This window comes from Microbacterium sp. (assembly GCF_047605725.1).
In the GTDB taxonomy this organism is placed as follows: Bacteria; Actinomycetota; Actinomycetes; order Actinomycetales; family Microbacteriaceae; genus Microbacterium.
Genome location: NZ_JASGFE010000005.1, coordinates 1 through 57671 on the forward strand (window position 1 = coordinate 1; position 57671 = coordinate 57671).

Sequence of the window (57671 nt, forward strand, 5' to 3'; positions counted from 1 at the left end):
GTGGAGCGGACGAAGTACTTGATGTTGTCGAAGTCGATCTCGCTGAGGTCGGCGCCCCACGTGGGCATGGGCTTGCGCTCGAACAGCTGCAGGCCCTTGAGGCGGGTCTTCAGCATCCACTCCGGCTCGCTCTTCAGCGCCGAGATGTCCCGGACGACCGCCTCGCTGAGACCCCGCCGAGCGCTGGCGCCGGCCGCGTCCGCGTCGTGCCAGCCGAACTCGTAGACGCCGAGCCCTTCCAGCTCGGGACGGTCGATGAGCACATCAGACATGTCGTTCTTCCTCCTCTGGCCCAGACGGGGTCATCCGCGCGTTCCGGCTCCCTCGCGGAGTTCCGAGAGCGGGCCGCCGCTTCTCGGGCCCGGCTCGCGCTGCATCGGCGCCTAGACTGTCAGGACGTGCCGCAACGGGCGCGGCATCCCGACCCCTCGAGTCTACAGGCAACCCACGACAGTGCGCCGTTCGGGCCCATCCAGGAGACCCTCCGTATGTCATCCAGTCCAGCCACGACCGTGCCCGTGCCCGAGCGCACGCGCGACGGCCTACGCGTGTTCGCATGGCTGTCCTTCCTCGCCGAGGTGACGATCATCGCCACCGGCGGCGCGGTGCGCCTGACCGGCTCGGGCCTGGGCTGCCCGACGTGGCCGACCTGCACGCCCGAATCGCTCGTGCCCACCGAGGACCTCGGCTGGCACAGCGCCGTCGAGTTCGGCAATCGCATGATGTCCGGGGTCGTCGGCATCCTCGCCCTCATGGTGCTGCTGCTGGTCGTGCGTCGCCGACGCGATCGCCGCGACCTGTTCGCGCTCGCGGCGATCGTCCTCGGTGGCGTGGTCGCCCAGGCGATCGTGGGGGGCATCACCGTGTGGACGGGCCTCAACCCCTTCATCGTCGGCTTCCACTACGTGTCCTCGCTCGTGCTCGTGTGCGTGTGCACGGCCTTCCTCGTGCGCCTGGACGCGCCGGTCGGGCCGCGGACGCTCGCCGTGCCGCGAGGGTACGCGATCGCGACGCACGTGACCTCGCTCGTGCTGACCGTCACGATCGCCTTCGGTGTGCTCACCACGGGCGCCGGCCCCCACTCCGGCGACGCGGATGCCGGGCGCAACGGCTTCGACGCGTCGCTGTGGCAGCACGTCCACGCGTGGCCGGGCTATGCGCTCCTGGCCCTCACCCTCGTGCTCGTCGTGATCGCGCGGGCGCGCCGACTGCCGGTGCAGCGCTGGATCACGGTTCTCCTGCTGCTGCAGTTCGCCCAGATCGCGGTCGGCCTGTACCAGGCGCGCAACGGACTGCCCGAGCTCGCCGTGGGCGTGCACATGGTGCTGGCCGCGCTGACGGCCGCGGCCATGACCGTGACCGTGCTGCACCTGAAGGCGCCGCGCGCGGTCTGAGCCGCGGCATCCTCTCTCGCTCTCTCTCGCTGCCCTGTCCCGCCCCTGTCGCGGCACAACGTCGGAGATCTGCACAATGTCGGATGCCACGCGCCAGATCCCTCCGACGAAGCGCAGATCTCCGACGAACCGCCGCAGGCCGGGTGCCGCTCAGCGCGCGCGATGGAGCCCCTGCGCCACCGCGCGGGCGATGGCATCCTGCACGGCGGGCCAGTCGTTCATGATCTGCGTGTACGAGAACCGGAGCACGTGATACCCCATCAGCATCAGCCGGGCATCGTGGGCGATGTCGCTGGTGCGCTGCGACCCGACATGGTGGCCGCCGTCGATCTGCACGACCAGTCGCTCGCCCAACAGGAAGTCGACGCGGTGGCCGTCGATCCACGCCTGCGGGACGATGCGCACGTCCAGCCAACGCAGTCTCGCCGCGAACAGGGTCTCCAGTCCGGAGTCCGAGAACGGCGTCGCCTCCGCCAGCAGGGCGCGAGCGGATGCCGGAAGCGGAAGTCGCGCCAGGGACTGAGCATCGACGAGGCCCTTCCGGAGCGCCGATTCCCACACCACGAGGGCCGCGTCGTGCGGCTGGCACGTGGCAACCAGCGCCAGCACGTTCTCGATCGGGTCGACCAGCGCCCCGACTTCCCGCGGGACGATCGGCTTCGACCAGTGCACGACGAACCGCGCGGGCTTGCCGCCCCGCGCGCCGGGGTCCGCGGCGACGTGGCAGCGATCCTCGCTCATGACGAACAGGCCCTGGCGCCGGGCCTGCGACACACACGTCAGTGCGACGCCGTGCGTGGCCGCTGACACCAGTTCGGCGTCCGCACCGGGAAGCGCCACCCAGTCGCGTCGGACCCGCACGAGCGCTCCGCGCTCCACCGCGTGCGCGAGATAGTGGCGGCTGTGGCCATCGCGACGCAGTCGGGTCGTCGAGGCGACGCCGTCGCGCGCGGCGACGGCCCGGACGGCCGCCGCGACGGCGGTGTCCCGCCGGAAGTCTGGACGTGGCATCCCGCAACTGTGACAGCATCGTGCGGCCGCCGGGCCGCGATTGCGCAGAACCGTGGACAACTGGCCGACCTCGGCCGATGTGGAGGAATCCTCGCGCCAGCCCCGCACCTCGGAGATCCCTTCCCTGTCGCGGCATATCGTCGGAGATCTGCACAAAGTCGGATGCCACGCGCCACATCCCTCCGACGAAGCGCAGATCTCCGACAAACCGCCGCGGCCCGACGGGCCCGGCGAGGCTAGAAGCCCGCGCCGTGCACCTGGAACGGCGCGACGATGCCGGTGCGGGCGGATGCCGCCGCCAGCGCGACGCTCGGCGGCTCCCCCGCGGCGAGCCTGTCGTGGACGGCGCCGAGGAGCTCGCAGGCCTCGTCGTCGGCCACGACCACCGGCGCGGCGATGACGCAGCGCGTGCCCGCGTGCAGCCAGATCCGCGTCATCCCCACCGCCTCCTCGCCCCACCGCACCGAGGAACGGCCCACTTCGCAGGCGGAGAGGATCACGGTGTCGGGCACGCGCGGCATGAGGTCGATGTCATAGCCGAACAGCGCGCCGTCGGCGAGCTCGAGACCGGAGAACAGCGGGTGGTCGGCGGCGTGCCGCCCGTGCGCCGCGACGTGCAGCACGCCCACGCGCGAGGCGAGCTCGGTGGCCCGGCGCACGGTCGCGCGCTCCGCGCCGAGCACCTCGCCGGCGCCCCACGCCGCGAGCCCGCGGGCCGCCTCCTCGTCGGCACGGGGGACCCGGGGGCCGACGACGAATCCGATGCCCGGCGCCGGCCGCGACGAGCGACCCGAGATCCACTGCGTCGCCGAGGTCGCCACGGCGTAGACGCGGCCGCGCATGGCCGGCAGCATCCCCCACGGGATGCCGCCGAGGATGCCGGGGACCGTGATCACCAGCCGCCGGTCGCCGATCGTCGGGAGGATCGGCTCGACCAGCGCCGCCGACAGCGTCGCGAGCCGCTCCTGCAGCGTGCGGCCGACGAGAGCCGCCATGGGACCTGTGCGCACGGATGCCGCGATGTCCAGGTCTGCGCGCAGCCCTGCCATCGTCGCGGCGACGCGCTCCCAGGCCTCGATCCGCTGGAAGCGCACGGCATCGCCGGTGACCGCGAGCACCGCCAGGCCGGTCTCGTCGAACACGTACGTCGCGAACGCGGTGTCGCCCGGGAGTGCGGCGCGCAGACCCTCGAGCGTGACGCGCTCGCGCCGGCCCGCGGCACCGGTCGCGGACCACTGGCGGCGGCGCACGCGCTCGCTCACCTCGACGGCGCGCGGGAGCGACAGCCAGTCGCCCGTGCCGTCCTCGGCCCGCAGGCGCCGCAGCTCGGCGAGGTCCGCGGCCAGCTCGGCGTCGGGAGGCGGACGCAGCGGCACCACCTGCTGACTGAGGTGACGCGCCCGCTCGGACCAGTCGAAGACGTCGACGGGCCTTCCCGAGCGCACCGCGGCGCGCAGCCCGGCGAAGACGAGCCGTCGGCCGTGCATCACGAAAGACGTCGCCAGGTCGAGGCTGCCGAACGACGCCTGCCACTGCGCCAGGGCGTCGAGCCCGGTGGCCGCGTGGCGCCGGGCAGCCGCCAGGTCGCCCGCCGCGGCGGCGCGCGCCGAACGCACCTCGTGGGCGAGCAGGACCAGCGGGATCGGCGCGTCGCGCGGCAGTCGAATCGGCACCGTCGGCGCCTGCCCCCGCCCGTTCGGACAAGCCCGCCACAGTTCCCACATCAGTCGGAGCGCGGTCGCGTCGCTGCGGAGCCGACGCGCGTCCAGGGCCGAGGCGACGCGCTCCACCTCGGCCGCCGACGGCATCCGCGCCGCGGCCGCCTCGTCGGCGACGCCCGCGCGCAACAGCGCGCGAAGCCGCACGGCATCCGCCCGCAGCGCCCACCCGTCGCTGCCCACGGCCTGGAACCTGCGGCGAGCCGCCGCTGCGACGCCGGCAGCGCGCACCGCCTCGTGCGACAGCAGCGAGCGCGCGAGGTGGTATTCCGTCTCGCCGCGGGCCTGCCGCATCCGGTGCACGCCGAACACGTGCGCCACGCGCTCCAGGCTGCGCTCGGCCTCGGTGACCAGACCCGCATCGCGCAGCACCTGCGCCCGGTCGAGGTCGCAGATCGCGGCGTTGACCGCCGAGGCGGCTGCCAGCACCGTGTGCGCCTCTGCCATCGTGTCCAGCGCCTGCACGAGGTCCCCCTCCAGCAGCGCCGCGTAGCCGGTGTTGTGCACGGCCATGGCCTTCTCGACCTCGTTGCCCGTCGTCGCGTAGTCGCGCGCGGCCAGCTCGAGGTCTGCACGGCCGGCGGCGACCCGACCCGCGTGCAGGTGCACGACGCTGCGGTTGAGCAGCATGGGCGCACGATGCTCGGCCTCGTCGCCGATCCCAGCGATCCCCCGGTCGAGCCACTCCATCGCGCGATCGAGCTCACCGCGCTCCAGTGCGAGCAGGCCGAGTTGACCGTGCAGCATGGCGGTCGTGCGCGTCGAGAGCCGAGGAAGGCCGAGCGCGTCCCAGCACAACCGCTCGGCAAGCGCCGCGTCTCCCTGCCGGATCGTGACGGCCGCGAGCGAGCCGGCGATCCGGGCACGCAGGTCCGGATCGTCGGCTCGCTCGGCTGCCAGACCCAGCACACGCCTGGCAGCCGCGTTGCGGCCCGCGTTCAGATGGGCACGCCCGCGCCGGTAGAGCTCGGCAGCCGACAGCGTCACACCCTCAGCATGCCGCCTCATCCGCCTCAGGTGGTGCGCGAATGGTCCTCATCGTCGATCTCGGCCACGGCCGCCGCCACGATGGCCTCGATGCCCGCCGCCGCAACGCCCTTCGAAGCCGCGATCTGCGCCGCGATCCTCCCCGCCACGAGCGGCGCCGCGAACGACGTGCCGCTCCAGACGCCGAATCCGCCCCGGAAGTCGTCGATGTCGAGGGTCTCCCTCAGCCGCCCGTAGTCGACGTCGCTGAGGTCGCCCTGCACCGCGGCCTCGAACTCCGGCATCGTCGAGACCACCGACACTCCGCGCGCGTACGTACGCACCCAGGGGCCGACGTTGGAGAACAGCGCGACCGAGGCGCCGGAGGGGTTGAGCGCGCCCACCACGACGTGCGGGGCGAGTCCCTTCTCGTCCTCCGGCTTGATCACGCAGTCCTCGCCCTTCCACGCGTACAGCGCCGCCGGCGACGACGGGCGATCGGTCGCGTCGTTGCCCGCCGAGCACACCACGACGCAGCCGGCCCGGCGGGCGCGCGCGAGCAGGTCGTAGAGCTCGCCGTCGATCGACGAGACCGAGCCCGCCGACTCGTGGTAGTAGCCCAGCGACAGGTTGATCACGTCGATACGCGTCCCGCCTTCGAGCAGGGCGACGAGCTGTCCGAGCGCCGCGAGCAGATCCTTCTCCAGGATGACGCCCTGGCCGTCCGAGACGCGCACCGGGAGGATCCGCACGTCGGGGCACGCCTGCCGCACGATGCCCGCGATGAACGTCCCGTGTCCGGCGGCCGCGTCGAGCACACCGTCCAGCGGGTCGCCGAGCGACGGGTTGGTCTCGGGGTCGGTCACCGGATCGTCGATCCCGATCGTCCCGCCGAGCTCCGGCGCGGTGACGAGCACGTCGCCGTCGAGCCAGGAGTGGATGCCGCATCCGGTGTCGAGCACCGCGACGACCGGCCGCGCCCCGGGGGCCATGTCGGTGCGCGGCGGACGCGGACCGGTGTAGACGACCGGCTGACGGCCCCCGAAACCGGGGAGCGCGTAGGCGCTCATGCCGCCGGCGTTGCCGGTGAAGGGATTTCCCGTGAACGGGTTGCCGGTGAAGGGATTTCCCGTGAACGGATTCCCCGTGAACGGATTCCCCGTGAAGGGCCCGATCGAGAGCACGTGGTTGAGCGTGACGCCGGCGATGCCCCGGCGACGCGCAGCACGCAGCAGCTGCCACGCATCCGGACGCCGCTCGGGGCCGGACGCGTCGGCGGAGGGCTGGATCCTGACCCGCACCGTGCGTGCGGCGCTGGGAAGCGCGGGCAGCCGGTCGGCGCGCGCACGGCCGGACCGCGGCGGGTCGGCCAGCGGCTCTTCTGCGACGCTCCATCCGGCCTCGCCTGCGATCTCCCCGAGGGCACGCACGACGTCGGACCCGTCGGTGCCCTCCGGCGGGTACACGAGCAGCACATCGGGCTCGTACACGGTCGCATGGAGCTCGCCCTCGTCGTCAGAGGCCAGGGAGGGGTCGAGCACCACACCGCGCCTGCGCGCGGCGGCCTCCCGATCCCGCCACGTCCGCCCGGGCAGGCCCGAGCCCTCGTCGTCCGTCAGTCGTGCCATGTCCGTTCCTCTCTCCGTCGTGTCGTGCTAGGTCTCGAACTGCGGCGTGCACACCTCGCGCACCTCGCCGTCGGCGCCGCGCACGCGCAGCAGCAGGCGCGAGACGCCGCCGTCGACGCGTTCGAACGCGAACCGGCCGCGCGTGCTCTGCACCGTGCGCCACTGCCGGTCGCCCTGGTCGAGCCGGATCTCCAGGATCTCGGCATCCACCCAGCCGTCCACGCGTCGGGCGCCGCCCTCTGCCTCGCTGACGTACACGAGCACGGTGGTCGTGCCGTCGCTGAACTCCAGAGTCGTCGTGTCGCCGCGCACGGACGAGGGCCACCGGTCCGCGACGAGCGCGAGCACCGCCCGCTCGGCCGCGCCCATGCTGTCCACATCCGTCAGGAGCACGCCGCGCAGCTCCTGATACATGCGAACTCAGAAAGGCAGCAGCGGGTCGACCGCGATCGCGACGAACAGCAGTGTCAGGTAGGTGATCGAAGCGTGGAACACGCGCATCGGGCGGGTCTGCTCGCCGCGGACGGCGCGGTTGTAGAGGCGGTGCGACTCGTACACGAACCACCCGCCGAACACGAGCGACGAGACGGTGTAGACCAGGCCCATGCCGGCCACCGGAATCAGCAGCAGCGAGCAGGCCACCGTCGCCCAGGCGTAGAGGATCACCTGCAGCCCGACCTGCTGCCCGCTGCGGGTCGCGCCGAGCATCGGCACGTCGGCCTCGGCGTAGTCGCCCTTGTACTTCATCGACAGCGGCCAGTAGTGCGGCGGCGTCCACAGGAACACCAGCAGGAACAGGATGAACGGCGGCCACGCGAGCGAGCCGGTCACCGCCGACCAGCCGATCAGCACCGGGAAGCAGCCCGCGATGCCGCCCCACACGATGTTCTGCTCGGTGCGGCGCTTGAGGATGATCGTGTAGATCACGACGTAGAAGAAGATCGCGCTCACCGACAGCGCCGCGGCGAGCCCGTTCGTGGTCAGCCAGAGCCAGAGGGTGGATGCCGCCGCCAGCGTCCACGCGAACACGAGCGCCCCGCGCGGCGAGACCTCGCCGGTCACGAGCGGCCGGTTCTCGGTGCGCTGCATGTGGGCGTCGATGTCGCGATCGAGGTACATGTTGAACGCGGCCGCCGAGCCGGCGCTCATCGAGCCGCCGACGACGGTCGCCAGCACGAGCCACAGACTCGGCAGCCCGCCCTGGGCGAGGATCATCACCGGCACGGTCGTGACCAGGAGCAGCTCCAGCACACGAGGCTTGGTGAGCACGACGTAGGCGCGCACCGTGCGGCCGAACGAGGTCCGTCCCGTGGCCGGGCCGGTCGAGGACGTCTCGGGCCCGCGCGTCGTCGTGAAGTCCATCGCCCCCGTCGCTGTCTCTCAGGTCGCTCCCAGTCTAGGGCATGCGGGTGCCCAGGATCGGCGACATCTTCGCGCCCGTGACCGGCCCCTTCGGTATGCTGAGACGGCTGAATCGCATGCGTCCCGTGCGCCGGACCGCCTGTCACCCCTTCAACGGCGAACCGGTTCGCCGTCCGGCGTGCTCCCTGAAGAAAGGCGACCCGGTGTCAGAGCTGTTGTGGGAAGAGATCGACCGTCGTGCCGTGGACACCGTCAGGGTGCTCGCAGCCGATGCGGTGCAGAAGGTCGGCAACGGCCATCCGGGCACCGCGATGAGCCTGGCGCCGGTGGCGTACCTGCTGTACCAGCGGGTGATGCGCCACGACCCGTCCGACACCGACTGGCTGGGCCGGGACCGCTTCATCCTCTCGGTCGGCCATTCCTCGCTGACGCAGTACATCCAGCTGTACCTCGGCGGGTTCGGGCTCGAGCTCGCCGACATCGAGGCGCTGCGCACGTGGGGCTCGCTGACCCCCGGCCACCCGGAGTACGGGCACACCAAGGGCGTCGAGATCACCACCGGACCGCTCGGGCAGGGCCTGGCCTCCGCCGTCGGCTTCGCGTACGCGGCCCGCTACGAGCGCGGCCTGTTCGATCCGGATGCCGCCGCCGGCACCAGCCCGTTCGACCACTACGTCTACGTCATCGCCGGCGACGGCGACCTGCAGGAGGGCGTCACCAGCGAGGCCTCGTCGCTTGCCGGACACCAGAAGCTCGGCAACCTGATCGCGATCTACGACTCGAACCGCATCTCGATCGAGGGCGACACGAACGTGTCGTTCACCGAGGACGTCCGGGCCCGCTACGAGTCGTACGGCTGGCAGGTGCTGCGGGTGGACTGGACCCGCACCGGCGACTACGTCGAGGACGTGCAGGAGCTGTACGACGCCATCGAACAGGCCAAGGCCGAGACCACGAAGCCGTCGATGATCGTGCTGAACACGATCATCGGCTGGCCCGCGCCCAACAAGAAGGGCACCGAGTCGGTGCACGGCGCAGCTCTCGGCGCTGCCGAGGTGGCCGCCACCAAGGAGGTGCTCGGCTTCGATCCGACGCAGTCCTTCGTCGTGGAGGATTCCGTCATCGCGCACACCCGCGCGCTGGCGAGCCGCGCCGCCGAGGCCCGTGCGGCCTGGCAGGCGTCGTTCGACGCGTGGGCCGCCGCGAACCCCGAGCGCAAGGCGCTGCTCGACCGGCTGGAGGCGCAGGCGCTCCCCGAGGGCATCGAGGACGCGCTGCCGGTGTTCGAGGCCGGCACCGAGGTCGCCACCCGTGCCGCGTCGGGCAAGGTCATCAACGCGCTCGCCGCGCAGCTGCCCGAGCTGTGGGGCGGCTCGGCCGACCTCGCCGGCTCGAACAACACCACGATCTCGGGGGCGGCCTCGTTCATCCCCGAGGAGTGGTCCACGCACGACTGGTCGGGCTCGCCGTACGGGCGCGTGCTGCACTTCGGCATCCGCGAGCACGCGATGGGCTCGATCGTCAACGGCATCGTGCTGCACGGTCCCACGCGCGCGTTCGGCGGCACGTTCCTGATCTTCAGCGACTACATGCGCCCCGCGGTGCGCCTGGCGGCCCTCATGGGCATCCCGTCGATCTTCGTGTGGACCCACGACTCGGTGGCCCTCGGCGAGGACGGCCCGACCCACCAGCCGATCGAGCAGATCGCGTCTCTGCGCCTCATCCCGAACTTCACCGTGGTGCGCCCGGCCGACGGCAACGAGACCGCGGCGGCGTGGCTGGAGATCCTCCGCCGTCACGACGGCCCGGTCGGCATCGCGCTGACCCGCCAGAACGTGCCGAACGTCCCCCGCGGCGTCGACGGTTTCGCCACGACAGACGGCGTCGCCAAGGGCGCCTACGTCCTGGTCGACGCCCCCGGCGGCACGCCCGACGTGATCCTCATCGCGACCGGCTCCGAGGTGCAGCTGGCCGTCTCGGCCCGCGAGACCCTCGCCGCCGAGGGCATCGGCGCCCGCGTCGTGTCGGCGCCCTCGCTGGAGTGGTTCGCCGAGCAGGACGACGCGTACCGCGAGAGCGTGCTCCCGGCATCCGTCACCGCGCGCGTGTCGGTCGAGGCCGGCGCCACCGGCCTGTGGCGCGGCATCGTCGGAGACAAGGGCCGCAGCGTCGGCATCGACCACTTCGGCGCCTCCGCCGACTACAAGACCCTGTTCGAGAAGTTCGGCATCACCGCCGACGCGGTCGTCGACGCGGCCCGCGAGACCGTCAAGGAGAACAACGCATGAGCACGCCCACCCAGAACCTGTCCGACGCCGGCGTGAGCATCTGGCTCGACGACCTCTCGCGGGCGCGCATCTCCACCGGCAACCTCGCCGAGCTGATCCGCACGCGCAACGTCACCGGGGTGACCACCAACCCGACGATCTTCGCCGGCGCGATCGGCAACCCCGACGACGACTCGTACGACGCCCGCATCGCCGAGCTGGCCGCCGCCGGCGCCGACGCCGACCGCGCGATCTTCGAGATCACCACCGGCGACGTGCGCGACGCGTGCGACATCTTCCGCCCGGTCTTCGACGCCACCGGCGGCGTCGACGGACGCGTCTCGATCGAGGTCTCCCCCGACCTCGCGCACGACACCGCCGCCACGATCGCCGAGGCCAAGAGGCTGTGGGCGAAGGTCGACCGGCCCAACACGCTCATCAAGATCCCCGCGACCAAGGCGGGCCTTCCCGCCATCACCGAGGTCATCGCGACCGGCATCTCGGTCAACGTCACGCTCATCTTCTCGCTGGAGCGCTACGCCGAGGTCATCGACGCCTATCTGACCGGGCTGGAGCGCGCGCACGCCGGCGACTTCGACCTGGGGAGCATCCACTCGGTCGCGTCGTTCTTCGTCTCCCGCGTGGACACCGAGGTCGACAAGCGCCTGACCGCGATCGGCGGCCACGACGCCCTCAAGAGCAAGGCGGGCGTGGCCAACGCACGCCTTGCCTACGAGCTGTTCGAGCAGACGTTCGCCCAGAAGCGCGCCAAGGACCTCGTCGCCCTCGGCGCGAACGTGCAGCGGCCGCTGTGGGCGTCCACGGGCGTCAAGGACCCCGCCCTGCCCGACACCCTCTACGTCACCGAGCTCGTTGCGCCCGGCACCGTCAACACCATGCCGGAGAAGACCCTCGAGGCCACCTTCGACCACGGCGTGGTCACCGGCGACACCGTCACCGGCGCCTACGCCGACGCCCACGGAGTGTTCGACGCCCTCGCCGCGGCGGGGATCGACTTCGCCGACGTCACACAGCTGCTTGAGGACGAGGGCGTGGAGAAGTTCATCGTCTCCTGGCACGAGTTGCAGGGGATCGTCGCCGACGCGCTGAAGGACGCCGCCGAGGTCACCCCTTGAGCTTCGAGATCCATGTCTCGGGTGCTGCGAAGAGGGTCGTCGACGCCGCGCTCCCCGGGTTGATCGACGACCTCGTCGCCAGCGGGATCACCGCCGGCGACACCGACCTCTGGGGTGCGGATGCCGAGGACGAGGCCTCCCGCCGACTCGGCTGGGTGCAGGCGGTGTCGGTCTCGCGGCCGCTGGTGGCCGAGGTGGCGGCGCTTCGCGCCCAGCTGGCCGGCCGCGGGATCACGCGCGTGGTGCTCGCCGGGATGGGCGGCTCCTCGCTCGCCCCCGAGGTGATCGCCCGCACCTCGGGCGTTGCGCTCACGATCGTGGACTCGACCGCGCCGGCCGAGGTGCTCGCGGCGATCGACGGCGACGCGCAGACCGGGGGTCTGGCCGAGACGGTGCTCGTCGTCTCGTCGAAGTCGGGCACGACCGTCGAGACCGACGCGGTGCTGCGGGCGTTCGAGGCCGCGTGGAGCGACCTCGGCATCGCCCCGGCCGGGCACGTGGTCGTGGTCACCGATCCCGGCTCGCCGCTGGATGCGGCCGCCGGCGCCGCCGGCTACCGCGTCTTCCACGCCGACCCCACCGTCGGGCGCCGCTACTCGGCGCTCACCGCCTTCGGCCTGGTGCCGGCCGGGTTGGCCGGCGCCGACATCGCGGAGCTGCTCGACGAGGCCGAGGCCACCCTGCTGGAGGTGGCCATCGACAGCCCGCTCAACCCGGCCCTGGTGCTCGCCGCCGCCATCGCCGGCGGCGAGCGCGACAAGCTCGGCCTGGTCGCCGACGGCACGCACATCGTGGGCCTGCCGGACTGGATCGAGCAGCTGGTCGCCGAGTCGACCGGCAAGGACGGCACCGGCATCCTTCCCGTCGTGCTGCTGCCGCTGTCCCCCGAGGTCGATCAGACGCCCGCCGACCTGCAGCTGGTGCGCCTGGTCGACGACGCCGTGCACTTCCAGGTGATCGAGCAGTACCCGGGCGAGGTGCTGGTCAGCGGATCGCTGGGCGCCCAGTTCGTGGTGTGGGAGTACGCGACGGCCATCGCCGGCCGTCTTCTGGGCATCAACCCGTTCGACCAGCCCGACGTAGAGGCGGCCAAGGCGGCCGCCCGAGCGCTGCTGGACACCCGCCCCGACGAGGCCGCGCCGGCGTTCACCGAGGGCGCCATCGAGGTGCGCGTGTCCGACCCGGCCCTGGCCGCCGGCACGCTCGAGGCCACCCTGCGCCGACTCTGGGCGCGCGTGCCCGAGCGCGGGTACGTGAGCATCCAGGCCTACGTCGACCGCGGCGAGCTGTCGCCGCTGCAGGGGCTGCGCGAGCTGGTCGCCGCAGCCGCGGGCCGGCCGACCACGTTCGGCTGGGGACCGCGGTTCCTCCACTCGACCGGTCAGTACCACAAGGGGGGACCGGCCAACGGCGTCTTCCTGCAGGTGCGCCGGCGCACCGACGTCGACCTGGAGATCCCCGGTCGCCCCTACACGTTCGGCGAGCTGATCGACGCGCAGGCCGACGGCGATGCCGCGGTGCTCGCCGCGCTCGGCCGACCCGTGGTGACCCTGACCCTGCTCGAAGGCGACGCCCTCGCCCTGTTCGAGGCCGTCCAAGAGGAGCGCTGACCCGCCGATGACCATTGAGATCTCCCGCGGCCGCAACCCGTTGCGCGACCCCGACGACCGGCGTCTGCAGCGGATCGCCGGTCCCAGCGCCCTCGTGATCTTCGGTGTGACCGGCGACCTCTCCCGCAAGAAGCTGCTGCCCGCCGTGTACGACCTCGCCAACCGGGGCCTGCTGCCGCCCGGGTTCGCCCTCGTCGGCTTCGCCCGCCGCGACTGGGACGACGCGGACTTCGCCCGGATCGTGCACGACGCCGTCAAGGAGCACGCGCGCACCCCGTTCCGGGAGGAGACGTGGAACCAGCTGCTGCAGGGCATCCGGTTCGTCTCCGGGGAGTTCCACGATCCGGTCGCGTTCCAGCGGCTGCGCGAGACCGTGCGCGACCTGGACGTGCGCCGCGGGACGATGGGCAACCACGCCTTCTACCTCTCGATCCCCCCGCGCTCCTTCCCCGTCGTGGCGCGGCAGTTGAAGGACTCCGGGCTCGTCGACGCCGAGAGCGAGAGCTGGCGGCGCGTGGTGATCGAGAAGCCCTTCGGCAGCGATCTGCAGACCGCGCGCGAGCTCAACGCCGCCCTGGAGGTCGCCTTCCCCGCCGACTCGATCTTCCGCATCGACCACTACCTCGGCAAGGAGACGGTGCAGAACATCCTCGCGCTGCGCTTCGCGAACACCCTGTTCGAGCCGCTGTGGAACGCCAACTACGTCGACCACGTGCAGATCACCATGGCCGAGGACATCGGCGTCGGCGGTCGCGCGGGCTACTACGACGGCATCGGGGCTGCGCGCGACGTCATCCAGAACCACCTGTTGCAGCTGCTCGCCCTCACCGCGATGGAGGAGCCCATCTCCACGAGCGCCAAAGACCTGCGCGCCGAGAAGGAGAAGGTGCTGGCGGCCGTGCGCCTGCCCGCCGACCTGTCCACCGCGACCGCGCGCGGACAGTACGCCGGCGGCTGGCAGGGCGGCGAGCAGGTCACCGGGTTCCTCGACGAGGACGGCATGGACCCCGCCTCGACCACCGAGACCTACGCGGCGATCAAGCTCGAGATCGCCACGCGCCGCTGGGCCGGCGTGCCGTTCTACCTGCGCACCGGAAAGCGCCTGGGACGGCGGGTGACCGAGATCGCGGTCGTGTTCTCGCACGCGCCGCAGCACCTGTTCCTGCGCAGCCAGGAGTCCGAGCACGGCCAGAACACGCTCGTGATCCGCATCCAGCCCGATGAGGGCGTCACGATCCGGTTCGGCTCCAAGGTGCCGGGCGCTGCCACCGAGGTGCGCGACGTGACGATGGACTTCGGCTACGGCCACGCATTCACCGAGTCGAGTCCGGAGGCGTACGAGCGCCTCATCCTGGACGTGCTCCTGGGCGACCCGCCGCTGTTCCCGCGGCACGAGGAGGTCGAGCTGTCCTGGCGCATCCTCGATCCGGTCGAGCAGTACTGGGCTCAGCTCGGCGGCCCGCTGGAGCAGTATTCCCCCGGTTCGTGGGGCCCGTCCTCCTCCGACGCGCTCCTGGCCCGTGACGGACGTGTCTGGAGGCGCCCGTGATCGTCGACCTGCCGGACACCACGGTGTCCACCATCGCCCGCTCGCTCGTGAAGGTGCGTGAGGATGGCGGCGCCGTGGCGCTGGGCCGCGTGCTGACCCTCGTCATCCCCACCTCGCACGGACTCGAGGAGGACGCCATCGAGGCGGCCAACGACGCGTCGCGCGAGCATCCGATGCGCGTCATCGTCCTCATCTCGCACCCGGAGGGCGAGTCCAGGCTCGACGCCCAGATCCGGGTCGGCGGAGACGCCGGCGCGAGCGAGGTCGTCGTGCTGCGCGCCGCGGGCGCCGCGGCCAGCAACGAGGAGAGCCTGGTCACGGGGCTCCTCCTGCCCGACGCGCCGGTCGTGGCGTGGTGGCCGGACCATCCGCCGGCCGTGCCGCGCGAGTCGCCGATCGGCCGCATCGCGCAGCGACGTATCACGGATGCCTCGACCACGCCTTACGACGCAGAGCGCCTCTCCGAGCTCGGTGCCGTGTACTCCCCCGGCGACACCGACCTGGCCTGGACTCGGCTCACGCGCTGGCGCGAGCAGCTGGCCGCCGAGCTGGACCAGCCGCCCTACCTGCCGGTCACCGCGGTGGAGGTCGTCGGCAGCGGCAGCTCGCCCTCGACCGGGCTGCTGGCGGCGTGGCTGCGCCTCAAGCTCGACGTGCCGGTCACCTGGCGGTTCGCGCCGCGCGAGAAGTGGGAGCACGGCATCCAGCGCGTCGTGCTGACCCGCGCCAACGGAGACATCGTCGTGGAACGGATCGGCGAGGTCGACGCCGTGCTGCGCCAGCCGGGGCAGCCGGAGCACGATCTCGTGCTCCCGCGCCGCACCCTGCGGGAGTGCCTCGCGGAGGAGCTGCGCCGGCTCGACCCCGACGTCCTGTACGGTCGAGTGATCACAGAGGGCTGGGAGTTGCTGGGCCCCCCGCTGGTCGAGGAGTGAGATGAGCGAGACGCAGAAGCGGGTCGTCATCGGCCCCGACCCGGTCGTGCTCGCGGCCTCGGTCGCCGCCCGGTTCCTCAGACTCGTCGCCGCGCGGCTCGCCGACGCGGACCTCGTGCACGTCGCCCTCGCCGGCGGCACGGCCGCCACCTCGGTCCTGCGCGCCGTCGGGGTGCAGCCCGGCCGTGCCGACGTCGACTGGTCGCGCGTGCACGTGTGGTGGACGGACGAGAGTCTCGCCTCGCGCGACAGCGGGGTGCGCGACGAGAAGCGCGGCCGTGCCGCGCTGATGGACCAGCTGGCGCTCCCCGACGGCAACGTCCACGCGATGGCCGCCTCCGGCGACCTCGACCGTGCCGCCGTGGACTACGCCGCGGAGCTTTCCCGATTCGGCGACGGCGACCAGCCGTGGCCGTCGTTCGACGTGTGCCTGCTGGGCGTCGGCGCCGACGGGCACATCGCGTCGCTGTTCCCCGATCGCGGCGAGATCCAGGTGGTCGACCGCTCCGTGGTCGCGGTGCGCGACGCACCCATGCCCCCGCCGGAGCGGCTCAGCCTGACCCGGCCGGTCATCAACTCCTCGCGCGAGGTGTGGATGGTGCTCACCGGGTCCGACAAGGCGCCCGCGCTGGGCCTGGCGCTGGCCGGCGCCAGCTACCAGAGCGTGCCCGCCGCGGGGGCCAAGGGGCGCGAGCGCACGCTGCTGTTCGTCGATCGCGCCGCCGCGGCGGACGTGCCGGCAGAGCTCATCGAGCAGGACGACTGATCAGGCCAGTCCGCGCCGCTCCCGCAGCTGCTGCAGGGCATCGTCGAGGAGCGTCGCCGCCTCCTCCTCGGTGCGGCGCTCCTTCACGTACGCGAGATGCGTCTTGTACGGCTCGGTCTTCGCGACCGCCGGCGGGTTGTCCTTGTCGCGGCCGGCGGGGAGACCGGAATGCGGGGAGTCGATGACGTCGGGGATCTCCTCCGCGGCGACGCCCGCGGAGAAGTAGCGCACGGTCTCGTTGCCCAGGGCGTCCCAGTAGGAGACCGCGACGCGCTCGGCGTGGTGTCCGTGGTCCTGCTCCCCCATCGGGCCCGCGCCGACGCGCGTGCCGCGGATCGCGTTGCCGCCGGTGGCCATCAGATCCCCTGAAACTTCGTGATGAGCCCGAGCGCCACGATGGACACGAACCAGGCCAGGGCCAGGACCACGGTGAAGCGGTTGAGGTTGCGCTCGGCCAGGCCCGACGAGCCGAGCGCCGAGTTCATGCCGCCGCCGAACATGTCGGACAGGCCCCCGCCGCGTCCCTTGTGGAGAAGGATCAGGAGGGTCAGCAGGAGGCTGGTGATGCCCAGCAGCACCTGCAGCACGAACTCGAGGATCTGCACAGTCGTTGAAGCCTTTCGCGACGGTCCCGCGGACCGCACAAGGGTCGAGTATACCGTTACACTCCGACGTGCTTCTGGAAGCGCACGATCGCGGCGAACTCGTCGGAGACCAGGCTCGCCCCGCCCACGAGCGCGCCGTCGACGTCGGGCTCGCGCATGTAGGTGGCGATGTTGCCCGATTTCACCGAGCCGCCGTACAGCACGCGGGTGCGGCCGGCGGCGTCGGCATCCAGCTTCTCGGCGATCACGGCCCGCAGCGCCGCGCACACGTCCTGCGCCTGCTCGGGCGTGGCGACCTTGCCGGTGCCGATCGCCCAGACCGGCTCGTAGGCCACGACGATCTCCGCGTCGGCCGGCACGCCCTCAAGAGCCACCTGGAGCTGGCCGACCGGCACCGCGGCGGCGCCGAACTCCTCCAGCTGCTCCAGCGTCTCGCCGACACAGATCACGGGCACGAGCCCGTGCCGCAGCGCCGCCTGCACCTTCGCGGCGATGACCTCGTCGGTCTCGTCGTGATACTCGCGGCGCTCGGAGTGCCCGATGATGACGTAGGTGCACGCCAGCTTCTTCAGGAACGCGCCGGAGATCTCGCCCGTGTAGGCGCCGGAGTCGTGCGTGGACAGGTCCTGCGCGCCGAGGGCGAACGCGATGCGGTCGGCGTCGAGCAGCGTCTGGACGCTGCGCAGGTCGGTGAACGGCGGGAAGACGGCGACCTCCACCGAGCCCTTCTCGTGCTTCGCGTCGCGCAGCGCCCAGTCGAGCTTCTGCACCAGCGCGACCGCCTGCAGGTGGTCGAGGTTCATCTTCCAGTTGCCCGCGATGAGCGGGGTTCGCGTCGCTACAGCGACCATCCGAGGACCTCCAGTCCGGGGAGCTTCTTGCCTTCGAGGAATTCCAGACTCGCGCCGCCGCCGGTCGAGATGTGACCGAACTCGTCGTCCGCGAAACCGAGCTGACGCACGGCCGCCGCGGAGTCGCCGCCGCCGACGACCGAGAGCCCGTCGACCTCCGTGAGCGCCTGGGCGACAGCCTTGGTGCCCGCCGCGAACGGTGCCAGCTCGAACACGCCCATCGGGCCGTTCCAGAACACCGTGCGGGACGAGCGGATCACGTCGGCGAACGTCTCGGCCGTGCGCGGGCCGATGTCCAGGCCCAGCCCGGACGCGCCGAAGGGGGTCTGCTCGATGGCGGACACGTCGGCGACCTCGTGCGCGGCGTCGGCGGAGAAGGATGCCGCCACCACCGTGTCGACGGGCAGGACCAGCTCCACGCCGCGTTCCTGCGCGGCGGCGAGGTAGCCCCGCACCGTCTCCAGCTGGTCGGACTCCAGAAGGCTGGAGCCGACGGCATGGCCCTGTGCGGCGAGGAAGGTGAACATCATCCCGCCGCCCACCAGCAGCTTGTCCACGCGCGGAAGCAGGTGCTCGATGACGCCCAGCTTGTCGCTGACCTTCGAGCCGCCGAGGACCACCGCGTACGGGCGCTCCGGGTTCTCGGTGAGGCGGTCGAGGACGTCGACCTCCTTCTCGATCAGCAGGCCCGCGGCGGAGGGCACCAGCTCGGCGAGGTCGTACACCGACGCCTGCTTGCGGTGGACGACGCCGAAGCCGTCCGAGACCAGCACGTCGCCGAGGGTCGCGAGCTCCTGGGCGAACGCGCGGCGCTCCCCCTCGTCCTTCGCGGTCTCACCCGGGTTGAAGCGCAGGTTCTCGACGACGGCGATGTCGCCGTCGCCGAGGGCCGCGACCGTCTCCTGCGCGGAGGCGCCGACGGTGTCGCTCGCGAAGGCGACCGGCCTGCCGAGCAGTTCGGACAGGCGCGCGGCGACCGGGGCGAGGCTGTAGACCGGGTTGGGCGCGCCGTTGGGGCGGCCCAGGTGCGAGCACGCGACCACGCGCGCGCCCTGGCCGAGCAGGCGGGTCAGGGTGGGCAGCGCCGCGCGCACGCGGCCATCGTCCGTGATGACGCCGTCCTTCAGGGGGACGTTGAAGTCACAACGGACGATGACGCGCGTGCCGGCGAGCGGACCCAGCGAATCGAGGGTGCGCAGAGCCATCGGGTCAGAGCCGCTCGGCGACGTATTCGGTCAGGTCGACGAGGCGGTTCGAGTAGCCCCACTCGTTGTCGTACCACGACGACACCTTCACGAGCGTGCCGCTGACGTTGGTCAGCTCGGAATCGAAGATCGACGAGTACGGGTTCTGCACGATGTCGCTGGAGACGATCGGATCCTCGGTGTACTGCAGGATGCCCTTGAGCCGGCCCTCCGCGGCCGCGGCCTTGTACGCGGCGTTGATGACGTCTGCGGTGAGGCCGTCGGTGGGCGTGACGATCGTGAGGTCGACGATGGAGCCGGTGGGAACCGGCACCCGGTACGAGGAGCCACTCAGCTTGCCGTTGAGCTCGGGCAGCACCAGTCCGATCGCCTTGGCGGCGCCGGTCGAGGCGGGCACGATGTTCAGGGCGGCGCCGCGCGCGCGACGCAGGTCCTTGTGCGGGCCGTCCTGCAGGTTCTGGTCGGCGGTGTAGGCGTGAGTGGTCATCATGAAGCCGCGCTCGATGCCGAACGCGTCGTTGAAGACCTTCGCCAGCGGCGCGAGGCAGTTCGTCGTGCAGGAGGCGTTGGAGATGATGCTGTCGGTCTCCGGGTTGTAGACCTCCTCGTTGACGCCCATCACGATCGTGGCGTCGTCGCCCGAGGCGGGAGCGGAGATCAGGACCTTCTTCGCACCGCCCGCGATGTGCTTGCGCGCGTCGTCGGCCTTGGTGAACCGGCCGGTCGACTCGATGACGATATCCACGCCCAGCTCGCCCCAGGGGAGGTTGGCGGGGTCGCGCTCCTCGAACACCCGGATGCGGCTGCCGCCCACCGTGATGGAGTCGGCGTCGTACGAGACGTCCTCGGCGAGGACCCGGCCGACCGAGTCGTACTTGAGCAGGTGCGCGAGCACGTTGTTGTCGGTGAGGTCGTTCACCGCGACGATGTCGAGGTCCGCGCCCTGCTCCAGGGCCGCGCGGAGGTAGTTGCGCCCGATACGGCCGAAGCCGTTGATGCCGATCTTGACAGACACTGTGTCTCCTGTTTTCTGCCGCGCACATGCCACCGGATTCGGCGCACTCACGCGATCCACGGAACAGAGCGGGAGTCCCGACCAGACCCTTCGGTGGGAACGGCCGGGGCATCCTCACCCGATTGGTTCGACCCTACAGCAGACCGACCGTCTTCTCACGGGCCGTCTGGAACCGCTCGGCGACATTCGCCCAGTTCGCGATGTCCCAGAACGCCTTGACGTAGTCGGCGCGCACGTTCTGGTAGTCGAGGTAGTAGGCGTGCTCCCACACGTCCAGCAGCAGCAGCGGCACGGTGCCCGCCGCGAACTGCGCCTGCTGGTCGAAGAACTGCTGGATGATGAGGTTCTGGCCGAGCGAATCCCAGAACAGGCCCGCCCAGCCGGAGCCCTGCACGCCGAGAGCGGCGGCGGTGAAGTGCGCGCGGAACTTGTCGAACGACCCGAAGTGGTCGTCGATCGCCGACTCGAGGTCTCCGGCGGGCTTGTCACCGCCGTCCGGAGAGAGGTTGGTCCAGAAGATCGAGTGGTTCGTGTGCCCGCCGAGGTTGAAGGCGAGGTCCTTCTCGAGCTTGTTGACGTTCGCGAAGTCGCCCTTGTCGCGGGCCTCGGCGAGCTGCTCGAGCGCTGTGTTGGCCCCCGTGACGTACGCCTGGTGGTGCTTGTCGTGGTGCAGCTGCATGATCGTCGCGCTGATGCTCGGCTCGAGCGCTGCGTAGTCGTACGGGAGCTCCGGGAGCGTGTAGGTCGCCATTGTCTGTTTCCTCCTGCCGGGTGCCGCGGGATGCCGCGGCGGGGACGGTCTCATCCTACGACCGGCACCGGGACGAGGGGCCGGCGGGCGTCACACGAGGTCAGTCCTCCATGCCGGCGGGGACCGCGGCATCCGTGCCGGGGATGCCGTCGTGCACGGCCTTCTTGTCGGCCATGGCCAGCAGGCGCCGGATGCGTCCGGCCACGGCATCCTTCGTCAGCGGCGGGTCCGCGTGATGGCCGAGCTCGTCCAGGCTCGCGTCGCGGTGGGCCAGGCGCAGCTCGCCGGCCTCGCGCAGGTGCTCCGGCACATCGTCGGCGAGGATCTCCAGCGCGCGCTCGACGCGCGCGCACGCGGCCACGGCCGCCTGCGCGGACCGGCGAAGGTTGGCGTCGTCGAAGTTCACCAGGCGGTTGACCCCGGCGCGCACCTCACGCCGTTGGCGCAGCTCCTCCCACGAGGCCGCGGTGCGCGTGGCACCCATCCCGGCGAGGGTCGCCCGGATCGCCTCGCCGTCGCGCACGACGACCCGCGGCACACCGCGCACCTCGCGCGCCTTGGCGGCGATGCCGAGGCGGTGGGCGGCGCCCACGAGCGCCATGGATGCCTCCGGTGTGGGGCAGGTGATCTCCAGCGCCGCGGAGCGCCCGGGGTCGGTCAACGTCCCGGCGGCGAGGAAGGCACCGCGCCACACCGCAGCGAGGTCGCGCGGCGATCCGGTGGTCAGTCGGTTCGGGAGCCCGCGCACGGGGCGCCGGCGCTGGTCGAGCAGGCCCGTCTGACGTGCGAGGGTCTCGCCGCCGTCGATCACCCGGACCGCGTAGTGCCCGCCGGCGCGGCCGCCGGAGGCCTGGACATGGGCGAGCTCGGCACGCACGCCGTACAGCTCCAGGAGATCGCGGGCGACCCGCCGGGCCAGCACCTCGGACTCCAGCTCCGCCTCCACCGCGACCCGTCCGGCGATCGAGTGCAGCCCGCCGGAGAAGCGCAGCACGGCGGTCAGCTCGGCGACGCGGGCCGTGGGGCGAGGGTCGCGAACGGCGGCCAGCTCGGCCTTCACGTCGGCGGTCAACGGCACGGCGGTCCTCGGGGTGTCGGGGCGGGGTCTTCCAGACTACTCGCGACCGAGGTCGCGGTGCGTCACGCGCACGGCGACGCCGGGCAGCTCGGCCAGGCGCGCGGCCAGCTCGTTCGCGGTCACGACGGAGCGGTGCTTGCCGCCGGTGCAGCCGACCGCGATCACGGAGTAGCGCTTGTTCTCGCGCTGGTAGCCCTCCAGCACGGGGCGCAGCGCGCTCGTGTACGCATCGACGAACTCGACCGCCCCGGGCTGGTCGAGCACGTAGTCGCGCACGGCCTCGTCCTCACCGGTGAGCGCCTTCAGCTCGCTCACCCAGAAGGGGTTGGGAAGGAACCGCATGTCGGCCACGAGGTCGGCGTCGGGCGGCAGCCCGTACTTGAAGCCGAAGCTCATGACCGTGACCGTGTGGCGTGCGGCGCTCCGGCCGAACAGGTCGACGATGTGCGTGGCGAGCTGGTGGATGTTCAGGTGCGACGTGTCCACGATGACGTCGGCGCTCTCGCGGATGGCCGACAGCCGCGCCCGCTCCAGACGGATGCCGTCGAGGATCGTGCCGCTGCCCTGCAGCGGATGGGGCCTGCGCACCGACTCGAACCGCCGGACCAGCACGTCGTCGGAGGCGTCGAGGAAGAGGACCCGCAGCTGCCGCCCGTCGCGGAGCTTGCGCGTGACCTCGGGGAGCTGCTCGAACAGGTCGCGGCCGCGCACGTCCACGACGGCGGCGATCTTCGGCAGAGCCTCGCCGGCGAGTCCGGTCAGCTCCATGAGCGGGGTCAGCATCTGCGGAGGGAGGTTGTCGACGACGTACCAGTCGAGGTCCTCCAGCGCGTTCGCAGCCGTCGACCGGCCGGCACCGGACATGCCGGTGACGATGAGCGCCTCGCCCGTCGGCTGCGCATCGGCCACGGTGTCCCCCTCGCTGTGTCGGGTCCCAGCCTATCGACTCGCCAGATGCCGATGAACGGCCTCGGCGAGGGCGGGCCCGATGCCGGGGAGCTCCATGAGCTCGTCGACGCCGGCCTGTCTGAGGGCCGCCACCGAACCGAAATGCCGCAGCAGCGCCTTGATGCGCCGCTCCCCGAGACCGGGCACCTCGGCCAGCACGGTGCCGATGTCACGGCGCCGGCGCTTGCGCTGGTGGGTGATGGCGAACCGGTGCGCCTCGTCGCGCAGCCGTTGCAGCAGATAGAGCGCCTCGGAGGTGCGCGGGAGGATCACGGGGTAGTCCTCGCCGGGGAGCCACACCTCCTCCAGCCGCTTCGCGACGCCGCACAGCGCGATCTCGGCGTGCCCGGCGTCGCGCAGAGCGCGCGCGGCGGCGGCCACCTGCGGCGCGCCGCCGTCGACGACCAGCAGCTGCGGCCGGTAGGCGAAGCGCGGGCGGCGCGCTCCCGCGCCCTCGTCGTCGGCGGCATCCGCAACGTCGAGATGGGCGAGCCGGCGCCGCAGCACGCGGTAGAGCGAGTCGGTGTCGTCGGTGGTCTCCGGCACGCCGAACGAGCGGTACTGGTCCTTGCGCGCGAGCCCGTCCTCGAAGACGACCATCGAGGCCACGACGTTCGTGCCGGCCAGGTGCGACACGTCGAAGCACTCGATGCGCAGCGGGGCCTCGTCCAGGCCCAGCGCCTCCTGCAGGTCGGTCAGCGCCTTCGTGCGCGCGACGTAGTCGCTGGAGCGCCGGGTCTTGTGCAGCACGAGCGCCTGCTCGGCGTTTCGTGTCGCGGTCCTCATGAGCTCCGCCTTGCGTCCGCGCTGGGCGACCTGGATCGACACCCGCTTGCCGCGTCGCTCCTGCAGCCACTGCTCCAGCCCGGGGGCGTCGTCGGGCAGTTGCGGCACCAGCACCTGCCGCGGGACCTCGTCGCCGGTCGCGGCGCCGTAGGCGCGCTGCAGCACCTGCCGGACGAGCTCGGCCGACGCGATGTCGAGCTCCTTCTCGATCGTCGCGGCGCGCACGCCCCGCACACGCCCGCCGCGGACGACGAAGTGCTGCACGGTGGCGGCCAGCTCGTCCTGGGCGATGCCGAACAGGTCGGCATCCGTGTCGGATGCCAGCACCAGAGCGCTCCGCCCCAGCACCGCCTCGATCGCCTGCAGCCGGTCGCGGCACACCGCCGCCGTCTCGTAGTCCATCGCCGCCGAGGCCTCGCGCATGCGCGCGGTCAGCTCCCTCGTGAAACGCTGGTCGCCGCCGGAGAGGAACGCCACGAAGTCGTCGACGATCGCGCGGTGCTCCTCGATCGTGACCTTCATGGAGCAGGGCCCCCCGCAGCGGCCGATCTGGCCGGGGAAGCAGGGCCTGCCGGTGGCCATCGCCTTGCGGTACGACGAGTCGTTGCACGTGCGGATCGGGAAGACCTTGATCATGAGGTCGATCACGTCGTGCACCGCCCACACCTTCGGGTACGGACCGAAGTACCTCGCCCCCGCGATGCGGCGGTTGCGCGTGACGACCACGCGCGGCGCCTCGTCGGCGAGGGTCACGGCGAGGAACGGATAGGACTTGTCGTCCTTGTAGCGCACGTTGAACGGCGGCGAGAACTCCTGGATCCACATGTACTCCAGCTGCAGCGCCTCGACGTCGGTGGCGACGACCGTCCACTCCACGCTGGTCGCGGTCGTCACCATGCGGCGCGTGCGCTCGTGCAGCGTGGGCAGCGGCGCGAAGTAGTTCGACAGCCGCGCGCGGAGGTTCTTCGCCTTGCCGACGTAGAGGACCCGCCCGTTCGCGTCGCGGAAGCGGTAGACCCCGGGATCGGTGGGGATGTCTCCCGGCCGGGGCCGATACGAGAGCGCGGATGCCACGGCTAGCCCGCCTTGCGCACCGCTGCCGTCGCGTCGGAGAGGAGCTCGGCCAGGAACGCGCCGGTGTGGCTGGCCGCGACACGGGCCACCTGCTCCGGAGTGCCCGTTGCGATCACCTCGCCGCCGCCGGAGCCGCCCTCAGGACCCAGGTCGATGACCCAGTCGGCCGACTTGACGACGTCGAGGTTGTGCTCGATGACGATGACGGTGTTGCCCTTGTCGACCAGCCCCCCGAGCACCTCCAGGAGCCTGCTGACGTCCTCGAAGTGAAGCCCCGTGGTCGGCTCGTCGAGCACGTAGACCGACCGGCCGTTGGAGCGGCGCTGCAGCTCGGTGGCGAGCTTGACGCGCTGCGCCTCGCCGCCCGACAGCGTCGTGGCCGACTGGCCGAGCCGCACGTAGCCGAGCCCGACGTCGACGAGCGTCTTCAGGTAGCGGTGGATGGCCGTGATCGGCTCGAAGAACTCGGCCGCCTCACAGATCGGCATCTCCAGCACCTCGGCGATGTTCTTGCCCTTGTAGTGCACGCTCAGGGTGTCGCGGTTGTAGCGCTTCCCGTGGCAGACCTCGCAGTCGACGTACACGTCGGGGAGGAAGTTCATCTCGATCTTGATCGTGCCGTCGCCCGAGCACGCCTCGCACCGGCCGCCCTTGACGTTGAAGCTGAACCGGCCGGGCTGGTACCCGCGCGCCTTGGCCTCGGGCGTCTCGCTGAAGAGCGTCCGGATGCGGTCGAACACGCCCGTGTAGGTCGCCGGGTTCGACCGCGGCGTGCGCCCGATCGGGGCCTGGTCGACATGCACGACCTTGTCGAGGTTGTCGAGCCCGGTCACGCGCGTGTGCTTGCCCGCGACACGGCGGGCGCCGTTGAGGCGGCCGGCGAGCACTTCGTAGAGGATGCCGTTGACCAGCGACGACTTTCCCGAGCCGCTCACGCCGGTGACGGCCGTGAGCACTCCGAGCGGGAACTCGACGGTCACGTTCTTGAGGTTGTTCTCGCGCGCTCCCACCACGCACAGCATGCGCGTGCGATCGATCGGCCGGCGCGTGTCCGGCACGGGGATCGTCCGGCGGCCGGACAGGTAGTCGCCGGTGAGGGATGCCGGCTCCTTCAGCAGCGCCGCGAGCGGACCCGAGTGCACGACCGCTCCCCCGTCGACCCCCGCGCGCGGTCCGATGTCGACGATCCAGTCCGCGGCGTGGATGGTCTCCTCGTCGTGCTCGACGACGATGAGCGTGTTCCCGAGGCTCTTCAGCGTCAGGAGCGTCTCGATGAGGCGGCGGTTGTCGCGCTGGTGCAGGCCGATCGACGGCTCGTCGAGAACGTACAGCACCCCGGTGAGCCCGGAGCCGATCTGGGTCGCGAGCCGGATGCGCTGGGCCTCGCCGCCGGAGAGCGAGCCCGCGGAACGGCTGAGGCTCAGATAGTTCAGTCCCACCTGGATGAGGAAGTCCAGCCGCGCACGGATCTCGCGCAGGACCGCCGCGGCGATCTTCGCCTCGCGCTCGGTGAGCACGAGCCGGGCGAAGTACTCCTGCGCCTCGCCGAGGCTCAGGCGCGAGGCATCCGCGATCGAATGCCCGTGCACGAGCACCGCGAGCACCTCCGGCTTCAGCCGCGCACCGTCGCACACCGGGCACGGCACCTCGCGCAGGTAGTCCGCCCAGCGCTGGCGCTGGCTGTCGGACTCGGCCTGGAGGTACTGGCGCTCGATGTACGGGACCACGCCCTCGAAGCCGGACGAGTACCGCATCTCGCGACCGTACTTGTTGCGCCAGCGGACGGTGACCTTGTAGTTCTCGCCGCGCAGCACCGCGTGGCGCACGTCGGAGGGCAGGTCGCGCCACGGCGTGTCGAGCGAGAACCCGAGGTCGTCCGCCAGTGCCTGCAGGAGCCGCTCGTAGTACTGGAACAGCCCCTTGCCCTGCGTGGTCCACGGGATGAGCACGCCCTCGCGGATCGACAGCTCCTCGTCGCCGAGCATGAGCTCGGTGTCGACCGACATCCGCGTGCCCAGGCCCGAGCACGCCGGGCACGCCCCGAACGGCGCGTTGAACGAGAACGTGCGCGGCTCGATCTCGGTCAGCTGCAGCGGGTGGCCGTTCGGACAGGCGAGCTTCTCGCTGAAGCTCTGCCACGCGGCATCCCCCTCCTCGTCGACGAAGTTGACCTGTACGATGCCGCCCGCGAGGCGCAGCGCCGTCTCGACCGAGTCGGTGACGCGGCCGAGGATCCCGGGGGCGGCGACGAGCCGGTCGACGACGACGGCGATGTCGTGCTTGTAGCTCTTCTTCAGCGCGGGCGGCTCGGCAAGCTGGACGAGCTCGCCGTCGACCACCGCGCGCGCGTAGCCCTTGGCCGACAGCTCCTTGAAGAGGTCGACGAACTCGCCCTTCTTCTGCGTCACGACCGGTGCCACGATCTGGTAACGCGTGCGCTCGGGGAGGTCGACGAGCTGATCGGCGATCTGCTGCACGGTCTGGCGCTGTATGCGTGCCCCGCAGTCGGGGCAGTGCGGGATGCCGATGCGCGCCCACAGCAGGCGCATGTAGTCGTGGATCTCGGTGATCGTGCCGACCGTCGAACGCGGGTTGCGGTTCGTGGACTTCTGGTCGATCGACACCGCGGGACTGAGCCCCTCGATGAAATCGACGTCGGGACGGTCGACCTGACCGAGGAACTGGCGGGCGTAGGCGCTCAGCGACTCGACGTACCGGCGCTGACCCTCGGCGAAGATCGTGTCGAACGCGAGACTGGACTTTCCCGATCCGGAAAGGCCCGTGAACACCACGAGAGCATCGCGCGGGATGTCCAGATCGACGTTCTTGAGATTGTGGACACGGGCGCCGCGGACACTGAGCACACCGCCCTGATGAGCGGACGCAGTGACGGGGACGATGGGCACCCGTCAAGTGTAGGCGGGGCCTCCGACACCGGCTCCGGCGGTCACTCCCGGGCGCCGCGCACGCTGCGCAGGAGCAGCAGCGCCACCCCCAGCAGGGCCAGTGCCCCCACCGGCGCCGCCCACGGCAGCGCGACGTCGCCGGCGGCAGGCAGCACCACACCCGCCGCCAGCACGACGGACTGCGAGACGGCCTGGATCGCGACGAACCGGCGCACGGTCGGCACCAGCACCCGCAGCTGGACCCGGGAGCGCACCGGGATCGCAAGCGCGAGGGAGCCGAGCACGTGCACCGCGTGCACGGCGCCGACCACAACAGCCGTGCGCCACAGCTCGGGCGGCACGAGCAGCAGTCCGAGCGCGAGCATCGCGGCGGCAAGCCACGCCGCCATCGTCCGCGGCACGAGCGCCGCGACAGCAGCGGCACCCACGCACAGCCACTGCCAGAGCGGGCCCGTCCCCGACACGAGCCCGACCGCGACGACCACGAGCAGTAGTGCGAGCCGCACCAGGGCGCCCGGCATCCAGGCGCCGACCGACAGCGTGTGCAGACGCGCGCCCTCCGAGCCGGCCCTCATCGCGCACCCCGCGCCGCGCGGACGGCGACGCCGTGCAGGGCCGCGGCGGCGGCATCCGCGTCCGGCGCCCACGCCACCACCTCCACGCCCACCCGCGCCAGCTCGCGGAGGACGTCCCGGCGCTCGGCGACCAGCAGCCGCAGCGCCGTGCGCTGGTCGGGGCTGAGGCCCGCCGCGTCGAGGATCGGCAACGTGTCGATCGCGACGACGCGATACCCCGACGCACGCCACAGCAGTGCCGGCTCCGCCGCACCGGACAGGAAGGGCGACAGGAGATACACGATCGAGCCGACCGGCACGGGGACGACGCGGCGCTGGGCAGGCTCCTCGCGCTCGGCATCGAGCGCGGCCAGCACCGAGACGATGCGACTGAGCTGGCGCGGGCCCGCCGCACCGCGCAGTGAGCGACCGGCCGGGTGCAGCTCGTGCAGGGCGACCCGGTCACCGGCCCTGATCGCGGCAGCGGCGATGGATGCCGCCGCCTCGCGAGCCAGGTCGAGCGAGGTCGTACCGCTGAGCTCGGGATCTCCGGTGCCCCACGTGGCGACCGACCGGCCCAGCTCGTCGGCCGTATCGAGCACCAGCACGACCGATGCGTCGCTGAGCGTGTTCGTACGACGGACGAACAGATCGCCCGGGCGGCGGGCCAGCCGTGCCGTGGCCCGCCAGTCCACGCGGCGCAGCTCGTCTCCGGGTGCGAACGCGTCGATGTCGCGGAACTCGCCGCCCGGCCCCGGGCGCGCACCCTCGTACGATCCGTGCAGCCCCCGCAGCCGCGCCGGCAGCGGCAGCGCCGGGATGCGGCGCACGCGAGGCGCGGCGAGCCACACGACACGCCCGCCGTCGGCGTGCGTGCTCGCCCACGCGCCGTCCATGCGCAGCAGGCGCGCGGTCACGCCCACGAGCTCCCCCGGTCCGGAGTGCAGCAGACGGCTGCGGATCTGCACGACCCCGCCGCGGGGCGCGACCTCGACGGTGCGCCGGTGCTTTCCGCCCAGGGTGACGCACAGCTGCACGACGTCGGCCGCGGTCTGGTCGTCGACGACGATGCGGGCCTGGATGTCGGCATCCGCCTGGCCGCCCTCGGCGGACAGCTCGATGCGGGGCGCGCCGCGCGCGGAGGGCGCTCGTGCGGCGATCGTCGTCCACAGTGCCAGCGGCAGTGCCGCCACGACCACGTCGGCTCGGGCGGACATGAGCCCCGCGGCCGCGATCGCCAGCGCCGTCGCGCCGCCCATCGCGAGCGCCGGCATCGCGTGCCAGCGCACTGCCCGGCGCTGGCCGGTGAACACCCGCGCGCTCATCCCGGGCCCGCCGACATGGTCGGCGGCACCGGCACCTGGCTCACCACCGACGCCACGATCGACTCGGTCGACACCTCCTGCGCCCAGGCCTGCGGCGTCAGGGTGAGCCGGTGCGCGAGCGCCGGCACCGCGACGCGCTTGATGTCGTCGGGACGCACGAACGCCCGCCCGTCCAGCGCCGCCAGCGACCTGCCGAGCAGCAGCAGCGCCTGCGATCCGCGCGGCGACGCGCCGACAGCCACCCGCTGCGCCGAGCGGGTCATGCGCGCGAGGGCCACGCAGTATCGGGCCACGTCCGGGTCGACGTGGATCCGCTCGACCGCCGCCTGGATGCGCAGCAGCCCGGCCGCGTCGACCACCGGCGCCACCGCGACGTCGGGGCGCCCGCGGCGCACGCGCTGCAGGAGGATCTCGGCCTCGCCCTCCACGGTCGGGTAGCCCACCGCCAGGCGCACCATGAAGCGGTCCAGCTGTGCCTCCGGCAGGGCGTACGTGCCCTCGTACTCGATCGGGTTCGAGGTGGCGATGACGTGGAACGGCGCGGGCAGGGCGAACCGGTTCCCCTCCACCGTGACCTGATGCTCGGCCATCGCCTCCAGCATCGCCGACTGCGTCTTGGGCGTCGTGCGGTTGATCTCATCGGCCAGCAGCAGACCGGTGAAGATCGGTCCGGGCCGGAACTGGAACTCACCCGACGCCGGAGCGTAGACGTAGGAGCCGGTGACATCGCCCGGGAGCAGGTCGGGTGTGCATTGCAGGCGCCGGAACTCCAGGCCGAGGGCCGCCGCGAGGCTGCGCGCCGCGAGCGTCTTGCCGAGGCCGGGCACGTCCTCGATGAGAACGTGCCCGCCGGCGAGGATCGCCGCCAGGGCGATCTCCAGGGTGTCGTCCATTCCCACCACGGCGGTGCGCACGCGCTGCAGCACCTGGTGTCCGGTATCGGCGATCTCCTCGAATGCAGCGTCGCTCATCGGTCCTCCTCCTCGGCGGCGTTGTCGAGCCGATCGATCACATCCAGCGCGCGGTCGAGGTGCTCGCGGGTCGCTGCGCGCGCGAAGGCGAGCTCGAGAGCGTGCCCGCCCACGAGGGCCTGCGCTGTCGCCATACCCTCGGGGCCGAGGAGGGCCTGCGCATCGGCCCGCGTCTGCGCATCGCCCAGGTCGACGCCGTGCCGCGCCATCCGCCGTCGCAGCAGCTCGCGGACGCGCAGCGTCACCGCCGGTCCCGCCGTGTCGGTGCTCGTGGTGAACGACCACGCGAGCCGGTCGACCTCCGATCCACGCATGCGTCGTGGCGGCATCGGGGGCGGCCGGTCCGACGGGGAACGCCGGACCCCGATGCCGATGCCGATGACCACGACGGCCAGGAGGATCCCCCACGCGATCGCGAACGGCGGCGACACGCCCACCACGCTGAGCAGGGCCGTGAGCAGCAGCCCGAGCACGGCCGCCATCGGCAGCAGAGCCGACCCGCGCCGTGCCGTCACTGCCACTCCCATTCGATCCGCACGAGTGCGTCGTGCGCGGCCGCCCGGTCGTGCTCGTCCGCCTCGTATCGGCCGAACCGCACGCGCTCGTAGAGCCCCAGCAGTGCGGCCACATCCGGCGCGACAGCCGTACGCCGCGCGACGATCCGCCGCGTGAACTCCGCGGGGGTCTCAGACCTGCCGCGCTCCACCCCCGTGCGCGCAGCGCTGTCCTCGAGCCAGACCCACGCCGCGATGATCGCGTCGCGGGGAAAGCGGTGCTCCTCGATGACCCGCAGCGCCTCGACCACGCCCTCGTGCACCATCTCCTCGACCGGCTCGACCGTCGGGGCCACCGCTTCGGCGGAAAGCTCGCCCCCCGCGCGCACGCGGACTCGACGGCGACGCAGCAGACGCACGAGCGCGCGCACGATCGCGTACAGCGCCCATGCGGTCAGCACCGCCGCGACGATCATCACGAGCAGCCACGCGACCGCTCCCTCCGATGCCGTAGCCTCCGGCCGCTCCGCCCGGGGCGTCACCTCCGGCGGCGGAGGCGTGGGCGAAGCAAGCGGCGTCTGCTCCCAGAGCGGACCCCGGCGGTCGAAGACCGGAACGCCCTGCGTGCCGGCAGCGATCATCGCGACCACGAACAGCCCGGCGACGGCGACGAGGACCCACACGCGATCCGCGACCGAGGGGCGGGTAGCGCGCATGGTGAGACCGCGCTATGCCTGCGGGTCGGCGGGGCGATCGGCGGCAGGGCGGATCGACCCACGGCGACCGGCGAGCGGTGCGAGGCCGTCACGGACCGCGATCACCTGGGCGATGTCGAGCCCCGACAGCTCCATGATGCGACCGGGCACGTGCACCGCCTCGTCCCGCAGCCGCATACCCGCCTCGGTCAGCGAGATCTCCAGCACGCGCTCGTCGTCCGCCCGGCGCGCGCGGGCGACGCGGCCCTGGGCCTCGAGCCGTTTGACCAGCGGCGAGAGGGTCGCCGGCTCCATCACGAGCTCCTCGGCCAGGTCTCCCAGCGAGCGGGGCGCCCGCTCCCAGAGGGCCAGCATGACCAGATACTGAGGGTGAGTCAGACCGAGCGGATCGAGCACGGGCCGGTAGAGCGAGACGACGTTGCGCGCAGCGGTGACGATCGCGAAGCAGAGCTGGTTCTCCAGCTTGAGGATCTCCTCGGCCGTGGCGCCCACATGTGCAGTCTACCCCGACGTTATTTCGGACCCTAACGATTGCTGCCGCAGAGCCCGGAGGACCTCGTCGGGGTCGCTGTGCGGCACGATCCCGTCGGCGGTGATCTGGTGGCGCTCGTCGCCCTTGCCGACGATCGCGAGCGTGTCGCCCGTGCGCGCGAGCCGGACGGCGAGATGGATCGCCTCGGCTCGGCCGGCGACCTCGTGCACCTCGGCCGTGGTCGACTGCGTGCCGGCGACCACGGCACGACGGATCGACGCGGGATCCTCGGTGGCGGGGTTGTCGTCGGTGACGATGACGATGTCGGATGCCGTGGCCGCGAACCGCCCCATCAGGGGTCTCTTGTGGGCGTCGCGGTCTCCGTTCGATCCGATCACCGTGATGATGCGGCCCGGCGTGGTCGGGCGCAGCGCGCGCAGCAGCGCGTTGATGGCCTCGGGCTTGTGGCCGGCGTCGAGGACGACCCGGAAGTCGGCGTCGACAGGGAAGAACTGCACGCGGCCCTCGACGCCCTCGAAGGCCGCCAGTCCCGGGACGAGCGCGGCGACGGGGTAGCCGACCTCGCCGAGCGCGGCGATCGCAGCGAGGTTGTTGCTCACGTTGAAGATGCCGTGGAGCTTCGTACGGAAGCGTTCGCGCTGCCCGTCGGGCGAGCGCACCGTGAACGAGGAGCCCGCCGCATCCAGCTCGATGTCCTCGGCCACCCAAGCGGCCTCACGGCCCTCGACGGAGAACGTCGCGGTGGCGACCCCGAGATCGCGGGCGAGCCGGCGCCCGGCCGAGGAGTCGATGTTGACCAGGGCCCGCCGCGATCGCGCAGGCGTCAGCAGCTCCCGCTTCGCGGCGAGGTAGTTCGCCTGGTTGCCGTGGAAGTCGCGGTGATCGTGGCCGAGGTTGAGGAAGACGCCGACGTCGAAGCGGATGCCGTCGACCCGGCCGAGCGGGATCGAGTGGCTCGAGACCTCTGCCGTGGCGACCTCGACGCCCTGTTCCCGCATGACCGCGAGGAGCGCGTGCAGCTGCGGCGCCTCGGGGGTCGTGAGGGTCGAAGCCACCGGCATCCCACCGATGCGCGTGCCCATCGACCCGATGACCCCGCAGCGCGACGCGCCGATCGCGGCCTCGACGATGAAGGTCGTGGAGGTCTTGCCCTGCGTGCCTGTGATGCCGATCGTCTTGACGGCCTGGGCGGGGTAGCCGTAGAGCCATGCCGAGAGCCGGCCGACGATCGCGCGCGGGTCGGGGACCACGAGGCGCGGGATGCCGGGGGGGAGCAGTTCCGCGCCGGCCGGGTCGGTGAGCACCGCGACCGCGCCCGCCGCCAGCGCGTCGACGACGAAACGGGCGCCGTGGGTCGTCGCGCCGGGGGCAGCGACGAACAGGTCGCCCGGGACGATGGCTTTGCTGCTCAGCGCGATGCCGGTGACGACGGCATCGCCCGCGGCCGCGGCGCCGGGCAGCTGCGCGGCGACGTCGTGCAGTCCGTGCCGCAGCGGGTGCGCCGGTCGGTTGGCCAGTGGCTGGGCGGTCGCCATGCGCGTTCCTTCGATCCGATCTCGCGAGACGAGGCTACTTCTTATCGAAGGGATAGGCAATTCATTGATTGGTGGGCACGACTCAGCCTGAACCGCACACGGCGGCGTCGGTGCTCAGGTGACGAGGTCGTACCGGTGTCTGCCGCCCAGGCGCGGCGTGCGCTCGGGATCGATCCACGGAGGCGGGATCATCCAGACCTTCGCATCGATTCCCGGCCCTTCGACGCGGACCTCCCACCCGTCATCGTGCAATCGGTGATGGCACGCGACACACAGCAGCACCCCATTGGCCAGGTCGGTGCGCCCGCCATGGCACCACCAGCGCAGATGGTGGGCGATGCACTGATCCGGCGGAGCCCCGCACCCCACGCATCCGCCGTCCCGCTCCGCGAGAGCGAGCCGCAGCGCGGGAGTGAACAGCCGTCTTGCGCGACCCAGGTCGAGGATCTCCGATTCCCCACCGAGAACCACCGGCACCACCTGCAGGTCGGCGGCGAGCCGTCGCACCCGCCCCGCGTCGACCGGCTGATCGATCCCGTCGATCGTCGCGTTCCCCACTCCGGTGCGGAGGGCATCGAGGTCCATCCTCACCACCACGGTCGTCGTGGGAAGCGTGGGAACCTGCGTACAGGCGAGCGCATGCCGGCAGAACTCGATCAACGCATCGGCCTGAATCTGCCGCACCGATCGCTGGTCGGCCTCCGCCTCATCGCCGCCCTGCTCGTTCATGCGTTCGTTCCGGCGGAACACGGCCGTGACCATGCCCTCGATCGCCACTTTCACGGGCGCCCCGGCGACCGCATCGGAGACGAACACGAGGCGGAGCGCGCCGTCCCTTTCGCTGATCGTCAACGACCGGTCCGCGTGGATCTCGGCGCTCTTCCGCGCCACCTCACCAGGGTCGAGCTGAGCTTCGGCCCGTGCCAGCAGCTTTGCGAGCTGATCCGGCCGCAGTCCCGGCGCCGCCTGCACCAGATGCGCCTCCATCTCGGCCGCCGCCTCCCGGTCCGCCCGAGGACCGATCCGATCCAGGAGCCCGACGATCGCCGCCGCCGCAGTCACCCCGAGTCGCCCCTCACGAACGGCGACGGCCACGTGCGGGTGCTTGTCGGGAAGCACCTCACCGAGAAGCGACAGCTGCGGGGCGGTCGCCTCACCGACCTGCACCAGCCGCTTCGCCTCACCCACCGGCACGCCCGTCACCGCTGAGATCATCGACTCCGGAGACCGGAACCCCTGCTTCCTGGCCAGCGAGTCCTTGCCGAGGGCGCTGCGTGACTGCCGGGCGATCTCTGCGGCGATCGGCGCCATCGCGGCATCCACCTGCCGCCGCAGTGCCCCGAACGCCTCATTCACCGCCACCAGCTCCCCTGGCGACAACGACTCGACCGACCGATCACCACCGGCCGCGGCGAGCGCCGTCAGCGCCTCAGCGATACCGGCCAATGGAGTGGACATACCTCGATTATAGAACATCTATCCGATAGAGCACAAGCCACAATCGAATATTTCTTCCCGATTCACTGTCTACCGTGGTACTCCTGTGCGACGTCGACCCAGAACAGCAGTCGCTCCTCGTCGGCCAGTGCCTCGCCGTCGACGGTGAGCCAGCTCGGCCCCATCGATCGTCGCGCGGCGCCCATCTCCGCCTGGTGCGCACCCGGCTGGAGGAGGAGCTCCGCACTGTCCGCCGGGTCGACCCGCACGAGCAGGTCGCCGTCGCCCCACGCCGCGACCAGCAGCCGATCGTCGACCATGAACGCGAGGCTTCCGAACATCGGCTTCTGCACGACATTCTCGCCGATCAGCAGCGCGCGGATGCGGTCGGCCAGCTCGGTACGCTTCACGTTCACGCGACCCTCCTCCTCGGCTCTCTCGTGAGCCTAACCGGCACCCTCGCGGGCGGAACCGGCACCCTCGCGCGAACAATCGGCACCCTCGCGGGGAGAACAGGCACCCTCGCGAGAACAACCGGCACCCTCGCGCGGGGGGCGGTCACGCGTGGCCGGCGCGCTCCATCGCGCGCAGCTCCTTCTTGAGGTCCTGCACCTCGTCGCGCAGTCGCGCGGCGAGCTCGAACTTCAACTCCCCCGCGGCGGCGAGCATCTGACCCGTCAGGTCTTCGATCGTCGCCTCCAGCTGCGTCGCGCCTTCCGCGGCGATCCCCTGCCGCAGTTGCGGCGTCGGGCTCTTGCCGCGGCCCGACTTCGTCTTCGACGACGCCTTGCCGCGCATCATCCGATCGGTGTCCGACGCCTCGCGCGCGAGCGCATCGGTGATGTCGGCGATCTTCTTGCGCAGCGGCTGCGGATCGATGCCGTGCTCGGCGTTGTACGCGAGCTGCTTCTCGCGCCGCCGGTCGGTCTCGTCGATCGCCGAGCGCATCGAGTCGGTCATGTTGTCGGCGTACATGTGCACCTCGCCCGACACGTTGCGCGCCGCGCGGCCGATCGTCTGGATGAGCGACGTGCCGCTGCGCAGGAACCCCTCCTTGTCGGCATCCAGGATCGCGACGAGCGACACCTCGGGGAGGTCGAGGCCCTCGCGGAGCAGATTGATGCCGACGAGCACGTCGTAGACACCCTGCCGCAGTTCGGTGAGCAGCTCGACACGGCGCAGCGTGTCGACGTCGGAGTGCAGGTAGCGCACCCGCACGCCGTGCTCGCCGAGGAAGTCGGTGAGCTCCTCGGCCATGCGCTTGGTGAGCGTCGTCACAAGCACGCGCTCGTCGCGCCCGACGCGCACGCGGATCTCCTCCAGCAGGTCGTCGATCTGCCCCTTCGAGGGCTTGACGACGATGTGCGGGTCGACGAGGCCGGTGGGGCGGATGATCTGCTCCACGACGCCGTCGGCGATGCCCATCTCGTAACGCCCGGGGGTGGCCGACAGGTACACGGTCTGCCCGATGCGCGCCTTGAACTCGTCGAACCGCAGCGGCCGGTTGTCGAGCGCCGAGGGCAGCCGGAAGCCGTGCTCGACGAGGGTGCGCTTGCGCGAGGCATCCCCCTCGTACATCGCCCCCACCTGCGGCACCGTCACGTGCGACTCGTCGATCACGAGCAGGAAGTCGTCGGGGAAGAAGTCCAGCAGCGTGTGCGGGGGCTCGCCCGCCGATCGCCCGTCGAGGTGACGGGAGTAGTTCTCGATGCCCGAGCAGAACCCGAGCTGCTGCAGCATCTCGAGGTCGAACGTCGTGCGCATGCGCAGGCGCTGGGCCTCCAGGAGCTTGCCCTGTCCCTCCAGCTCGGCCAGCCGCTCGGCCAGCTCGGTCTCGATCGTCCCGATCGCGCGCTGCACCGTGTCGGTGCCGGCGACGTAGTGGGATGCCGGGAAGATCGGCACGCTGTCGAGCCGCTGCACGATGTCGCCGGTGAGCGGATGGAGCATGTACAGCGCCTCGATCTCGTCGCCGAACAGCTCGATGCGCACCGCGAACTCCTCGTACACGGGGATGATCTCGATCGTGTCGCCGCGCACCCGGAAGTTGCCGCGCGAGAAGTCGACGTCGTTGCGGTTGTACTGCATCGCGATGAACTTGCGGATGAGGGCGTCGCGGTCGTACCGCTCGCCCACCTGCAGCGCGACCATCGCGCGCAGGTACTCCTCGGGCGCCCCCAGACCGTAGATGCAGGAGACGGTCGAGACGACGACGACGTCACGGCGACTCAGCAGCGAGTTCGTCGTCGAGTGGCGCAGGCGCTCGACCTCGGCGTTGATCGACGAGTCCTTCTCGATGAAGGTGTCCGTCTGCGGCACGTACGCCTCGGGCTGGTAGTAGTCGTAGTAGCTCACGAAGTACTCGACGGCGTTGTGCGGCAGGAGCTCTCGGAACTCGTTGGCCAGCTGCGCGGCGAGCGTCTTGTTGTGCGCCAGGACCAGGGTCGGCCGCTGCACCTGCTCGACGAGCCATGCCGTCGTGGCCGACTTGCCGGTGCCGGTCGCCCCGAGGAGCACCACATCGGTCTCACCGGCGCCTATGCGCGCCGCGAGCTCGGCGATGGCCTGCGGCTGGTCGCCGCTGGGCTCGTAGTCGCTCACGACCTCGAACGGCCGCACGGATCGCGTCGTCTGCATCCCTCAAGGGTAGGACGGACCTCCGACATCGGGGGCGGCGGCCGAGCGGCTGCCGGAGCCCTCAGACGAGTCGCACCGGTGAGCCGTAGGCGGCGACGAGCGTGTCGCCGGTCAGCAGGGTGGATCCCTCGGCACGTGCTTGCGCGACGAGGATCCGGTCGAACGGGTCGCGGTGCAACGGCGGCAGGTCGCTGACGGCGGCGCCGTGCGCACCGGTCACGGCGAGCTCCGCATAGCCGTTCTCCAGCAACCCCCGGCGAAGCACTCGCGAGTCGGCGTCGAAGTCCGCCCGGCCCAGAGAGGCCTCGATGCTCACCTCCCAGATGCTTGCCGCGCTGAAGACGAGCTCGTTCGACTCACGCTCGATCTCCTCGCGAGCACCAGGGGACAGTCGGGCGGGCTCGTAGGCCGCCCAGAGCAGCAGGTGCGTGTCGAGCAGCAGGATCATGCGGTGCCCTCGAACCGATCGGCGATCGCGTCCGCTGCCATGGTGTCGAAGTCGTCCGGCACCGATCCGCGGCCGGCGAGAAAGCCCGTGCGCACCTGCGTCATCGGCGCATCGACCCTCACAAGCTTGGCGACCGGCCTGCCCGCCTTCGCAATGACGATCGTCTCGCCGGATGCCGCCGCGTCGACCAGTCGCGAGAACCTCGTCTTCGCGTCGTGGATGTTCACACTGTTCATCGTCTCGCCCTCCGCCGACACCGTGCGGACTAAGCTTATCGGACTAGCCTCGAGCGAAGCCCACCCGCATCCCGCCCCGCCGGCGGCAGCCGGGCTCAGAGGTCGTCGTCCTCGCCGGACTCGAAGTCGCCGGTGGCGAAGTCGTCCCACTCGGGCTCGACGTGCTGCGGATGCTGTGGCGTGCAGAGCCTGGTCATGGTGCCCCTCGCCTTCCGTGCTCTTTCCGCCACGCTAGCTCCGCCGCGTGAACGCACGATGTCGCGGCGGTCACCCGTACATGTCGTCGGTCAGCGCGCGGACAGCCGCGCCCACAACTCGTCGACCTGACGGAGCGTCTCCTCGACAGTGCCGGTCGTGTCGATCACGACGTCCGCCACGGCGAGGCGCTCCTGGTCGGAGACCTGCGAGCGGATGCGGGCCGCGGCATCCGCCTCGCTCAGCCCGCGCAGCTCGACGAGGCGCCGCTCCCGCACGGATGCGGGGGCGTGGGCGACGACCACGAGGTCCCACGGGTCGTCGACCCGCGCCTCGACCAGGAGCGGCACGTCGTACACGACCACGGCGCCGGGGTCTTCGGCGAACGCCGCCGCGAACCGGCGCGCCGACTCCGCGCGCACCGCGGGGTGCACGAGGGCGTTCAGTCGCGCCACCGCAGCGGGGTCCCCGAACACGCGGGCGCCGAGCGCCGCCCGATCCAGCGACCCGTCGTCGCGGATCATCGCCGCGCCGAACTCCGCCGCGATCGCCCCGAGCACCGGCGATCCCGGCTGCTGCACCTCGCGCACGAGCGCGTCGGCGTCGACCACGACCGCGCCGTGCTCGGCGAGCCGGCGCGCGATCGTGGACTTGCCGGAGGCGATGCCTCCGGTGAGGGCGACAAGCGGCACGCGTCGAGCATCCCATGCCCCCGGCGCGCTCGCGCACCCTATGCAGGCGCATAAAACCTCAGGATCGCCTCAGGAACCGGATCTGAAGGCGCCCTTGAGCGTCGATGAAGGCTCCACTGAGGAGCGGTCCGTAACTTCTCTCACGTGGGAACGCACGGGAACGATCTGGGGAGATCGCGACCGGGCGGGCGGCTCTGGGGAACCGCCTCCACGGCACGGTCTGGGGCCGTGCCGACCACGGTGCGCTGGGGAGCGCACCGTCAGATTTCGCTGCGCGGTCTGGGGCCGCGCAGCGACGACGCGCGTTGGGGAGCGCGAAAAGACCGCCTCATGGGCGCGCCGCTGGGGCGGCGCGTCCGGGAGGCACCCGGGAGTGCGGATGCCGCTGGGGATGCGACCGCACTCCTCCCCCCGCGCCGCCGCGACGAACGTCGAGGAGACACCGTGACAGCTTGCCCGAAGCTGACCGCTCGTCTCCCGTTCGTCGCGGCGGCGTCTTCGCGCTGCGACCCGGTCGCCGGGTGACACGGGATGCCTGGGGACGCGTTCAAGAGACTGTTCTGGGATATCATCGCCGGTGTCGAGGATTCCGGAGAGCCGGATCCTTCTGTCAGCGGGGGGGAAACCGTGGACGACAGTCGTGTCGCCGTCGTGATCGAGGACGAAGCCGACATCCGGCAACTGCTGAGCGATGTGCTCCAGTCGGCCGGGTTCAACGTGCACGCCGCGGGGTCCGGGCTCGAGGGTGTCGAGCTCGTCCGCGCGCATCGTCCGGTCGTGACGACGCTGGATGTCAGCCTGCCCGGGATCGACGGCTTCGAGACCGCCAAGCGCATCCGCGCGATCTCCAGCACCTACCTCGTCATGCTCACCGCCCGAAGCGAGGAGATCGATGCCCTGCAGGGTCTCGAGTCCGGGGCCGACGACTACGTCACCAAGCCGTTCCGGCCGCGGGAGCTGCGCGCGCGCATCGAGGCGATGCTGCGACGGCCCCGCACCCACGCGGCGGCGCCGCCCGAGACGGCGAGCGCTCCCCCCTTGTCCGCCGAGCCCGCGCGCGCCGAGCCCGCGCCTGCGCCCGCCGTGACGGCCGCGCCTGCGCCCGATCGCGTGGATCCGGCCGCCGACGACGGCGGGTGGCTCGAGCACCGCGGACTGCGGGTGCATCCGGACATGCGCATCGCGGTGCGCGACGACGAGAACGTCGACCTGACCCGCAGCGAGTTCGACATCCTCGTCGATCTGCTCGCCGCGCGGGGCCGCGTCGTCGGCAAAGCCCAGTTGGCGCTCATGCTGCGCGGCGACTACGGCAGCGACTTCGTCAGCGACGCCGACGCGCGCGCGATCGAGGTGCACATGGCCAATCTGCGCCGCAAGCTCGGCGAATCTCCCGCCCGCCCGCGCTGGATCGAGACGGTGCGTGGCGTCGGCTACCGCCTCACGCGGTGATCACACCTCCGCGAAGACGTCGGTCGGGCCGATGTTCGTCGAGATGACGCGCGATGCCTCCTGTGCCGCGCGCACGAGCGAGCCGGCGCTGTAGCCCGCGACGTCGCTGAGCACGGCGCTCACCGCGACGAACGGGATCACCGCGCCCACGACGCCGCTGAGCTCCTCGAAGAGCCCCCGACGGATGCGGCGCGCGATGCGGCGGGCCTCCTCGGGAGAGGACGGCTGGATGCTCACGAGCATGCCGCCGAGGCCGTCCTCCCCGATGAACGACGATGACGGGGCGTAGCGGCGCACGCCCTCGCGGAACGAGACGAGCACCAGCTCGGCCGCCTCGTTGCCGAACGCGGTGCCGATCGAGGGCAGATCGTCGATCCGAGCCGAGACGACGCCGACGAGCTCGCCGCGCTGCTGCGCGCGACCCGCCGTGTCGGCGAGGATGCGTTCGAACGACGATGCCGGCATGATGCCCTCGTCGCTGAGCTCGAGCCGGGTCGTGCCGACCGAGCCGCGCAGGCGCACGCGGCCCGACAGCAGCACGGTCGTGACCACCATGGCCACGATCGACAGCGAGATCGTCAGGAAGCTCGTGGTGACAGTGCTGAACCATGTGGTGAACACGGCGCTGTGCGGTCCCGCCACGACGAAGACGATCGTGCGCGCGAGGTAGTAGAGCGCCTGCAGACCGAGCACGAACGCGAGCCCCCACGACTCCCGGTGACGCCCCATGTCGCCGCGGAAGCACTCGACGGCTCCGAGGGCTGCGAACGCCATGAGACCGACGAACATCACCTCCGCTCCAGCCCAGTCCCCGCCTGCCGGACCGAGGGCCAGTACGATCGCCAGCTCCGCGGCGGCGACGACCCCGACCGCGGCGGCGGCCACCGGCATCCGCCGCTCGTTGAACCGCCGCGCGCCGAGCCACATGCATCCGGTGCCGCAGATGAAGGCGGAATTGCCCACCCCGGCGGTCCACCACGCGTCCGGGCTGGAGGCCCAGGCGAAGTACGCGACGACGGTGAGAAGGCCCGCGAGGAAGCCCAGCGCCCAGATGCGGCCGGCGAGCTCGTCGTTGCGCAGCAGCATGCCGACGATGAAGACCACGCTCGTGACGATGACGACCAGGGCGGTCAGGAACGTCACCGTGAGCAGATCGAGGTTCATGACGAGACCTCCTTCTCGACCTCGGGGGCGTGTCGGTGGGCGGGCAGGCGCACCACGAACGTCGTTCCGGCGCCGGGTCTGCTCTGCGCCGTGATCTCACCGCCGTGCGAGCGCACGATCTCGCGCGAGATCGCCAGCCCGAGGCCGCTGCCGTGCGTCGAGGTCTTGCGCACGGCATCCGCCCGGAAGAATCTGTCGAACAGCCGCGGCAGCTCGGTCTCGGAGATCCCGATTCCCGAGTCGCGCACGACGACCCAGGCGTGGTCCGCATCGGAGGTCGTGCCCACTTCGACCGTCCCACCGTCGACGTTGTACTTGATCGCGTTGGAGAGCAGGTTGTCGAGCACCTGCCGGATGCGGGCGGGGTCTGCCCACGCGGGAGCGGGCTCGACTCCGGACACGTCGAAGCGGATGCCGCGCTCCGCAGCCCGCGGCGTGTGCAGCTCGACGGCCGAGCGCATGATCTCGGCGACGTCGATGTCGCTCGGCTCGATGCTCAGCTCGGCGGTCGAGCGCGCTGAGACCGACGCCGTCAGGATGTCGGCGACGATCGCGAGCAGCCGGTTGGCGTTGCGCTCGGCGACCTCGAGGCCGCGCCGCGCGGACGGGGGCAGCTCGCCGTCGAGCACGAGGTCGAGGTAGCCCACGATCGAGGTGAGCGGCGTGCGCAGCTCGTGCGACACCGAGGCCACCAGATCCTCGCGAGCCCTGATCGCGACGAGCTCGGCGGTCACATCGCGCGAGACCACGACCGAGCCGACGTCAGCGCCCGCGTCGTCGTGCAGGCGCCGCGCGGTGACCGTCAGTGCCCGCCGGTTCTCCCCGGGAGCGCCGAACCACACCACGCGGTCGTCGAAGGTCTCGCCGCGCAGCGCGCGCGCGAGCGGCTGGTCGCGCGGGTCGAGCGGCGTGATGCCGTCGCGATCGAACACCGGTGCCGGCGGGCGCTCGTCGTCCTCCTCCATGGCCAGCTGCAGCCGCCCGTGCGCGTCGTTGGCCACGGCCACGCGACCATCGCGCCCCAGCCGGATGATGCCGAAGTCGACGGCGTCGAACACCTCGGTGAGCGTCTCCTCCTGCTGCCGGGCGCGCGCCAGCGCCTCTCCCAGCAGCCGGGTCTGGTTGTCCAGGAGCCGGCGCTGCAGCTGGGAGCGCCGCGCAGTGAGGTAGCTCGTGGTCGCGACGGCGACGACCGCGATCGGCAGCAGCACCGTCCCGAAGGTCAGCTCGCTCACCGAGGTGATCGTGGAGGCGACGAAGATCGCCGGGATCGAGACGATCGAGAAGTACAGGCCCGGCAGTGCGAAGCTGCCCGCGAGCCACATGGCCGGGAAGATCCACAGCAGCCCGAGCGAAGCGCCGGGCGTCGACTCGCGCATAGCGGTGATCGCGGCGATGTCGATGATCGGCACGATCGCGCTGGCTGACTCGGGCAGCCGATTCCACGGCAATCCGATGGCTGCGGCGGTCGCGACGAAGATCGTCAGGACACCGAGGAAGTACAGCCCCTCGTCGCCGGGCAGCCCCTCCGCGTAGCCTGCGACGGCGATCACGAGGACGACCGCACCGAGCAGAAGCTGATTCAGCGCCACCGTGCGGGCGCGGGCGCGGTCCCCCAGCGGCACGCCGGCGAAGGCGTGCCGTGGGCTGTGCGCGGCCGAGGACATGAGCCGACGCTATCGCGGCGGTCCCGTCCGCGCCGCGACGCCGCGCCCTCGTGCGCCCGCTACGAGGGCTTGGGCGAGCTTTCCGGCGCCTATGCGGCCCGAACTGGCGTATAAACGGATGGATGCCTCGCCCCTCCCTCCCCACGATCGCTCTCATCGGCGCGGGCCCGCGCGGGGTGTCGCTGCTGGAGCGCATCGGCGCGACGCTGGCGGAGCAGCCCGGCGCCCCGCTGGCGATCCACGTGGTCGACGACACCGAGATCGGTGCCGGCCGCGTGTGGCGCACCGACCAGCCGCGGGAGCTGTGCATGAACACGCTCGCCGACGCGGTCACGCTCTTCACCGACGAGTCCGCGACGATCGACGGCGCCATCCGACCCGGGCCCACCCTGTTCGAGTGGTGCGTGCTCGTACGCGACCGTGCGGACCGGCAGGCGGCATCCGCCGCCTCGATCGCGCGCATCGCCGCGGATCGCGTCGCCGTCTTCGACCGCACCCCGGTGCGCCCCGGGCTCGCGGACGACTATCGCGACGAGCTCGCCGCACTGGTGCCGCACTCCCACCCGAGCCGGGCGCTGTACGGCGAGTACTGCCGCTGGTGCTTCGCGGCGGCTGTGGCGGGTCTGCCCGCTTCCGTCGAGATCGACTCCCACCTCGCCCGAGCCACCGCGATCGCCCGGCGCGCCGGCCGCGAGGTCGTCGCCCTCGACGACGGCACCGAGCTCGTCGCCGACGCGGTCGTGCTCGCGACCGGCTGGATGCCGCGGCGCGCGACCGCCGCCGAGCGCGGGCTCCTGGCCGCCGTCGCAGCGCACCCCGGACTCGTGTGGGTGCGCCCCGACTCCCCGATCGATCAGGAACTGGACTCGGTGCCCGACCGCGCCGACGTGATCGTGCGGGGGCTCGGGATGGGCTTCTTCGATGCGATGGCCCTCCTCACCGTGGGGCGCGGCGGACGCTTCGTCGACGACCCCGACGCCCCCGGGGGCCTGCGCTACGAGCAGTCCGGGCGCGAGCCCGTGTTGCACGCCACCTCGCCGCGCGGCGTCCCCTACCGCGCGAAGTCCCTGTACGGGTCGCTGCCGCCGCGGGCGCCGCAGCGGCATCTGCGCGGACTCGACGCGGGCGCGTTGCCCCGGCCCGCCGACTTCGACGAGGCGGTCTGGCCGCTCGTGCTCAAAGACGCGTTCGCCGACTACCACGACACGCTCCACCGGGTGCGGCCGGATGCCGTCACGGGAAGCCTCACAGACCTCCAGGCGGCGATCGACGCCTCCGACGGCACGATCGAGGCGCTCGCCGCGGCGGTCGCGCCGTTCGTCCCCGATGTCGCCGACCGCTTCGACCTCGCCGCGGCGCTGGACCCCGCCGCGGGCCGCTTCGACTCGCCCGCGGCGTTCGACGCGTGGGTCCGGGCCTACCTCGCCGACGATCTCGCCGAGGCCGAGCTCGGCCGCGACAGCGCGCTCAAGGCCGGACTGTGGTCGATCGGGTCGGCACGCCGGCCCGCCAGCGCGCTGGGCGCGTTCGGCGGCTACGACGCCGAGTCGCGCGCGGGAGGCTTCCGCCGGCTGCATTCCGTGGGCGGCATGTTCGGCTCGGGGCCGCCGGCGTTTCGCAACCGGCAGCTGCTGGCCCTCGCCGCCGCGGGCATCGTGCACTTCATCGGACCGCGCGCCCAGGTCACCGCATCCGACGGCGTCTTCCGCGCCGCCTCGCCCGTCGTGGCCGGCTCCGAGGTCGAGGCCACCGTGCTCGTGGACGCGTGGATGCACGCCCATGACGTGTCGGCCAGCGCCGACCCGCTCGTGCATTCCCTGCTGGCCGCCGGCCGTGCCCGGGCCTTCGCGGTCTCCGCGCGCAGCGGCGAGCCGGTACCGACCGGGGGGTTCGACATCGACCCCGAAACCGGCCTGCTCGTGCACCCGGACGGGACGGTCGACCCGGCCGTCCACGTCGCCGGCATCCCGCTCGACGAGCTCACCCACGACACGATCATCAGCCCGATGCCGGGGACCGACCCGGCGATGCTGCGCGAGACCGACCGGGTCGCGCGCAGCGCGCTGCGCATCGCCGAGGCGGCCCGCCGCACCTCTGGAAGGAGCACGACATGACCGACGATCGACCCGTCGCCCTCGTCACGGGGGCCTCCGGCGGCATGGGCGGCGAGATCGCCCGCGACCTCGCCCGCACGCACCGTGTCGTGGCCGTCGGCCGCGACGCAGCCGCACTGACGGCGCTGGCCGGCGCCGGCGTCGAGACCTGGCGGCTCGACCTCACCGACACCGCGCGGCTCGCCGCGCACACCGCGCGGCTCGACCGCCTCGACGTGCTCGTGCACGCCGCCGCGACCGGCGGCGCGCACTCGGTCGCCGAGGCCACCGAGGAGGACTGGCTCGGTCAGCTCGCCGTGAACGTCGTGGCCCCGGCCGTGCTCACGCGCCTCGTGCTGCCGCTGCTGCGTACGGCATCGGGCACCGTCGTGTTCATCGGATCGGGCGCCGGTACGCGGCCGGTGCCGGGAAGCGCCGTGTACACGGCATCCAAGCACGCGCTGCGCGGCCTGGCCGATGTCCTCCGCATCGACGAGGAGCCGCACCGCGTCCGCGTCGTCACGATCGCCCCCGGCCAGACCGACACCGCGATGCTCCGCGGCGGCATCGCACGTGCCGGGGGCCTCTACGAGCCGGAACGGTACATCGCGCCGAGCACCGTGGCATCCGTCGTGCGCTTCGTCGTCGATGCCCCCGCCGACACCCAGCTCACCGACATCGCGGTGCGCCCCCGTCAGGAGATCGCCCGCCTGTAGCCGCCGACGCGGAAGGGCCGGGACCCGCAGGTCCCGGCCCTTCCGACCGCTCAGCGGCTCAGCGTCCCGACAGCTTCTCGCGCAGGGCCGCGAGCGCCTCGTCGTCGGCCAACGTGCCGGCCGCGGTCGCGTCGGAGGAGAAGGACGAGCCCTCCGCATCGGCGGGAGCGGCAGACTCCGCCTCGATCGAGCTGACGACCTGGGCCTTGTGGGCCTCCCAGCGCGCCTGGGCCGCGGCGTACTCCTGCTCCCATTTCTCGCGCTCGGCGTCGAAGCCTTCCTTCCACTGGTTGGTCTCCGGGTCGAACCCGTCGGGGTACTTGTACTCCCCGTTCTCGTCGTACTCGGTGACCATGCCGTACAGAGCCGGGTCGAACTCGGTGCCGTAGGGGTCGACCGACTCGATCGCCTGCTTGAGCGACAGCGAGATGCGGCGGCGCTCCAGGTCGATGTCGATGACCTTGACGAAGACCTCTTCGCCGACCGAGACGACCTGCTCGGCGAGCTCGACGTGCTTGCCGCTGAGCTCGGAGATGTGCACGAGGCCCTCGATGCCGTCCGCGACGCGCACGAACGCGCCGAACGGGACGAGCTTGGTGACCTTGCCCGGGGTGACCTGGCCGATGGCGTGGGTGCGGGCGAAGACCTGCCACGGGTCCTCCTGCGTCGCCTTCAGCGACAGCGAGACGCGCTCGCGGTCGAGGTCGACCTCGAGGATCTCGACGGTGACCTCCTGGCCCACCTCGACGACCTCGCTGGCGTGCTCGATGTGCTTCCAGCTCAGCTCGGAGACGTGCACGAGGCCGTCCACGCCGCCGAGGTCGACGAACGCGCCGAAGTTGACGATCGACGAGACGACGCCCTTGCGGACCTGGCCCTTGTGCAGGTTGTTGAGGAAGGTGGTGCGCGACTCGGACTGCGTCTGCTCGAGCAGCGCGCGGCGCGAGAGCACGACGTTGTTGCGGTTCTTGTCGAGCTCGAGGATCTTCGCCTCGATCTCCTGGCCGAGGTACGGCGTGAGGTCGCGGACGCGGCGCAGCTCGATGAGCGACGCGGGAAGGAAGCCGCGGAGGCCAATGTCGACGATGAGGCCGCCCTTGACGACCTCGATCACAGAGCCGGTGACGACGCCGTCATCCTCCTTGATCTTCTCCACGTCGCCCCACGCGCGCTCGTACTGCGCGCGCTTCTTCGACAGGATGAGACGGCCTTCCTTGTCCTCCTTCTGGAGAACGAGGGCCTCGACGTGGTCGCCGACGTTGACGACCTCGTTGGGGTCGACGTCGTGCTTGATGCTCAGCTCGCGCGAGGGGATGACGCCCTCGGTCTTGTAGCCGACGTCGAGCAGCACCTCGTCGCGGTCGATCTTGACGATCGTGCCCTCGATGATGTCGCCGTCGTTGAAGAACTTCAGGGTCTTCTCGACCGCGGCCAGGAAGTCCTCAGCAGATCCGATGTCGTTGATGGCGACCTGCTTGGTGGCCGGGGCGGTCGTTGCGGTAGTCATGTAGTGGGTTGTCCTTGGGAAATGTGGTGTCGGGCACGCACACGCCGAAGCGGTCCGCGCGGGGTGGATTTTTGTGTGGATGTCGCGCGCGCATGCCAAAGGCGTCACACGCGTGACACTCCAGAGTATCAGAGGCCGCGCCCGGCGTCGGCGGCGCGTGCGAGGATGAGCCCGTGCCGCGCCTTATGCTCCTGGACACCGCCGCCCTGTACTTCCGCGCGTTCCACGGCGTGCCCGACACCGTGCGATCGCCCGACGGCCGGCCCGTGAACGCCGTGCGGGGGCTCCTCGACATGATCGCCCGGCTCACCGCCGAGTTCTCCCCCACGCATCTCGTCGCGTGCTGGGACGACGATTGGCGCCCGCGGTGGCGCGTCGACCTGATCCCGAGCTACAAGGCCCATCGCGTGGCCCCGGAGGCCGTGGGCGGGCCGGATGTCGAAACGGTCCCCGACCCGCTCGAGGCGCAGGTGCCGGTCATTCGCGAGGTGCTCGCCGCCCTCGGCATCGCCATCGTGGGCGCCGCCGAGCACGAGGCCGACGACGTCATCGGCACTCTGGCGGCCACCGCCGACATGCCCGTCGACGTCGTCACCGGCGACCGCGACCTCTTCCAGGTCGTCGACGACGCCCGCGCCGTGCGCGTCGTCTACACCGGGCGCGGGATGGCGCGCCTCGAGGTGCTCGACGACGCGGCAGTGCTCGCCAGGCACGGCGTGCACGCGGCGCAGTACGCCGACCTGGCAGCGCTGCGCGGCGACCCCTCCGACGGCCTTCCCGGCATCGCCGGCATCGGCGAGAAGACCGCGGCGCAGTTGCTCGCGAAATTCGGCGACCTCGACGGCATCCGCGCCGCCGCCAGCGACCCGAGCTCGCCCATGGCCGCGTCCGTGCGCGCGAAGCTCGAGGCCGCGAGCGACTACCTGGACGTCGCCCCCTCCGTTGTGGAGGTCGTGCGCGACCTCGCGCTGGCTCCGTTCGACGCGGGGCTGAGGCCCCTCAGCCCCGAGCAGCAGGCGGAGCTGGCGCGCCTGTCCGCCGAGCACGGCATCGGCACGTCGGTCGAGCGGGTCATCCGGTCGTTGAGCGAGCCGTAGGCGAGTCGAAACGCAACGACCCGGCTCGCCGACGACAGCTCGGCGCGTTTCGTCTCCTCGCGCCGCTCGTCGCTCAACGACCTGTGTGCCCAGGCCGACGCTCCTACGCCTCTCGCGTCGCCGCCACCCACTCGTCCAGCTTGCGGGCCGCCGCGCCCTCGTCGATCGCCGCCGCCGCGGCATCCTTCGCCTCGGCGAGGCGGTCCAGGATCGGCCGGCCGGCGTGCGCGGGATCTTGCGCGAGCCGGTAGGCGACAATCCCCGCGGCGCTGTTGAGCAGGACGATATCGCGCACCGGGCCGGGCTCTCCGGCCAGCACCCGGCGCGCGATCGCCGCGTTGCGGGCGGGGTCGCCGCCGCGAAGGTCGTCGATGTCGGCGAGCGGGATGCCGAGGTCGCGCGGGTCGAGGTCATGCTCGTGGATGTCGCCGAGGCTCACTTCCCAGAGCCGGCTGTGCCCCGTCGTGCTCAACTCGTCCAGGCCCTCGTCGCCGCGGAACACGAGCGCGGTGGCGCCCCTCGTGCGGAACACACCCGTGATCAGCGGCACGCGGTCGAGCTGGGCCACGCCCACCGCGTTCGCCTCGGCGCGCGCCGGGTTGCACAGCGGGCCGAGGAAGTTGAAGACCGTCGGCACGCCCAGCTCGGCGCGCGTCGGGCCGGCGTGGCGGAATCCGGGGTGGAACGCGGACGCGAACGCGAACGTGATGCCGGCCCGCTCCCACACCCGCGCCACCTGCTCCGGCGCGAGGGCGAGATCGACGCCGAGCTCGGAGAGCACGTCGGACGAGCCCGACGCGGAGCTCGCGGCGCGGTTGCCGTGCTTGACGACGGGCACGCCCGTGGCCGCGGCGACGATCGCCGACATCGTCGAGATGTTGACGGTGCCGAACCGGTCGCCGCCCGTGCCGACGATGTCGAGCACATTCGCGTCGACCGGCAGCGGCAACGCGGCCTCCAGGATCGCGTCGCGGAAGCCGACGATCTCGTCGACCGTCTCGCCCTTCGCGCGCAGGGCGATGAGAAAGCCCGCCAACTGCGACGGCGTGGCGTCGCCGCGCATCACCTGCCGCATCGCCCACGTCGACTCCCCCACGCTGAGGTCCCGTCCGCTCAGCAGCGCGGAGATGAGATCTGCCCAAGAGACGCGTTCCGACATGCCTGCGATCCTATCCGGGCTGTCAGCGAGTTCCCTGCCACTTCTTAGGCAAACCTAACTACGGGCGGAGAAAAATCGGGCATAAGTGATGCGAAAATCGCGGCCGGTTATCCGCCATAATGGGGAACGTGACGACCCCAGCGACCTACGCACCCGTGCCGCGAGGCATCAAACGTCCCGACCCGGTGGCGGTCGGAACGATCGTGTGGCTCGGCAGCGAAGTCATGTTCTTCGCCGGCCTGTTCGCGATCTACTTCACGCTGCGCAGCACCTCCCCCGAGTTGTGGGCCGCGCGCACCGATCTGCTGAACGTGCCGTTCGCGCTGGTGAACACGCTGATCCTCATCGCGTCCTCGTTCACGTGCCAAGCGGGAGTGTTCGCCGCTGAGCGGCTGCAGCCGTACACGACCCATGCCGACGGCAAGCGCAAGTGGGGCATGGTGGAGTGGTTCTTCCTCACCTTCGCCCTCGGCGCGGTCTTCGTCGCCGGCCAGGTCTGGGAGTACTCGCAGCTCGTCATGGAGGGCATGCCGATCAGCGCGGACTCGTACGCGTCGGCCTTCTACCTCACGACCGGCTTCCACGCGCTGCACGTGACGGGCGGTCTCATCGCGTTCCTGCTCGTGATCGGCCGCGCGTACGCCGTGAAGAACTTCACAGCGAAGGAGGAGACGACTGCGATCGTCGTGTCTTACTACTGGCACTTCGTCGACGTCGTTTGGATCGCCCTGTTCCTCGTCATCTACTTCCTGAAATAGGAGCCGCACCGACATGGCACGAGAGAAGAAGCATCGCTCGCACGGCCGGCGCAGCCCCTGGGCCGCAGCGGCCCTCATCGGCATCGGCCTGCTCCTCACCGGCGGCGCGTACGCCGGCGCCTCCGCGGCGATGGCGGCCACCGAGCCAGCCGCCGCTGCGACCGTGCTGACAGCCGACGAGGGCAAGAAGCTGTTCCAGGCGAACTGCGCGACGTGCCACGGGCTCGATCTGCAGGGCACCGACAACGGCCCGTCGCTCTACGGCGTCGGCGAGCTGTCCGTCCACTTCCAGGTGTCGACCGGACGCATGCCGTTGCAGATGCAGGGCCCGCAGGCGCCGCAGAAGCCGCTGCAGTTCACCGAAGAGCAGATCGCCGCGATGGGCGCCTTCGTGCAGTCCGTCGCCCCCGGCCCGTCGTACCCGGCGGACGAAGTCCTCGACGGCGAGGGCGAGGTCGCGGAAGGCGCCGAGATGTTCCGCGTCAACTGCGCCATGTGCCACAACGTCGCCGGGGCCGGCGGCGCGCTGACCGAGGGCAAGTGGGCACCCAACCTCGAGCACACCACGGCGCTCAACATGTACGCGGCCATGGTCACCGGCCCGCAGAACATGCCCGTCTTCAGCGATCTCAACCTGAGCACGGAGCAGAAGCGGGACATCATCTCGTACCTGCTCTACCTGCAAAACAGCGAACCTGTCGGCGGGTACGGGCTCGGCAACCTCGGCCCAGTGTCCGAGGGCCTGTTCATCTGGATCTTCGGAATCGGAATCCTGATCGCTGTCACGGTCTGGATCACCGCCAAGGCGAACTGACGCTCACCCGGAACTGACGAGAAACACGCACGAGGAGCGAAATGGCACACGAGGTAGAGGCGCACGACGACGGGCGGTCGTTCGTGCCGTCGCCGGGGATCGCGGTGGCGGTGCACGACCCCGTGGCCGAGCCGGCCCTTCCCCCGCACCGTGAGCGGATGACCGACAAGAACCCCGCAAGGATGCAGGGCGCGGTGCGCGGCGTGTACAGCCTGTTCTACCTGTCGCTGGCCGGCAGCATCTGGGCGGTCGCCGCCTACATGCTGTTCCCGATCGAAGACCAGCAGCTCAGCAGCATCCGCGCCAACAACATGTTCATCGGCCTGGGCATCGCCCTGGCGCTGCTTGCCATCGGCGTCGGCGCCATCCACTGGTCGAAGGCGATCATGAGCGACAAGGAGTTCATCGAGCACCGCCACCCGACGCGTGGCCGCGACTCCACGCGCGCCGCGGCCGTGCAGGTGTTCGAGGCCGCCAACGAGGAGTCCGGCTTCGGCCGCCGCACGATGATCAGCGGCTCTCTCATCGCCGCCCTCGCCGCATCGATCCTCCCCGGCATCGTGCTCTTCCGCGGCCTGGCGCCGTTCAACACCCCCGACAACCCGGTCAAGGGCGACCCGGTGACGCTGCTGAAGCACACCATGTGGGACGAGGGCATGAAGCTTGCGCTGGACCCCACAGGAACGCCGATCAAGGCATCGGATGTCACGCTGGGCGCCGCGTTCCACGTGATCCCGGAAAAGCTCGCCGAACTCGGCCACGAAGAGGGCTACCTCGAGGAGAAGGCGAAGGCGATCGTGCTGCTCATGCGCCTTCGCCCCGAGCAGCTCATCGAGTCAGAGGAGCGCAAAGACTGGTCGTACGACGGCATCGTCGCCTACTCCAAGGTGTGCACGCACGTCGGGTGCCCGGTCGCGCTGTACGAGCAGCAGACCCACCACCTGCTGTGCCCGTGCCACCAGTCGCAGTTCGATGTGACCGACCACGCGAAGGTCATCTTCGGCCCCGCCGCGCGGCCGCTGCCGCAACTTCCCATCACCGTCGACGCCGAGGGCTACCTCATCGCCCGAAGCGACTTCACAGAACCCGTCGGCCCGAGCTTCTGGGAGCGCCATTGAGCACCGCAACCACCACTGAGAGGCGCGACGAGACCGAGGCGCCCGAAAAGCCGCTGGGCGGCCGCTTCGTCGGCTGGGCAGCCAACTACATCGACGAGCGCACGAGCCTGTCCGGGCTCGTCAAAGAGCTCGGGCGGAAGATCTTCCCCGACCACTGGTCGTTCATGCTCGGCGAGATCGCGCTGTGGAGCTTCGTCGCCGTGCTCCTTTCGGGCACGTTCCTGACGTTCTTCTTCCAGGCGTCGATGGTGCCCACGCACTACCACGGCGCCCACCTCCCGATGCGCGGCATCGAGATGTCGGCGGCGCTCGAGTCGTCGCTGCGCCTCTCGTTCGACATCCGCGGAGGCCTGCTCGTTCGGCAGATCCACCACTGGGCGGCTCTGACGTTCGTCGCGGGCATCGGCGTGCACATGCTGCGCGTGTTCTTCACCGGCGCCTTCCGCAAGCCGCGCGAGCTGAACTGGGTGATCGGCTTCGTGCTGTTCGTGCTGGCGATGGCGGAGGGCTTCACCGGCTACTCCCTTCCCGACGACCTGCTGTCGGGCAACGGCCTGCGCATTATCGACGGAATGATCAAGGGCTTCCCGGTGATCGGCACGTGGACGTCGTTCCTGCTGTTCGGCGGGGAATTCCCCGGAAACCAGATCGTGGGCCGCCTGTACACGCTGCACATCCTGCTGCTGCCCGCCATCCTCGTCGCCCTGCTGCTGGTGCACATGATGCTCATGGTGATCAACAAGCACACGCAGTTCGCGGGCCCCGCGCGCACCAACGACAACGTCGTGGGCTACCCGATGATGCCGGTCTACATGTCGAAGATGGGCGGCTTCTTCTTCATCACCTTCGGCGTGATCGTGCTCATCGCCTCGCTGTTCACGATCAACCCGATCTGGAACTACGGGCCGTACGACCCGTCCCCCGTCTCGGCAGGCACGCAGCCCGACTGGTACATCGGCTTCGCCGACGGCGCGCTGCGCCTCGCGCCATCCAACCTGGATGTCGTGATCCTCGACCACACGCTGTCGTTCGGCATCCTGATACCGGTGGCGGTCCTGGGCGTGTTCATCGTCACCGTGGCGCTCTACCCGTTCATCGAGGCGTGGATCACCGGCGACAAGCGCGAGCACCACATCGCCCAGCGCCCGCGCAACGCGGCCACCCGCACCGCGATCGGAGCCGCTGGCGTCCTGTTCTACGCGGTGCTGTGGGCGGCGGCGTCGTCCGACCTCATCGCGACGCACTTCTCGCTGACGATGGAGGGCGTGATCCACACCCTCCAGGCGCTGCTGATCCTTGGCCCGATCGTCGTGTACTTCGTCACGAAGCGCATCTGCATCGGTCTGCAGAAGAAGGACCGTGAAATCGCCCTGCACGGCTACGAGTCCGGTCGCATCGTGCGGCTCCCCGGCGGCGAGTACATCGAGGTGCACCAGCCCGTCGACGAGTACGAGCGCTGGAAGCTCGTGGGGTACGAGGCCTACGAGCCGCTCGTTGTGCGCCCGAACGCGAAAGGTCGCATCCCGTGGCACCAGAACCTGCGCGCGGCGCTCTCGCGCTGGTTCTTCGAAGACCGGCTCACGCCGCTCACCGCCACCGAGCTGGACGAGGCCGTCGCGCACCAGCACCACACGCTGGAGCACATCGCCCATGAGGAGCAGGATGAGATCCGCGGCGCCCACGAGCGCGCCGGGTTCCCCGACGCTTCGCTCGACCCGATCGACGACGGAGAGCACTCAGAGACCGCGGTGAAGCCGTCTCACCTCATCGCCCCGGCGGCCGAAGACGACGCCGACGACGAGGGCAAGAAGAAGTAGCCGATCTGGCAGAAATCGAACGAGGGATGCCGCGGTCCGGTCTGGGCCGCGGCATCCCTCGCGTTTAGCCTCGAAGCATGTCCGACGCCCTCTCCTACTTCGCCGCAAAACTCGAGCACGAGACCGACCCGTCCGACACCTACGCGGCACAGAAGGCCGGCGAGGAGCTCACTCTCGTCGACGTGCGCGGCGACGAGGCGTGGGCGCAGGGCCGGATTCCTGGCGCGATCCACATTCCGTACCGCGACATCGCCGTGCGCGCCCCCGCCGAGCTCGATCCATCCGTTCCCGTCGTCGTCTACTGCTGGGGCCCGGGCTGCAACGCCGGAGCGAAGGGCGCCCGCGAGTTCGCGCGGCTCGGTTGGAGCGTGCGGGAGATGATCGGCGGCTACGAGTACTGGGCGCGCGAGGGTCAGCCGACGGAGAACGACGAGGGGCCGCTCCCTCGCACGTTCGATCCGCTGACGATGGCCGTGCGCGGCTGATCGCCGCCTTCGCGCGTGCCGGGATCACGCGCCTGCGTGGGGCCGCGCGCTACAGAAACCCGCACGCGCGCACGCGACCCGCACGCGCGCCACTTCTCTCGCGCCCGTTCCGGCTCGCGCTACAGAAACCCGCAGTCGCGCACGCAACTCGCAGGCGCGACTGCGGGTTTCTGTAGCGCGAGAGATCTGCGAGGCGCAGCGCGCCGACTCAGCGCGCGGCGCGGCCCAGCGCGCGCCGCGCGCGCGACTCAGCGGGCGAAGTAGCCGCGATAGTACTCGTACACCCAGCCGACGATCGCGACGACGAACACGCCGACGCCGATCGGCAGCATCCACGTTCCCACCGCGAGGCCGATGATGGCCAGCGCCGCCGAGAACGCGAGGGTGATCGGCCACCACGACCACGGGCTGAAGTGGCCCTGCTCCGGGTCGCCGTCGTCGATGTCGGCGGTCAGCACGTCTTCGGGCAGCTCGCCGCCCTGCGCCTTGTGCACGCGGTTCAGGTAAAAGCCGATCAGCGCGGCCATCGCCGCGGTGAAGAACAACGCCACCGTGCCGACCCACTCCACCCGGCGCACGGGGTCGCCGACGTGCGCGGCGATGTTCCATCCCGTGTAGACGATGCCCATGAGCAAGCAGAACGAGCAGAGCAACCACCACAGTCCGACGTTGGAGCGCATCGCTACTTCACCTCTCCCTCGGCGAGATCGACGACCGGAGTGTCAGGCGCGTCCTTCGCCGGCCCGACGCCGACGTCGGGCCCCGCCTCCGGGTGGTGCAGGTCGAACGCGGGCCGCTCGCTGCGGATGCGCGGGATCGACGTGAAGTTGTGCCGCGGCGGCGGGCAGCTGGTCGCCCACTCGAGCGAGGAGCCGTAGCCCCACGGGTCGTCGACGGTCACCTTCGGCGCCGTGCGCGCGGTGATCCACACGTTCAGCAGGAACGGCACCATCGACAGTCCGAGGATCATCGCGCCGACCGTGGACACCTGGTTCTGCCACGTCCAGCCGTCGGAGGTCGCGTAGTCCGCGTAGCGGCGCACCATGCCGTCGACGCCCAGCCAGTGCTGGATGAGGAACGTCATGTGGAAGCCGATGAACAGCGTCCAGAAGTGGATCTTGCCGAGCCGCTCATTGAGCATCCGCCCCGTCCACTTCGGCCACCAGAAGTAGAAGCCGGCGAACATCGCGAACACGACGGTGCCGAACACCACGTAGTGGAAGTGCGCGACGACGAAGTAGGAGTCCGACGTGTGGAAGGTCAGCGGCGGCGAGGCGAGGATGACGCCGGTGAGCCCGCCGAACACGAACGAGACGAGGAAGCCGAGCGCCCACACCATGGGCGTCTCGAACGTCACCGAGCCGCGCCACATCGTGCCGATCCAGTTGAAGATCTTCACGCCCGTCGGCACCGCGATGAGCATCGTCATGAGCGCGAAGAACGGCAGCAGCACCGCGCCGGTGACGTACATGTGGTGCGCCCACACCGCGACCGAGAGCGCCGCGATCGAGATCGTCGCGTACACGAGCGTCTTGTACCCGAAGATCGGCTTGCGGCTGAAGACCGGGAACACCTCGGAGACGATGCCGAAGAACGGCAGCGCGATGATGTAGACCTCGGGGTGCCCGAAGAACCAGAACAGGTGCTGCCACAGGAGCACGCCGCCGTTGGCCGGGTCGTAGATGTGCGCGCCCAGCACGCGGTCGGCGCCGGCGGCGAGGATCGCGGCGGCGAGCACCGGGAAGACCATGATGACGAGGATGCTGGTGATCAGCGTGTTCCACGTGAAGATCGACATGCGCCACATCGTGAGGCCGGGCGCGCGCATCGTCACGATCGTGGCGATGAAGTTCACGCCGCCCATGATGGTGCCGAAACCGCTCATGCCCAGTCCCAGCATCCACAGGTTTCCGCCGACCCCGGGAGAGAAGGTCGCGCCGGCGAGCGGCTGGTAGGCGAACCAGCCGAAGGATGCCGCCCCCTGCGGGGTCAGGAAGCCGGCCACCGCGATCGTGGAGCCGAACAGGAACAGCCAGAAGGCGAACGCGTTCAGTCGGGGGAAGGCGACGTCGGGAGCCCCGATCTGCAGGGGCATGATGACGTTGGCGAACCCGGCGAACAGCGGCGTCGCGAACATCAGCAGCATGATCGTGCCGTGCATCGTGAACAGCTGGTTGTACTGCTCCTTGGTCTGCAGGATCTGCATGCCCGGCTCGAACAGCTCGGCACGGATGATGAGGGCCATCACGCCGCCGAGCAGGAAGAACAGGAACGAGGCGATGAGGTACATGTACCCGATCGTCTTGTGGTCGGTGGAGGTGATCCACTTGACGATGATGTTGCCCTTCTCCGCGGTGCGCGAAGTGGTCAACAGCGCCGCCTGACGCGGCGGGAGAGTGCGGGTGCCCGGTTCCTGAAGCGGAAGTGTCGTCGCCATGATCACTCGTCTCCCTCAGCGGTGGTCGCACCGGTGCCCGGCTGGTTGTCCAGCCGGTCGTAGGCCTGTTGGATGTCGCCAGTCTGGCCCGCGGCG

Annotated in this window: 51 protein-coding genes and 1 pseudogene (1 of these 52 running past the window's edge); 16 read left to right on the forward strand and 36 right to left on the reverse strand. The window is 71.1% G+C overall.

The genetic code is table 11. The annotated features are described in order from the left end of the window. Window positions 1–272, reverse strand: a pseudogene (locus QM641_RS01930) (Fe-S cluster assembly protein SufB); the annotation flags it as partial. A gap of 216 nt (window positions 273–488) precedes the next feature. On the opposite strand from QM641_RS01930, the gene QM641_RS01935 reads away from it, so the two are divergent. Further along, a complete protein-coding gene (locus QM641_RS01935; protein ID WP_415112923.1) occupies window positions 489–1394 on the forward strand; it encodes a COX15/CtaA family protein in 906 nt (301 codons plus the stop codon). A gap of 150 nt (window positions 1395–1544) precedes the next feature. On the opposite strand, the gene QM641_RS01940 is transcribed toward QM641_RS01935, so the two are convergent. The 5 genes from QM641_RS01940 to QM641_RS01960 all read right to left on the reverse strand — a co-directional run bounded on the left by QM641_RS01940 (window position 1545) and on the right by QM641_RS01960 (window position 8079). Then, window positions 1545–2405: an endonuclease domain-containing protein gene (locus QM641_RS01940; protein WP_415112925.1), complete on the reverse strand. Its 861-nt coding sequence runs from the start codon at window positions 2403–2405 to the stop codon at window positions 1545–1547. 236 nt (window positions 2406–2641) lie between these two features. Further along, a complete protein-coding gene (locus tag QM641_RS01945) occupies window positions 2642–5110 on the reverse strand; it encodes a CHAT domain-containing protein (RefSeq protein ID WP_415112927.1) in 2469 nt (822 codons plus the stop codon). Between the two features lie 26 nt (window positions 5111–5136). Further along, window positions 5137–6717 (reverse strand): S8 family peptidase, encoded by a 1581-nt coding sequence (locus tag QM641_RS01950; protein ID WP_415112929.1) that lies wholly within the window; start codon window positions 6715–6717, stop codon window positions 5137–5139. A 27-nt stretch (window positions 6718–6744) separates the two neighbouring features. Next, window positions 6745–7131: a hypothetical protein gene (locus QM641_RS01955; RefSeq protein ID WP_415112931.1), complete on the reverse strand. Its 387-nt coding sequence runs from the start codon at window positions 7129–7131 to the stop codon at window positions 6745–6747. Window positions 7132–7137: 6 nt separating this feature from the next. Further along, a complete protein-coding gene (locus QM641_RS01960; protein WP_415112933.1) occupies window positions 7138–8079 on the reverse strand; it encodes a heme o synthase in 942 nt (313 codons plus the stop codon). A 203-nt stretch (window positions 8080–8282) separates the two neighbouring features. Between QM641_RS01960 and tkt the strand changes: the two genes are divergently transcribed. From tkt to pgl, 6 genes are read left to right on the forward strand one after another with little or no spacing between them, the layout of a single operon-like run. Continuing rightward, window positions 8283–10367, forward strand: a complete 2085-nt coding sequence (gene tkt, locus QM641_RS01965) for a transketolase (RefSeq protein WP_415112935.1) — start codon at window positions 8283–8285, stop codon at window positions 10365–10367. Next, the gene (tal, locus tag QM641_RS01970) at window positions 10364–11482 is read left to right on the forward strand and encodes a transaldolase (protein WP_415112937.1); all 1119 of its coding nucleotides are present in this window, start codon (window positions 10364–10366) and stop codon (window positions 11480–11482) included. The genes tkt and tal overlap by 4 nt, the downstream gene beginning before the upstream one ends. Beyond that, window positions 11479–13092, forward strand: a complete 1614-nt coding sequence (locus QM641_RS01975; protein ID WP_415112939.1) for a glucose-6-phosphate isomerase — start codon at window positions 11479–11481, stop codon at window positions 13090–13092. Before tal ends, QM641_RS01975 begins: the two co-directional genes overlap by 4 nt. A 7-nt stretch (window positions 13093–13099) precedes the next feature. Further along, complete coding sequence (gene zwf / locus QM641_RS01980) at window positions 13100–14641, forward strand: glucose-6-phosphate dehydrogenase (RefSeq protein WP_415112941.1); 1542 nt, start codon at window positions 13100–13102, stop codon at window positions 14639–14641. Further along, on the forward strand, window positions 14638–15576 hold the full coding sequence (locus QM641_RS01985) for a glucose-6-phosphate dehydrogenase assembly protein OpcA (RefSeq protein WP_415112943.1): 939 nt from the start codon (window positions 14638–14640) through the stop codon (window positions 15574–15576). Before zwf ends, QM641_RS01985 begins: the two co-directional genes overlap by 4 nt. A gap of 1 nt (window position 15577) precedes the next feature. Then, the gene (gene pgl / locus QM641_RS01990) at window positions 15578–16342 is read left to right on the forward strand and encodes a 6-phosphogluconolactonase (RefSeq protein WP_415112945.1); all 765 of its coding nucleotides are present in this window, start codon (window positions 15578–15580) and stop codon (window positions 16340–16342) included. On the opposite strand, the gene QM641_RS01995 is transcribed toward pgl, so the two are convergent. The 23 genes from QM641_RS01995 to coaE form a co-directional block, all read right to left on the reverse strand. Beyond that, entirely contained in the window at window positions 16343–16699 is a 357-nt protein-coding gene (locus tag QM641_RS01995) for an RNA polymerase-binding protein RbpA (RefSeq protein ID WP_415112947.1), read from the reverse strand. Then, a complete protein-coding gene (secG, locus tag QM641_RS02000; RefSeq protein ID WP_415112949.1) occupies window positions 16699–16947 on the reverse strand; it encodes a preprotein translocase subunit SecG in 249 nt (82 codons plus the stop codon). Before secG ends, QM641_RS01995 begins: the two co-directional genes overlap by 1 nt. A 56-nt stretch (window positions 16948–17003) precedes the next feature. Further along, entirely contained in the window at window positions 17004–17798 is a 795-nt protein-coding gene (tpiA, locus tag QM641_RS02005) for a triose-phosphate isomerase (protein ID WP_415112951.1), read from the reverse strand. Next, window positions 17786–19003, reverse strand: a complete 1218-nt coding sequence (locus QM641_RS02010; RefSeq protein WP_415112953.1) for a phosphoglycerate kinase — start codon at window positions 19001–19003, stop codon at window positions 17786–17788. The genes tpiA and QM641_RS02010 overlap by 13 nt, the downstream gene beginning before the upstream one ends. Before the next feature lie 4 nt (window positions 19004–19007). Further along, window positions 19008–20018, reverse strand: coding sequence for a type I glyceraldehyde-3-phosphate dehydrogenase (gene gap / locus QM641_RS02015; RefSeq protein WP_415112955.1), 1011 nt, complete (start codon window positions 20016–20018; stop codon window positions 19008–19010). 133 nt (window positions 20019–20151) lie between these two features. Beyond that, window positions 20152–20769 (reverse strand): superoxide dismutase, encoded by a 618-nt coding sequence (locus QM641_RS02020; protein ID WP_415112957.1) that lies wholly within the window; start codon window positions 20767–20769, stop codon window positions 20152–20154. Between the two features lie 100 nt (window positions 20770–20869). Further along, entirely contained in the window at window positions 20870–21847 is a 978-nt protein-coding gene (gene whiA, locus QM641_RS02025) for a DNA-binding protein WhiA (RefSeq protein ID WP_415112959.1), read from the reverse strand. Window positions 21848–21883: 36 nt separating this feature from the next. Beyond that, window positions 21884–22756 carry an RNase adapter RapZ gene (rapZ, locus tag QM641_RS02030; protein WP_415112961.1) on the reverse strand — a complete coding sequence of 291 codons (873 nt, stop codon included), beginning with the start codon at window positions 22754–22756 and terminating at the stop codon, window positions 21884–21886. A gap of 30 nt (window positions 22757–22786) precedes the next feature. Continuing rightward, window positions 22787–24655, reverse strand: coding sequence for an excinuclease ABC subunit UvrC (gene uvrC, locus QM641_RS02035; protein ID WP_415112963.1), 1869 nt, complete (start codon window positions 24653–24655; stop codon window positions 22787–22789). 2 nt (window positions 24656–24657) lie between these two features. Next, window positions 24658–27561 carry an excinuclease ABC subunit UvrA gene (gene uvrA, locus QM641_RS02040; protein ID WP_415112965.1) on the reverse strand — a complete coding sequence of 968 codons (2904 nt, stop codon included), beginning with the start codon at window positions 27559–27561 and terminating at the stop codon, window positions 24658–24660. Window positions 27562–27602: 41 nt separating this feature from the next. Then, window positions 27603–28136: a hypothetical protein gene (locus QM641_RS02045; protein WP_415112967.1), complete on the reverse strand. Its 534-nt coding sequence runs from the start codon at window positions 28134–28136 to the stop codon at window positions 27603–27605. Continuing rightward, complete coding sequence (locus QM641_RS02050) at window positions 28133–29440, reverse strand: DUF58 domain-containing protein (protein WP_415112969.1); 1308 nt, start codon at window positions 29438–29440, stop codon at window positions 28133–28135. The genes QM641_RS02045 and QM641_RS02050 overlap by 4 nt, the downstream gene beginning before the upstream one ends. Continuing rightward, the gene (locus QM641_RS02055; RefSeq protein ID WP_415112971.1) at window positions 29437–30411 is read right to left on the reverse strand and encodes an AAA family ATPase; all 975 of its coding nucleotides are present in this window, start codon (window positions 30409–30411) and stop codon (window positions 29437–29439) included. The genes QM641_RS02050 and QM641_RS02055 overlap by 4 nt, the downstream gene beginning before the upstream one ends. After that, window positions 30408–30926, reverse strand: a complete 519-nt coding sequence (locus QM641_RS02060; protein ID WP_415112973.1) for a hypothetical protein — start codon at window positions 30924–30926, stop codon at window positions 30408–30410. The genes QM641_RS02055 and QM641_RS02060 overlap by 4 nt, the downstream gene beginning before the upstream one ends. Further along, window positions 30923–31621, reverse strand: coding sequence for a DUF4129 domain-containing protein (locus QM641_RS02065; protein WP_415112975.1), 699 nt, complete (start codon window positions 31619–31621; stop codon window positions 30923–30925). Before QM641_RS02065 ends, QM641_RS02060 begins: the two co-directional genes overlap by 4 nt. Before the next feature lie 12 nt (window positions 31622–31633). Further along, window positions 31634–32113: a MarR family winged helix-turn-helix transcriptional regulator gene (locus QM641_RS02070; RefSeq protein WP_415112977.1), complete on the reverse strand. Its 480-nt coding sequence runs from the start codon at window positions 32111–32113 to the stop codon at window positions 31634–31636. Between the two features lie 9 nt (window positions 32114–32122). After that, on the reverse strand, window positions 32123–33649 hold the full coding sequence (locus QM641_RS02075) for a UDP-N-acetylmuramoyl-L-alanyl-D-glutamate--2,6-diaminopimelate ligase (RefSeq protein ID WP_415112979.1): 1527 nt from the start codon (window positions 33647–33649) through the stop codon (window positions 32123–32125). A gap of 114 nt (window positions 33650–33763) precedes the next feature. Continuing rightward, the gene (locus QM641_RS02080) at window positions 33764–35107 is read right to left on the reverse strand and encodes a DUF222 domain-containing protein (protein ID WP_415112981.1); all 1344 of its coding nucleotides are present in this window, start codon (window positions 35105–35107) and stop codon (window positions 33764–33766) included. 62 nt (window positions 35108–35169) lie between these two features. Further along, window positions 35170–35502 (reverse strand): TfoX/Sxy family protein, encoded by a 333-nt coding sequence (locus QM641_RS02085; RefSeq protein WP_415112983.1) that lies wholly within the window; start codon window positions 35500–35502, stop codon window positions 35170–35172. A 142-nt stretch (window positions 35503–35644) separates the two neighbouring features. Further along, window positions 35645–37723: an excinuclease ABC subunit UvrB gene (uvrB, locus tag QM641_RS02090; protein ID WP_415112985.1), complete on the reverse strand. Its 2079-nt coding sequence runs from the start codon at window positions 37721–37723 to the stop codon at window positions 35645–35647. A 61-nt stretch (window positions 37724–37784) separates the two neighbouring features. Continuing rightward, the gene (locus tag QM641_RS02095; RefSeq protein WP_415112987.1) at window positions 37785–38171 is read right to left on the reverse strand and encodes a type II toxin-antitoxin system VapC family toxin; all 387 of its coding nucleotides are present in this window, start codon (window positions 38169–38171) and stop codon (window positions 37785–37787) included. Next, window positions 38168–38407: a type II toxin-antitoxin system Phd/YefM family antitoxin gene (locus QM641_RS02100; protein ID WP_415112989.1), complete on the reverse strand. Its 240-nt coding sequence runs from the start codon at window positions 38405–38407 to the stop codon at window positions 38168–38170. Before QM641_RS02100 ends, QM641_RS02095 begins: the two co-directional genes overlap by 4 nt. Window positions 38408–38694: 287 nt before the next feature. Continuing rightward, window positions 38695–39294, reverse strand: coding sequence for a dephospho-CoA kinase (gene coaE, locus QM641_RS02105; RefSeq protein WP_415112991.1), 600 nt, complete (start codon window positions 39292–39294; stop codon window positions 38695–38697). A gap of 627 nt (window positions 39295–39921) precedes the next feature. On the opposite strand from coaE, the gene QM641_RS02110 reads away from it, so the two are divergent. Further along, on the forward strand, window positions 39922–40743 hold the full coding sequence (locus tag QM641_RS02110) for a response regulator transcription factor (protein ID WP_415112993.1): 822 nt from the start codon (window positions 39922–39924) through the stop codon (window positions 40741–40743). On the opposite strand, the gene QM641_RS02115 is transcribed toward QM641_RS02110, so the two are convergent. Next, window positions 40744–41907: a hypothetical protein gene (locus QM641_RS02115; protein ID WP_415112995.1), complete on the reverse strand. Its 1164-nt coding sequence runs from the start codon at window positions 41905–41907 to the stop codon at window positions 40744–40746. Continuing rightward, window positions 41904–43574: a sensor histidine kinase gene (locus QM641_RS02120; RefSeq protein ID WP_415112997.1), complete on the reverse strand. Its 1671-nt coding sequence runs from the start codon at window positions 43572–43574 to the stop codon at window positions 41904–41906. The genes QM641_RS02115 and QM641_RS02120 overlap by 4 nt, the downstream gene beginning before the upstream one ends. A gap of 122 nt (window positions 43575–43696) precedes the next feature. Here QM641_RS02120 and QM641_RS02125 point away from each other — a divergent pair, with 122 nt between their 5' ends. Both QM641_RS02125 and QM641_RS02130 read left to right on the forward strand, forming a co-directional pair. Next, window positions 43697–45688 carry an FAD/NAD(P)-binding protein gene (locus tag QM641_RS02125; RefSeq protein ID WP_415112999.1) on the forward strand — a complete coding sequence of 664 codons (1992 nt, stop codon included), beginning with the start codon at window positions 43697–43699 and terminating at the stop codon, window positions 45686–45688. Beyond that, window positions 45685–46383 (forward strand): SDR family oxidoreductase, encoded by a 699-nt coding sequence (locus QM641_RS02130; RefSeq protein ID WP_415113001.1) that lies wholly within the window; start codon window positions 45685–45687, stop codon window positions 46381–46383. The genes QM641_RS02125 and QM641_RS02130 overlap by 4 nt, the downstream gene beginning before the upstream one ends. A gap of 58 nt (window positions 46384–46441) precedes the next feature. Here QM641_RS02130 and rpsA read toward each other — a convergent pair whose 3' ends face one another. Next, window positions 46442–47890 carry a 30S ribosomal protein S1 gene (rpsA, locus tag QM641_RS02135; protein ID WP_415113003.1) on the reverse strand — a complete coding sequence of 483 codons (1449 nt, stop codon included), beginning with the start codon at window positions 47888–47890 and terminating at the stop codon, window positions 46442–46444. Between the two features lie 185 nt (window positions 47891–48075). Between rpsA and QM641_RS02140 the strand changes: the two genes are divergently transcribed. After that, window positions 48076–48987 (forward strand): 5'-3' exonuclease, encoded by a 912-nt coding sequence (locus QM641_RS02140; protein WP_415078080.1) that lies wholly within the window; start codon window positions 48076–48078, stop codon window positions 48985–48987. 103 nt (window positions 48988–49090) lie between these two features. Here QM641_RS02140 and trpD read toward each other — a convergent pair whose 3' ends face one another. Then, window positions 49091–50146 carry an anthranilate phosphoribosyltransferase gene (gene trpD, locus QM641_RS02145; RefSeq protein WP_415078078.1) on the reverse strand — a complete coding sequence of 352 codons (1056 nt, stop codon included), beginning with the start codon at window positions 50144–50146 and terminating at the stop codon, window positions 49091–49093. Between the two features lie 119 nt (window positions 50147–50265). Here trpD and QM641_RS02150 point away from each other — a divergent pair, with 119 nt between their 5' ends. The 5 genes from QM641_RS02150 to QM641_RS02170 all read left to right on the forward strand — a co-directional run bounded on the left by QM641_RS02150 (window position 50266) and on the right by QM641_RS02170 (window position 55138). Then, window positions 50266–50904 (forward strand): cytochrome c oxidase subunit 3, encoded by a 639-nt coding sequence (locus QM641_RS02150; RefSeq protein ID WP_415078077.1) that lies wholly within the window; start codon window positions 50266–50268, stop codon window positions 50902–50904. A gap of 13 nt (window positions 50905–50917) precedes the next feature. Further along, complete coding sequence (locus tag QM641_RS02155) at window positions 50918–51718, forward strand: c-type cytochrome (RefSeq protein WP_415078075.1); 801 nt, start codon at window positions 50918–50920, stop codon at window positions 51716–51718. Window positions 51719–51759: 41 nt separating this feature from the next. After that, window positions 51760–52836 (forward strand): Rieske 2Fe-2S domain-containing protein, encoded by a 1077-nt coding sequence (locus tag QM641_RS02160; RefSeq protein ID WP_415078073.1) that lies wholly within the window; start codon window positions 51760–51762, stop codon window positions 52834–52836. After that, a complete protein-coding gene (locus QM641_RS02165) occupies window positions 52833–54653 on the forward strand; it encodes a cytochrome b (protein ID WP_415078072.1) in 1821 nt (606 codons plus the stop codon). Before QM641_RS02160 ends, QM641_RS02165 begins: the two co-directional genes overlap by 4 nt. A gap of 77 nt (window positions 54654–54730) precedes the next feature. Further along, entirely contained in the window at window positions 54731–55138 is a 408-nt protein-coding gene (locus tag QM641_RS02170) for a rhodanese-like domain-containing protein (protein WP_415078071.1), read from the forward strand. A gap of 248 nt (window positions 55139–55386) precedes the next feature. Here QM641_RS02170 and QM641_RS02175 read toward each other — a convergent pair whose 3' ends face one another. The 3 genes in view from QM641_RS02175 to coxB are tightly spaced (at most 2 nt apart) and all read right to left on the reverse strand, a layout consistent with a single transcriptional unit that may run on beyond the window. Then, window positions 55387–55818 (reverse strand): cytochrome c oxidase subunit 4, encoded by a 432-nt coding sequence (locus QM641_RS02175; protein ID WP_415078070.1) that lies wholly within the window; start codon window positions 55816–55818, stop codon window positions 55387–55389. Window positions 55819–55820: 2 nt separating this feature from the next. Beyond that, a complete protein-coding gene (gene ctaD / locus QM641_RS02180; RefSeq protein ID WP_415113005.1) occupies window positions 55821–57575 on the reverse strand; it encodes a cytochrome c oxidase subunit I in 1755 nt (584 codons plus the stop codon). Window positions 57576–57577: 2 nt separating this feature from the next. Further along, window positions 57578–57671 carry the 3' end of a cytochrome c oxidase subunit II gene (gene coxB, locus QM641_RS02185; protein WP_415113007.1) on the reverse strand. 803 nt of this gene lie beyond the right edge of the window, so only the last 94 of its 897 coding nucleotides appear in the window; the start codon falls outside the window, past its right edge; the stop codon is at window positions 57578–57580.

What these genes read in the sequence shown, in the direction of transcription:
- QM641_RS02045 (WP_415112967.1), bottom strand. Translation starts at nt 28,136, where the DNA reads ATGAGGGCCGGCTCGGAGGGCGCGCGTCTGCACACGCTGTCGGTCGGC.
- QM641_RS02175 (WP_415078070.1), bottom strand. Translation starts at nt 55,818, where the DNA reads ATGCGCTCCAACGTCGGACTGTGGTGGTTGCTCTGCTCGTTCTGCTTG.
- QM641_RS01940 (WP_415112925.1), bottom strand. Translation starts at nt 2,405, where the DNA reads ATGCCACGTCCAGACTTCCGGCGGGACACCGCCGTCGCGGCGGCCGTC.
- QM641_RS02150 (WP_415078077.1), top strand. Translation starts at nt 50,266, where the DNA reads ATGGGGAACGTGACGACCCCAGCGACCTACGCACCCGTGCCGCGAGGC.
- QM641_RS02075 (WP_415112979.1), bottom strand. Translation starts at nt 33,649, where the DNA reads ATGGCGACCGCCCAGCCACTGGCCAACCGACCGGCGCACCCGCTGCGG.
- uvrB (WP_415112985.1), bottom strand. Translation starts at nt 37,723, where the DNA reads ATGCAGACGACGCGATCCGTGCGGCCGTTCGAGGTCGTGAGCGACTAC.
- QM641_RS02010 (WP_415112953.1), bottom strand. Translation starts at nt 19,003, where the DNA reads ATGGCTCTGCGCACCCTCGATTCGCTGGGTCCGCTCGCCGGCACGCGC.
- QM641_RS02160 (WP_415078073.1), top strand. Translation starts at nt 51,760, where the DNA reads ATGGCACACGAGGTAGAGGCGCACGACGACGGGCGGTCGTTCGTGCCG.
- QM641_RS01955 (WP_415112931.1), bottom strand. Translation starts at nt 7,131, where the DNA reads ATGTATCAGGAGCTGCGCGGCGTGCTCCTGACGGATGTGGACAGCATG.
- QM641_RS02065 (WP_415112975.1), bottom strand. Translation starts at nt 31,621, where the DNA reads ATGCGCGCTACCCGCCCCTCGGTCGCGGATCGCGTGTGGGTCCTCGTC.
- QM641_RS02050 (WP_415112969.1), bottom strand. Translation starts at nt 29,440, where the DNA reads ATGAGCGCGCGGGTGTTCACCGGCCAGCGCCGGGCAGTGCGCTGGCAC.
- QM641_RS02100 (WP_415112989.1), bottom strand. Translation starts at nt 38,407, where the DNA reads ATGAACAGTGTGAACATCCACGACGCGAAGACGAGGTTCTCGCGACTG.
- ctaD (WP_415113005.1), bottom strand. Translation starts at nt 57,575, where the DNA reads ATGGCGACGACACTTCCGCTTCAGGAACCGGGCACCCGCACTCTCCCG.
- QM641_RS02125 (WP_415112999.1), top strand. Translation starts at nt 43,697, where the DNA reads ATGCCTCGCCCCTCCCTCCCCACGATCGCTCTCATCGGCGCGGGCCCG.
- QM641_RS01995 (WP_415112947.1), bottom strand. Translation starts at nt 16,699, where the DNA reads ATGGCCACCGGCGGCAACGCGATCCGCGGCACGCGCGTCGGCGCGGGC.
- tpiA (WP_415112951.1), bottom strand. Translation starts at nt 17,798, where the DNA reads ATGGTCGCTGTAGCGACGCGAACCCCGCTCATCGCGGGCAACTGGAAG.
- QM641_RS02095 (WP_415112987.1), bottom strand. Translation starts at nt 38,171, where the DNA reads ATGATCCTGCTGCTCGACACGCACCTGCTGCTCTGGGCGGCCTACGAG.
- QM641_RS02020 (WP_415112957.1), bottom strand. Translation starts at nt 20,769, where the DNA reads ATGGCGACCTACACGCTCCCGGAGCTCCCGTACGACTACGCAGCGCTC.
- QM641_RS02130 (WP_415113001.1), top strand. Translation starts at nt 45,685, where the DNA reads ATGACCGACGATCGACCCGTCGCCCTCGTCACGGGGGCCTCCGGCGGC.
- QM641_RS02080 (WP_415112981.1), bottom strand. Translation starts at nt 35,107, where the DNA reads ATGTCCACTCCATTGGCCGGTATCGCTGAGGCGCTGACGGCGCTCGCC.
- rpsA (WP_415113003.1), bottom strand. Translation starts at nt 47,890, where the DNA reads ATGACTACCGCAACGACCGCCCCGGCCACCAAGCAGGTCGCCATCAAC.
- QM641_RS02055 (WP_415112971.1), bottom strand. Translation starts at nt 30,411, where the DNA reads ATGAGCGACGCTGCATTCGAGGAGATCGCCGATACCGGACACCAGGTG.
- trpD (WP_415078078.1), bottom strand. Translation starts at nt 50,146, where the DNA reads ATGTCGGAACGCGTCTCTTGGGCAGATCTCATCTCCGCGCTGCTGAGC.
- QM641_RS01960 (WP_415112933.1), bottom strand. Translation starts at nt 8,079, where the DNA reads ATGGACTTCACGACGACGCGCGGGCCCGAGACGTCCTCGACCGGCCCG.
- QM641_RS02115 (WP_415112995.1), bottom strand. Translation starts at nt 41,907, where the DNA reads ATGAACCTCGATCTGCTCACGGTGACGTTCCTGACCGCCCTGGTCGTC.
- tal (WP_415112937.1), top strand. Translation starts at nt 10,364, where the DNA reads ATGAGCACGCCCACCCAGAACCTGTCCGACGCCGGCGTGAGCATCTGG.
- QM641_RS02140 (WP_415078080.1), top strand. Translation starts at nt 48,076, where the DNA reads ATGCTCCTGGACACCGCCGCCCTGTACTTCCGCGCGTTCCACGGCGTG.
- QM641_RS01950 (WP_415112929.1), bottom strand. Translation starts at nt 6,717, where the DNA reads ATGGCACGACTGACGGACGACGAGGGCTCGGGCCTGCCCGGGCGGACG.
- zwf (WP_415112941.1), top strand. Translation starts at nt 13,100, where the DNA reads ATGACCATTGAGATCTCCCGCGGCCGCAACCCGTTGCGCGACCCCGAC.
- QM641_RS02155 (WP_415078075.1), top strand. Translation starts at nt 50,918, where the DNA reads ATGGCACGAGAGAAGAAGCATCGCTCGCACGGCCGGCGCAGCCCCTGG.
- QM641_RS01935 (WP_415112923.1), top strand. Translation starts at nt 489, where the DNA reads ATGTCATCCAGTCCAGCCACGACCGTGCCCGTGCCCGAGCGCACGCGC.
- pgl (WP_415112945.1), top strand. Translation starts at nt 15,578, where the DNA reads ATGAGCGAGACGCAGAAGCGGGTCGTCATCGGCCCCGACCCGGTCGTG.
- QM641_RS02120 (WP_415112997.1), bottom strand. Translation starts at nt 43,574, where the DNA reads ATGTCCTCGGCCGCGCACAGCCCACGGCACGCCTTCGCCGGCGTGCCG.
- QM641_RS02170 (WP_415078071.1), top strand. Translation starts at nt 54,731, where the DNA reads ATGTCCGACGCCCTCTCCTACTTCGCCGCAAAACTCGAGCACGAGACC.